This window comes from Paracoccus sp. (in: a-proteobacteria), from assembly GCF_046289755.1.
Classification (GTDB): Bacteria; Pseudomonadota; Alphaproteobacteria; order Rhodobacterales; family Rhodobacteraceae; genus Paracoccus.
Window position 1 is genome coordinate 1 of the sequence record NZ_JBKBVD010000009.1, and the last position, 57294, is coordinate 57294.

Here is a 57294-nt window from a genome sequence, read left to right on the forward strand (position 1 = left end):
GATCGGCGATGAAATGGCGGATATTGTTGCCGTACAGCTCGGATGACTGCGCCGCCATGCGCGAGGGGAAATCGGTGTAACCCACGATGATCACACCGTTTTCGGTCACGATGCGTTCGTCGGCGACGGTCAGGTCGCAATTGCCGCCCTTTTCGGCGGCCAGATCAATGATGACCGATCCGGGCTTCATCATCGCCACCATATCGGCGGTCCACAGCTTGGGCGCATCGCGGCCCGGGATCAGCGCCGTGGTGATCACGATGTCCATCTGGGGCGCCAGCTCGCGGAACCGGGCCAGCTGTTTTTCCCGGAATTCGGGGGATGAGGGCGCCGCATAGCCGCCAGTCGCCGCGCCATCCTGTGCCGGTCCGTCGAAGTCCAGATAGACGAATTCCGCGCCCATCGATTCGATCTGCTCGGCCACTTCGGGGCGCACGTCGAAGGCATTGACCTGCGCGCCAAGCGACACGGCGGCCCCGATCGCGGCCAGCCCGGCCACGCCCGCGCCCACGACCAGCACCCGCGCGGGCGGCACCTTGCCCGCCGCCGTCACCTGCCCGGTGAAAAAGCGCCCGAAATTGTTGGCCGCCTCGATCACCGCGCGATAGCCCGCGATATTGGCCATGGACGACAGCGCGTCCATCTTCTGCGCGCGGCTGATGCGCGGCACCATGTCCATGGCGATGGCGGTGACGCCCTGTTCGCGGGCCAGCGCCAGCAATTCCGCATTCTGCGCCGGATAAAAGAACGAGATCACCGTCTGACCGCTGCGCATCTGGCGCATCTCGGCCTCGGTCGGCTGGCGGACCTTGGCGAGGGTGTCGGCCTGCGCGATCAGCTGCGCCGCGCTGGCCACAACCTCGACGCCCGCCGCAAGGTAGGTCTCATCCGAGAACCCCGCCCGCGCGCCTGCGCCCGTCTCGACCAGCACCTCATGCCCCAGCTTGCGCAGGTGCCCCGCAGAGGAAGGCGTGATCGAAACCCGAGCCTCCCCCTCAAAACCCTCTCTCAATGCGCCAATCTTCATGGCATTCTCCCCCGAAGCTGGCTGCCGGACAGATCGCGACAGCAACTGTAAACATGTATGGTAGTATGCCTGATCGGACAAAAAGGCAAGCCACCAGGGGCGATCGCCACAGCAGATGTCCGGCGCCGGATAAACCGCATGTCCGGCCCCCTGAGCGGCGAGCAAGGGGGGCCGCATGGCATCGGCTGATGCTGGCGGCAGGCGCCCCCGTCAGCCGCCGCCATTTGCGCGGGGCGGGGCGACGCTGTCGGTCAGCACCGGTTCCGCGGGCCAGACCAGCGCGGCATTGGGTCGTTCACCCCGGATGACACGCAGGGTCTCGTCCGCCAGCCGCCGCCCCAGCCCCTCGACATCAATCGGGCAGGCCGAGACCGGCGGGTCCAGAAACCGCATTTGCTGGGACTGCCGGAGGGCAATGATGGACAGGTCCGGGCCGGGCACAAGGCCGGCATCGCGCAGCGCGCTATAGGCGCCAAACGCCATCATCTCGTAATGCAGCACAAGCGCGGTTGCGCGGTCCGGATGGTGCAGATGCTCGCGGACCAGCTTGTTGCCGCCGTATTCCGTGCTTTCCGCCGCGATCACCAGCTCGGGGTCATGGACCAGTCCCAGATTGTCACAGAGCGTGCGATAGGCGCGGGTCAGCAGCAGGCCGATGTTGGAATCGCTTTTCGGTATGCTGATGGCGATGCGACGGTGGCCAAGGGCTGCCAGCGCGCGCATCGATTCCCGAAGAAACCCGTCGAAATCCAGATCGACCCAAGCATAATCGCCCGGCACCTGCGAGCGTCCGAAGGCCAGAAACGGCATTCGGCTGTCCTGAAGCATCGTGATGCGCGGATCATGGGCGCGGGTGGCGGTCACGACAATGGCGTCTGTCGTGCCCCGGGCGATGGTGCGCCTGAGGAATTCGACCGGATCGCTGCCGGAGTTCACGGGCAATACGATCAGATCGTGATCGGCCGTGGCCAGACGCTCCTGCATCTTGTCGATGATGCGGATAAAGAAATTGTCGCCGCCGCGCACATCGGCCTGACCCGTCTCCATCAGCAGCGCCACGGTCTGAGTCGAGCCGCGACGCAGCGACCGCCCCGAGGCATTGGCGCGATAGCCCAGCTTCAGCGCCGCATCGAGGACCCGCTCGCGGGTCTGCGGGTTCACGTCGGGCTTGCCGTTCAGCGCGCGGGACACGGTTCCGATGGATAATCCAAGATGTTGTGCGAGGCCCTTGATATTCACCCGTCGAAATCTCCGTAAACGTTTCCATTAAACAATTGACACAAGCTGGCACGCGGCGCTATGGTTCGTAAACGTTTACGGAAACCAGACGTGCCGGGGAGGGTGCGCTCTGGTCAGGGGGAAATCCATGCAGACTGCCGTTATGGTGGGGTGCGGGGCCATGTCCGAAGGCTGGCTGCGCGCAATCGACCAGATCAATGCCACACAGCCGCAGGTCGCGCTGTTGGGCTTTGTCGATCTGGATGCGGGGCTGGCCCGGTCGCGGGCCGACACTGCGGGATATGGCGCGGCCCTTGCCGGGTCGGATCTGGCCGCAATGCTGGCCGAGCTGAGGCCGGATATCGTCTTTGACATCGTCGTGCCTGCTGCGCGCAGTCAGGTCGTGACCACCGCCTTTGCCGCCGGTTGCGATGTGCTGTCAGAAAAGCCGCTTGGGAACTCGATGGCCGAGGCGCGGGCGTTGGCCGAGGCGCGCGACAGGGCGGGGCGGCTGCACGGGGTCGTGCAGAACCGTCGCCATCTGCCGGGCATCCGCCGCGCCAGGGCGTTTCTGCACAGCGGCGCCATAGGTCCGGTGTCCGAGGTGCATTGCGATTTCTTCATCGCGCCGCATTTCGGCGGCTTCCGCGAGGAAATGGAGCATGTTCTGCTGCATGACATGGCCATCCATACCTTTGACGCCGCGCGTTATGTCGCCGGGATCGAGCCGCGCCGCGTGGTCTGTCTGGAAAGCAATCCGGCACATTCCTGGTACGCACATGGTGCCAATGCGGCGGCGCTGTTCGATTGCGGCGGTGGCGTGACGATGAGCTATCGCGGATCCTGGTGCGCCGAGGGGCTGCCCACCGCATGGGAGGCGCAATGGCGCATCGTGGGCGCGCGCGGCACGCTGCTGTGGGACGGAAACGAGGGGTTCCGCGCGGAAATCGTCGCCGGTGAGGGGGGCTTTCTGCGCCCGCATGAAACGATCGAGGTGCCGCCGCTGGACACGCCTCTGGCCGCCGAGGGTCATGCCGGGGTGATCGCTGATTTTCTGGAGGCGCGGGCCAGTGGCCGCGCACCGCTGACCGATGCCCATGACAATATCCACAGCCTCGCCATGACCTTTGCTGCCATCAAAAGCGCCGAACGCGGCTGCTTTGTCGACATTTCCATCTGAAAGGGGACGCCATGAGCAATCCTGCAACAGCCATCCGCATCGGCACGATGGTCGCCGCCTCGGGCGGGCAGGCCGCTGCCCGCATCGGTGAGATCGCCGCTATGGGCTTTGAAAGTTTCGAGCCGTTCTTCTGGCAGACCACCAACGGGCAGGATCTGGCCGAGTTGGGAAAGCGCTGCGTCGAGGCGATCGGGGATCGCGACATCACCATCTCGACGCTTGGCATGTTCGGCAACCCGCTGGAAACCGACCCGCTGGACCGCGACACGCTGCAGGGATGGAAGGACTGTATCGACAATGCGCATCATTTCGGCGCGACCTGCGTGGCGGGCTTTACCGGCCGCGTGCGGGGCAAGCCGATCGAGGACAGCCTGCCGCGCTATCGGCAGGTCTGGTCGGAGCTGGCGAAACGCGCCGCCGACAAGGGCGTGAAGCTGGCCTTTGAAAACTGCGCGATGGACGGCAACTGGCAGAGCGGCGACTGGAACATCGCCCACAACCCCGACGCGTGGGAGCTGATCTTCAACGAGACGCCCGACGACAATATCGGACTGGAATGGGAGCCGTGTCATCAGATGGTCTATCTGATCGACCCGCTGCCGCAGATCCGCAAATGGGCGCACAGGATATTTCACGTTCACGGCAAGGACGCGACCATCCGCCATGACGTGATCCGCGAACACGGCATTTTCGGCAAGCTGCCGCATGTGTTCATGCGCACGCCGGGCTTTGGCGACACGAACTGGACCGATGTCATCTCGGAATTGCGGCTGGCGGGCTATGAGGGTGCGATCGACATCGAGGGCTGGCACGATCCGGTCTATCGCGATGCGCTGGAAATGACCGGGCAGATGCACGCGCTGCGCTATCTGAAAACCTGTCGCGGCGGCAGTTTCGTGCCGGGCGAGGGCGCCTATGAAGGTGGCGATCCGTCGCTTTTGTAATGCGGGTCAGCATCTCACCAATATGTTACAACGCCTTGGGAGGGACCATGATGGACAAGAAACTGACGGGAATACTGCTTGCCGCAGGGGGGGTGGTGCTTGCCGCCACGGCCTCTGCCCAGCAGACGGAACTGGATCTGTGGACCATAGATCGTCCGGGCGAATATCACTATGTGATGGCCGACGAATACATGGCCGCCAATCCCGATGTAAAGATCAACGTCCGCACCGTGCAGTTTCAGGACATGGTCAATGATCTGGCCCGCGCGGTGGCCACCGGCAATGCGCCCGACATCACCTATGTCGACAACCCGGAAATCGCGCTGTTCGCCTCGCGCGGGCTGCTGCTGGACCTGACGCCCCATATCGAGGCGTCCGGCATCGTGAATGCCGAGGACATCTTTCCCGGCCCGCGCGCCTCGGTGACATGGGAGGACGGCATCTACGGCCTGCCGCGCGGCGCCAACACGATTGCGCTGTATTACAACGCCGACATGTTCCGCACAGCCGGGCTGGACCCCGACCGCCCGCCCACGACATGGGACGAGCTGTATGAGGCGGCAAAGACCCTGACCCGACCCGCTGACAACATCTATGGTCTGGCCTTCTCGGCCATCGGCACCGAAGAGGGGACGTTCCAGTTCCTGCCGTGGCTGCAGATGTCAGGCGGCGATTTCGACAACGTCAACACGTCCGGCGCGGTCGAGGCCCTGACCCTGTGGAAGCGCTTCATCGACGAGGGGCTGGCCTCGCGCGACACGCTGGTCCGCGGGCAGTGGGACAGCACCGGCACCTTCAACAACGGCTCGGCCGCCATGTCCATTTCCGGGCCGTGGGAATTGCCGCGCATGACCTCCGAGGTTGATTTCGAGATCCGCGCCGCCATGCTGCCGATGCCGGCCGAAGGCGGCCAGCGCGTCTCGGCTTTGGGTGAGGGCGACAATGTGATCCTTGCCAGCACCGATCAGCCCGACGCGGCCTTTGGCTTTGTCGAATACATGTATTCCCAGATGCCCCGTGTCTGGAACGAGTTCGGCTTTCTTCCGGCCTCGGCGGTCGAGGTGACCGATCCGAACTATCCCGACATCTATGCCGTGTTCGAGGAAAGCATGCAGTTTGCACGCAACCGTGGCCCCAGCCCGCAATGGCCGCAGATCTCACAGGCGATCCAGTCTGCGATCCAGTCGGCGCTGACCGGGCAATCCAGCCCACAGGAGGCGCTGGCACAGGCGCAGACGCAGATCGACCGCCATCTGAACTGATCCTGCCCGAGACCATCTCTGGCGGGCTGTCAGGCCCGCCGCATCCCCTCCTGATTGGACGACTGCCCGATGCTCAAGTTCACCAAGACGTTCCGCGATGGGGTAGGGTTTGACACCGTACTGGTCGTGCTGGCCCTTGGATACCTCGTTGTCTTTTCGGCCTTTCCGCTGACCTACAACCTGATCATGTCGTTTCAGAGCGTGGACCTGTTCACGCTGACCTCGTTCGACCGGCCGTTTGTCGGGCTGGACAACTACCGCGAGGTTCTGTCGCGTCCCGAGGCGGGGCCGATCTTCTGGAACACGGTCAGGTTCGTGGGCATCTCGGTGGTGGCGCAGCTGGTGCTGGGCTTTGGGCTGGCGCTGTTCTTTCAGCTTGATTTTCCGCTGAACAACTGGCTGCGGGGCCTTTTTCTGGCGGGGTGGATCATGCCGGCGCTGGTGGTGGGTGCGGTCTGGGGCTGGCTGCTGGCGGGCGATTTCGGCGTCTTCAACCATATCCTGCGCCAGCTTGGCCTGATCGAGGGGCGCCTCTTCTGGCTGTCCGACCCGGATGTGGCGCTGTATTCCGTGATCCTTGCCAATATCTGGCTGGGCGTGCCCTTCAACATGATCCTGCTGTCGGTCGGGCTGGCGGGCATTCCGGGCGATGTCTATGAGGCGGCCGAGATGGACGGCGCGACCCGCATCCAGCGCTTTTTCACCATCACCCTGCCGATGATGCGGGCGCAGCTGGGGGCGGTCATCTCGCTGGGTGTCATCTTTACGCTGCAGCAGTTCGACCTGTTCGCCGCGCTGACCCAGGGCGGTCCGGCCAATTCCTCCAACGTGCTGCAATACTGGTCATGGCAGCTGGCCTTTCAGAATTACGAGATCGGGCTGGGCTCGGTCATTTCGGTGCTGATGATCGGCTTCGTGATCGGGGTCGCGGCCATCTATGTGCGCTCGACCCGCTATGAACAGGAAAGCTGAGATCATGTCCCGCAAGTACGGACTTCTGGCGATCGCCGTCGTGATCCTGTCGATCTACCTTTTCCCGCTGTACTGGATGTATGTCACGGCGCTGAAATCGGGGACCGAGATCTTTGCGAACCCGCCGACCTTCTGGCCGCGTGACCTGAACCTGCAGGTCGCCGATGTCTGGATGCGGATGCGTATGGACGTCTATCTGCGCAACTCGCTGCTGATCGCGGGGGGTGTGACGTTCATCGTCGCGGTGTTGGGCACCGGCTGCGCCTATGTGCTGGCGCGCATCCGCAACCGCTGGATGGACGCGGTGCTGTTTGCCGTGCTGATGATGCAGGTGCTGCCCTCGTCGCTGATGATCACGCCGATCTTCGTGGCCTTCAACCAGATGGGGCTGCTGGAATATCCGCGCCTGTCGGTGGTGCTGGCGCAGGCCGCCAAGGTCATGCCGCTGTATATCGTGCTGGTGCGCGCCACGTTCCTGCAGGTCCCGCGCGAGCTGGAAGAGGCGGCGCTGGTCGATGGCAACAGCCGTCTTGGCGCCTTCCTGACCATCAATGTGCCGCTGGCGCGCAATGGCGTGCTGGTGACCTCGGTGCTGATCTTCCTGCAGTCCTTCGGGGAATACGTCTATTCCCGGTCGCTGATCGCCGACCGGGCGCTGCAGCCGGCCACGGTGGGGCTGCAATCCTTCATGGGGCCGAACAGTTCGGACTGGGCGGGCGTGATGACCTATTCGGCCATCTACGTCACCCCCATCCTTATCGTCTTTGTCCTGCTGCAACGCCAGATCGTCAGCGGCCTGACCTCAGGAGCCTTGAAATGAACCTTCAGATCACGCTGGACCGGATCAACAAGTATTACGGCGCCTATCACGCGCTGCGCGACGTGACGCTGGAGATTCCCGAGGGGCAGTTTGTGGCGCTGGTCGGGCCTTCGGGCTGCGGCAAGTCGACCCTTTTGCGCACCATTGCGGGGCTGGAGGGGATCACCAACGGCCAGATCCATATCGCAGGCCGCGACGTGACCGACCTTGCCCCGCGCGAGCGTGACCTTGCAATGGTGTTTCAGTCCTACGCGCTTTATCCGCATATGACGGTGCGGCGGAACCTGACCTATTCGCTGCGCCTGAAGCGCCGGGACCGGGCCGGGATGGACAAGGCCGTCGAAGAGATCGCCCGCATCACCGGTCTGGACGGGCTGCTGGACCGCTATCCCCGCGAACTGTCGGGCGGTCAGCGCCAGCGCGTCGCCATGGGCCGGGCGATTATCCGCGATCCCAAGGCGTTCCTGTTCGACGAACCGTTGTCGAACCTGGATGCGGCCCTGCGCGTCCATATGCGCGCCGAGATCCGCAAGCTGCACAATCGCCTCGGCGCCACCTCGGTCTATGTCACCCATGATCAGATCGAGGCGATGACGATGGCCGATCATGTCGTCGTGCTGCGTGCGGGCCGGATCGAACAGCAGGGCGCGCCGCTGGAACTGTATGACCGCCCCGCCAACCGCTTTGTCGCGGGCTTCATCGGCAGCCCGGCGATGAATTTCGTGAATGGCACCATCGAGGCCGATGGCCGGACGGTGCGGCTTGACCTGCCCGGCGCGCCTGTGCTGTCCTTTGCCGGGTGCCGCCCTGCGGGCGAGGCGGTCACGGTTGGTCTGCGCCCGGAACATCTGGAATTAGGGGCGGGTCGCGACATCAACCGGCTGGACCTGCCGGTGGGCATGATCGAGCGGACGGGGGCGGCGTCCTATGTGGTCACGCAGACCGATCCGGACCTGATGATCGCCGCCCCGATGCGCGTCTCTGATGCAAGCCGCATCGTCGTGACCATCGCGCCCGAAAACCTGCATCTTTTCGCGCGCGAGGGCGAGGGGCTGCGCCTGCATACCTGAGGAGGACATCATGCAAAGGCTGAAACTGGGAATGGTCGGCGGCGGGCAGGGGGCCTTTATCGGCGCCGTCCACCGCATCGCCTCGCGCATTGACGGGCAGTGGGATCTGGTTGCGGGCGCGCTGTCGTCGGATGAGGACCGGGCGGCGGCCTCGGCGGCCGAACTGGGCATCGCGCCGGACCGCAGCTATGGCGATTACCGGCAGATGGCACAGGCCGAGGCCGCGCGGGCGGATGGCATCGACGCGGTGGCGATCGTGACGCCGAACCATCTGCATGCCGGTCCCGCCGTGGCCTTTCTGGAGGCGGGGATCCATGTCATCTGCGACAAGCCGCTGGCCGCGACCGCCGATCAGGCGCAGGCCATCGCCCGCGCCGCCCGCGCCAGCCGCGCGCGGTTCTTTCTGACCCATAACTACACCGCCTATCCCCTGATCCGGCAGGCGCGCGAGATGGTGGCGGCGGGTGCGCTTGGCCGCATCCGGGTGGTGCAGGTCGAATATGTGCAGGACTGGCTGACCGAACCGGCCGCGAACAAGCAGGCCGACTGGCGCACCGATCCGGCCCGTTCGGGTGCCGGGGGCTGCATCGGCGATATCGGCACCCATGCCTATCATCTGGCGGGCTATGTCTCGGGTCTTGGCGCCACATCGGTCGCCGCCGATCTGGACGCCTTTGTCGACGGGCGGCGGGTGGACGACAATGTCCATGTCATGCTGCGCTTTGACGGCGGCGCCAAGGGAATGCTGTGGGCCTCGCAGGTGGCGGTGGGCCGCGAAAACGCCCTGCGCCTGCGGCTTTATGGCGACAAGGGCGGGCTGGAATGGGATCAGGAAGAGCCCAACCGGATGCGCTTTACCGCCTTCGGCCAGCCGACGCAGATCCTGACGCGGGCGGGCCATGGCGCTGCGGGCGCGGGCCTGCGCAACCTGCGCACGCCCGCAGGCCATCCCGAGGGCTATCTGGAAGCCTTCGCCACTCTCTATACCGAGGCCGCGCATCTGATCCGGGGCGATGACGCCGCCGCCCATATGCCGGGCCTGTCGGACGGGCTGGCGGGCATGGCGTTCATCGCCGCCTGCATCCAATCCTCGCAAAACGACGCCCGCTGGGTGTCCCTGACCGGACCTGCAACATGAGCTTTTTCAAAGACATTCCCGCCCTGCGCTATGAGGGGCCCGACAGCACCAGTGAATTCGCCTATCGCCATTATGACCCCGATGAGGTGGTCATGGGCAAGCGGCTGGAGGATCATCTGCGCTTTGCTGTCGCCTGGTGGCACAGTTTCGCATGGGAGGGGGGCGACCCGTTCGGCGGCCAGACCTTCCAGCGCCCGTGGTATCCGCAGGACGATATGGCCCGCGCCAAGCAAAAGGCCGATGAGGCGTTTGCGATGTTCGACATTCTCGGCGCGCCGTTCTTTTGCTGGCATGACGCCGATCTGCGCCCCGATCAGGGCAGCTTCGCGGCCAATCTGGCGACGCTGGACGAGATGACCGACCATATCCTTGGCCTGATGGAGGGGCGCCGCACCCGCTGTCTGTGGGGCACCGCCAATATGTTCAGCCATCGCCGCTGGATGTCGGGCGCCTCGACCAATCCCGACCCGGATGTGTTCGCCTTTGCCGCCGCCACGGTGAAATCCTGCATGGATGCCAGCCACCGCATGGGGGCCGAGAATTACGTCCTGTGGGGCGGGCGCGAGGGGTATGAGACGCTGCTGAACACCGATCTGGCGCTGGAACAGGACCATATGGGCCGATTCCTGTCGATGGTCGTCGAGTACAAGCACAAGATCGGCTTCAAGGGCGCCATTCTGGTCGAGCCCAAGCCGCAGGAGCCGTCCAAGCACCAGTATGATTATGACGCCGCGACCTGCATCGGCTTTCTGCGCAAATACGGGCTGGAGCGCGAGGTCAAGCTGAACCTCGAACAGGGCCATGCGATCCTTGCGGGCCATTCGTTCGAGCATGAACTGGCAGTCGCCGCCGCAGAAGGCATGCTGGGTTCGATCGACATGAACCGCAATGACTATCAGTCGGGCTGGGACACCGATCAGTTCCCCAACAACGTGCCGGAAATCGCGCTGGCCTATTACGAGGTGCTGAAAGCGGGCGGCTTTACGACCGGCGGCACCAATTTCGACAGCAAGGTGCGGCGGCAGTCGCTGGATGCCGCGGATCTGATTCTGGGGCATGCGGGCGCGATGGACGCCTGTGCGCGCGGCCTCAAGGCGGCGGCGGCGATGCTGGAGGATGGCGGGCTGGAGGACGCCCGCCGCGCCCGCTATGCCGGGTGGGACACGCCCGGCGGGCAGGCCATGCTGGACACCGATCTGGCCAGCCTTGCGCAGCGGGTGCTGGACGAGGGGATCAACCCGGCGCCCCGCTCGGGCCGTCAGGAACGGCTGGAGAACTGGATCAACCGCTTTGTCTGAGGGCTGATCCGGTGGCGGGATGGGGCGGGCGGCAGCACCCGCCCCGAGGCCACATCAGGCGTGCTGCCGCACGCTGAGGCCGCCATCGACGGTCAGACAGGTCGCGGTCATGAACGGGCATTCGTCCGAGATCATGAACACCGCCGCGCGCGCGATTTCCCGGGGCGTGGCGATCCGGCCCTGCGGATGCAGCGCCATCGTCCGGGCGCGCGCCGCCGCCGGATCTGGATCGGCGTCCCACCAGTCGATGACCTTCTGCGTGGCGACATAGCCCGGCGCCAGCGCATTCACCCGCACGCCTGCCCCCGCATATTCCAGCGCCAGCGACCGGGTCAGCCCCAGCAGCGCGTGTTTCACCACCGGATAGGGAAAGGTCTGCGGAATGATCGTGAAGGCATGGGTCGAGGCGATGTTGAGGATCACCCCGTGCCCCCGCGCGATCATCCCCGGCAGCACCGCGCGTGCACAGGCCCATGCCCCGTCCAGATTGATGGCGAAGGCCCGGCGCCATTCGGCGTCCGAGGTGTCCAGCGGCCTGTGAAAGACATTCACGCCCGCGTTGTTGATCAGCCCGTCCAGCGGGCGGCCCGCCGCCTCTGCCGCCCCGGCAAAGACCTGCGCCACCCGGTCTGCATCGGCAATATCCGCCTGCGCCTGATGGACCTGCCCGCCGGGCGCGGCCTGCAGACCGGCGACCGAAGCGGCCAGCAGATCGGGGTCGAGGTCAATCAGAAACAGGTCTGCCCCCTCGGACCGCATATCTGCCGCGATGGCCTGCCCGATCCCCTGCGCCGCGCCCGTGACCGCGATATACCTGCCCGCCAGCCGTCCGCTCATCTCACCACTCCGCGACCGAGCCGTCTTCGTGTCGCCAGACCGGGTTGCGCCAGCGATGCCCGGTTTTCGCAGCCTCGATCACGGCCTCTTCGTTCACCTCGATGCCCAGACCCACGCCCTGCGGGATGGCCACCATGCCGTCGGCATAGGCAAAGACGCCCGGATCGACCAGATAGTCCAGCAGATCGCGCCCCGGCCCGTTATAGTGGATGCCGAGGCTTTGCTCCTGAATGAACGCGTTATAGCTGACCGCATCCACCTGCAGGCAGGCGGCCAGCGCGATCGGCCCAAGCGGGCAATGCGGCGCCAGCGCCACGTCATAGGCCTCGGCCATGGCGGCGATCTTGCGGCATTCGGTGATGCCGCCCGCATGGCTCAGATCGGGCTGGATGATGTCGACCACGCGGCTTTCCAGCACCTGCCGGAAATCCCAGCGCGAATACAGCCGCTCGCCCAAGGCGATGGGCGTGGACGAGCCCTTGGCGACCTCGGCGATGGCGTCCAGATGCTCGGACAGCAGCGGTTCCTCGATGAACATCAGGCGGAACTGTTCCAGCTCGCGGATCAGGGCCTTGGCCATCGGGCGATGCACCCTGCCGTGGAAATCGACGCCCAGCCCGATATGAGGGCCCACAGCGGCGCGGACCGTGGCCAGTGTTTCGACCACCGCGTCGATCCTGGCGTGGCTGTCGACGATCTGCAACTCCTCGGTGCCGTTCATTTTCAGCGCCCTGAACCCGGCCGCCACCGCCGCCTGCGCCGCCCCCGCCACATCGGCGGGGCGATCGCCGCCGACCCAGCTATAGACCTTGATCCGGTCGCGACAGGGTCCGCCCAGCAACTGATGCACCGGCTGGCCATAGGCGCGGCCCTTGATGTCCCACAGCGCCTGATCGACGCCCGCGATCGCGCTCATCAGGATGGGGCCGCCGCGATAGAAGCCCGCGCGATACATGACCTGCCAGTGATCCTCGATCCGCAGCGGGTCCTGCCCGATCAGGTAATCGGCCAGCTCGTGCACGGCCGTTTCGACCGTGTGGGCGCGGCCCTCGACGACGGGCTCGCCCCAGCCGCTGATCCCTTCATCGGTCTCGATCTTCAGAAAACACCAGCGCGGCGGCACGATGAAGGTCTTGAGGGCGGTGATCTTCACGACGGGTCTCCGGCAATGGCCCCGGCGCCGGGGGTCAGAATGATGGTTCCGGCAAGGGTCTGGCCGGGGGCAAGGGGCGTCAGGCCGCCCGGATCGGGCAGGGACATGGCGCCGGGCAGATGGCTCATGGGTTCAAACGCGAAAAAGCTGTCTGCCGCAGGCTGGTACAGCTGATAGTGGCGAAAGACCGGGTCGGCGGATATCGTCAGCGACAGGTCCTGTGCGGGCCAGTCGATCCGCGCGTCACCGGTCCAGCCGTCAAACGCGGTGTTGATGCGACGGGGCGGCAAGGGGCGGGGGGCGGCGAAATCCAGATCGCCCCGGACCGGGCTGCGGGTGGCGGGCAGATGGTCCGGCCCCTCGGTCCAGATCCCGGTTGCGGGGGCCCGCAGCACGCCTCCGGCAGGAAAGAACGGGTGCCAGCCAAGGCCGAAGGGCAGCGCCCTGTCGCCGGTATTCGTCACCGACAGGGTCATGCGCAGGCGGTCCGGGTCCAGCTCGAACACCTGCCGGGCCAGATAGTGATGGGGCAGGCCGCGGCCATCATGGTGATGGCACAGCCGGGCAGAGGAGGTCCCGGCGCTCTCGACCGTCCAGACCGACTGCCAGCCCGCGCCGTGCAGATGCAGCGGTTCGGGCGGGGCATTCGGCGTCAGGTGATATGTGGCGCCGCCGTGGTCAAACCGGTTATCGCGCACCCGGTTGCCCCAGGGGACCAGCGGAAAGCAGGCACTGTCCCCCGGCGCGGCCCCCTCGGCCGCAGGCCGCATCAGCGCGACACCGCCACGCCTGAAGTCGAGAATCACCCCGCCCCGCGCCCCGATCCGCAGCGTCAGATCGCCCGCGCGCAGATCCAGCCTGTCGCTGAAATCTTTCATCGCCGCATCCCGCTGGAACTGCGCAGATTGTCCAGCAGCACTGCGAACAACAGGATCACCCCGCGCACAACATACTGATAAAACGCCTGAATGTTAAGCAAATTCATGACGTTCTCGGCGATGCCCAGAATAAGGACACCGATGATCACCCCGGTCATCGTGGCCCGTCCGCCCGCCAGCGACACGCCCCCCAGCACGCAGGCCGAGATGGCGGCCAGCTCCAGCCCCGTGGCCGCATTGGGCTGGCCCGAAGTGATGCGCGAGGCCAGCAGCACCCCCGCGATGGCGCACATCACGCCCTGAATGGCAAAGATGATGATGCGGGTCTGCACGACCTTGACGCCCGCCAGCCGCGCCGCATCCGGGTTGCCGCCGATGGCCAGCGTGTTGCGGCCAAAGACGGTGCGGTTCAGGATCACGCCAAAGGTGACAAAGGCCAGAACCAGCACGATGATGGGGGTGGGGATTCCAAAGACGCTGGACAGGGCGATGTTGTAAAAGCCCGGCTCCTTCACGCCCACCGCGCGCCCGTCGGACACCAGCAACCCAAAGCCGCGCACGATCTGCATCGTGGCCAGCGTGGTGATCAAAGCGTTGATGCCGATCCGGGCGATGATCACGCCGTTGATCATCCCCACCGCCGCCCCGGCGACGATCGCGCCCAGAATGCCGACCGGAATGTTGCCGGTGGCATTGGTCACCATCACGGCAATCATGCCGGTAAAGGCCACGGTCGAGCCGACAGACAGGTCGAAATCGCGCGTCGCCAGACACAGCATCATCGAACAGGCCACCAGCCCGATCGTGACCGAGGCCTGCAGCAGCCCGATCACATTCCGGGTCGACAGAAAGTTCGGCACGAACAGCGACACCAGAACCAGCGCGATCGCAAAGATCACCAGCAGCCCCTGTTCGCCCAGAAGGATTTTCCTGATCGTCGTCATCTTGTTGGTCTCCGGGGTCTCAGGCGGCGGTTGCGCCTTGCCCGTCGGGCAGGGCGGCGGCCAGCAGGGCCTGTTCGCTGAACGTGTCGCGGGTGAATTCGGCGTGGATGCGGTGCTGGCACATGACCAGCACGCGGTCGCAGATGCCCATGATCTCGGGCAGTTCCGAGGACACGACAAGGATCGTCATGCCCTGTTCGGCCAGCCCGTACAGCAGGTCGTAGATTTCCGATTTCGCGCCCACGTCGATGCCGCGCGTCGGCTCGTCCACGATCAGCACGCGCATGCGTTCCTCGGCCAGCCAGCGGGCCAGAATGACCTTTTGCTGGTTGCCGCCCGACAGGTTCGCGATGTCCTGATGGCGCGAGGGCGTGCGCACGCGCAGGCGTTTGATCTGGGCTTCGGCCACCTCGGCCTCGCGCGCGGGGCGCAGGAAGCCGCCGCGCGACCACAACCTGCGGGCCGAGATGGTGATGTTTTCCTCGATCGAACGACCGTTCAGGATGCCGTCATGCTTGCGGTCTTCCGAGCAGTATCCGATGCCGCGCCGGATCGAGCGGCTGGGATCGGTGGTGCCATAGCTTTCGCCATCCAGCGTCACGCGGCCCGCCCGCGCCGGATCGGCGCCATAGATCAGCCGCATCAGTTCGGACCGGCCCGCGCCGATCAGGCCGAAAAAGCCCAGGATCTCGCCTTTGCGGGCGGCAAAGCTGCCCGGATGGGACAGCCGGTCGCCCGCCATGCCCTCGACCGTCAGGCGCACGTCGCCCAAGGGGCGGGGGCGCCAGTTCCAGATGTCGGCGATTTCGCGGCCCACCATCTCGGACACGATCTGCGCGCGCGTCACGCCCTCCAGCGTGTTGTGATGGGCGGCCAGTTTCCCGTCGCGCAGCACCGTCATGCTGTCGCAGATCTGGAAAATCTCGTCCATGCGATGCGAGACATAGAGGATCACGGCGCCCTGAGCCTTGAGCCGCGCGATCATCGCAAACAGCACCGTGCTTTCGCGCGAGGACAGCGACGAGGTCGGCTCGTCCAGCGCGATCACCCGCGCGCGGACCATGACGGCCTTGGCCACCTCGACCATCTGGCGCGCGCCAAGCGGCAGGTGGGCCACCCGCGCGCCCGCATCGACGACGATGCCGAAATCGTCCAGCACCGCCTGCACATCCGCGATCATCCGGGCCCGCGAGATGAAGCCCGCCCGCGACGGAATGCGGCCCAGATACAGGTTCTCGGCTACGGTCAGGTCAGGCACCAGCTGCAGTTCCTGATGAATGACGGTGATGCCGTTGTCCGAGGCATCGCGAACCGAAGCGAACTGCTGCGCCACCCCGTCGATCACGATGCTGCCGCAATCGGGCTGCTGGTCGCCCGACAGGATGCGGATCAGCGTCGATTTGCCCGCGCCATTCTCGCCCATCAGCCCATGGACCGCGCCCCGGCGCACGCCGAAGCTGACATCCTCCAGCGCGGTGACGCCGGGATAGGTCTTGGTGATGCCGCGATATTCGAAATGATGATCCATGCGCCCCCCAAAGGCAGGGGCCGGCCCGCAAGGGGCCGGCCCGGCCCGTCACTCGATGCCCAGATCCGCCAGCACCTGCTGGTAATCATCGCGGGTGGCCAGCGTGCCCGAGGTCAGGGTCAGCAGCTCGGGCATGGCGTCGTTGGCGATCCATTCATACATGTTCATCGCCGTCTCATAGCCGTGCCGCTTGGGCGAGATGACCACCGTGCCAAAGAACCCGGTGGCATCGGGGCGTTCGAATTCGTTGATCGCGGATGCGGCACCGCCGATGCCGACGCCGATCATGTCACCCGCGCCGATGCCCGCGCCCTCGGCGGCCCGTACCGCGCCCAGAACCGCCTCGTCGTTCAGGCCGAAGGCGATCCAGTGCTTGATGTCGGGGTGCTGGTTCAGCACCACGGTCGCGGCGTTCAGCGCGGCCTCGGTGTCGGTGCGCGATTGCGGGGCGTCAAAGATATTGGCCGCCGGAAAGCCCGCCGCCGTCAGCGCATCCACCGCGCCGCCGGTGCGGTCGACCGCTGTGGGCAACTGGTCATAGGCGATGCGCAGCGCGCCCACCTGATCCATGGACCAGCCGCGCGCGGCGATTTCGGCGGCGATGGCCTCGCCCACCGTCTGCCCGATCTTGCGGGCAGAGATGCCCATATGGACGACATCCTCCATCTCGGTGCCCGAGGCGTCGACCAGCCGGTCGTCCACCGTCATCAGCTTCAGCCCCGCCGCATTGGCCCGCGCGACGATGGCCGGGCCCAGGTTCACGTCGGGCGTGCAGACGACGAAGCCCTGCGCGCCCTGCGCCGACAGGTTGTCGATGGCCGCCATCAGTTGCTCGCCATCGCTGGCGCCGATCTTGATGACGTCAAAGCCCGCCTCGGCGCCTGCCTGATCAGCGAATTTCCATTCGTCCTGAAACCAGGGCTCTTCGGGCTGCTTGACGATAAAGCCGATCTTGACGTCCTGCGACAGGGCGCCGGTGGCCATTCCGGCCAGCGAAACAAGCCCCAGGCCAGCGGCCAGGGCGACGGAATTCAGGAAACGCATGACTCCTCCCACGGATCAAGGTCACGATAACCCGGGCAAGCTAGCACAAAGATCAGTGCAGTCAATCCTGTGGTATGACAATTAAACCGGATGGACAGACTTGTACATTTGGCGCCCGGCTGCTTTGCTGTGGACGGTGGGCCGATCGCCCGCCGCTGCAACCGACCGACAGGACATCATGGCCGACATCACCAGAAAACGCCCCCGTGTGCGCATCGACATTCAGGCCGATCTGGCCCGCATGATTGCGGCGGGCGACGTGATGCCCGGCCAGCACCTGCCGTCCGAGGCCGAGCTGTCGCTGCGCTTTGGCGTGTCACGCACGGTCGTGCGCGAGGCGATCAAGGGGCTGGAGGCCAAGTACATGATCCGCTCGCGCCCGCGCGTGGGCACGGTGGTGCTGCCGCGCGACGAATGGGCGCTGCTGGATGCCGAGGTGCTGGGCTGGGTGGCCGATTACCTCGATGTGGCCGCCTTCGCCGATGCCGTGCTGGAGGCCCGCCGCGCGATCGAGCCTGCGGCGGCAGAACTGGCCTGCGCACGGGCCAGCCTGTCCGATCTGGCACAGATCGAAAAGGCGCTGGAGCAGATGGCGCAGGCGGATGGCGACCCCGAGGCTTTCACCCGCGCCGATCTGGCCTTTCACGAGGCGCTGCTGCGGGCCAGTCACAACCCGGTCTTTCTGCAGTTCATCCACTCGATCCGGGCGGGTCTGAACCTGATGCTGCTGGCCTCGAACAAGTCGGTCGATGACTATACCCGGACCGTGGAATCGCATCGCGCCCTGCTGGATGCGCTGGTCAGCCGCGACGCTGCGGCCTCGCGTCAGGCCAGCATCAACATCCTGAACCGCGCCGAGCAGGACCTGCACGCCCATCGCGCAGAGTGATGGATCAGGCCTTTGCGGCCTCCATCTGCGCGGCGCGCATGGCAAACAGGCCGCGCAGCAATCGCGACTGCATCTCGATCGGCAGCGATCTGCTGGGCGGCGTCTGTACGATCCGCGCATAGAGATAGAACGGATCGGATTGCTGCATCAGCGATGCGATCCGCTGGCGGCGCCAGGCGACGCCCTCATCGTGCAGCCGCCTCAGGTCGGGATCGGACAGCAGTTCGGCCATCGCTTCGGCTGTGGCAGCCTCGTGGCGCAGGATGCTGCGATCCTCGACCTCGTTGAAATTGCGGTCGATCCAATAGGCCAGATCAATGGGATCGTCCGAGTGGTTGGGCTTGCCGCGCGCCGATTTGACCAGAAAGTTCTCGACCGAGCCCACCGCATAATGATTGATCTGCGCCAGCTGATAGCGCGGCCGGGTGTGCGGGATGATCGTTCCCGGAACGGGTCCTGCCGTGCCGCCATTGTCGTCGACCCAGACCGGCGGCGATGCGTCCGGGTTTTGCGGGCGCTGCGGGCGATGGATGCCCATGCGCGGATGGCGGCCGTCGTTGCGATAGAGCGCCTTGAACTGAACCGCGCGCCACGGCCACAGCATCTGCGCGGGCGCGGCGGCGGTGAACTGACGGGTGACGGGAACATCCTCGAACGCGATCCTGCCATTGGCACCGAACATCCGCCAGCCGATCAGAAACCCGTCCGCATCCGGGCGTGCGGCCAGCAGGTCATCCACGCGGCCTTCGCCCGCGTGAATGTTCAGAAATTCGTCGACATCCGTGACAAACAGCCATTCGGATTTCTTGACCGCGCTGTGATTGGCGGCCCGCTTGAGGGCCGTCCACTGCACCGGGCGCTTGCCCCGGCGCGGATTGGGCAGATGCGCCACCAGCCCCATCTGCTGCAGCCGGTCCAGCATCACATCGGTGCCGTCTTCGCAATCATTTGAGAAAATGACAAAGAAATCAAATCCGATCGCGCGGTGATAGGCCAGCCATTCCAGAATGAAGGGCGCCTCGTTGCGCATGGTGGTAACGATGGTCCGCATGAATGCCCTGTCAGTCGTGTCCCCCGGCAGAGCGCTACAGTCTTGTCTGCCAATGTCAATCCAGCAGCCGTCGCCTTGCCCGGCACAAGGTCCCGGTCGGTCTAATGGTGCAGACAAGATCTGATAACTGTCTGACAAATGGCGCAATTCGTGTCGGAAAATGATGCGCGGGCCGCTGAGTTCTTGATGGCACGCGGCAGTTTCCTGTAAACGGAACAGGTATCATCCGTCTTTGCACGGCCGGGACACCCGAAGCCCGGCCGCATCACCAACTGATGGTCTGTGTGTAGAAATGTTGAAGGACCAGATGGAGCCGACCCTGGTTTCGTGCCCATCTGCGTCGGCAAGAGGTCGTTCCGCGTGTTTTTTACAGTGAGGCTTTAAGATGCCGAGTGCCCGTGAAGTCGGAACCCTCTGGATTGGTGGCAGGCTGAGCTGGCTGGAACAGTTGTGCCTGAAATCATTCGTCGATCAGGGCCAGAAGATCACGCTGTTCCACTATGACGACATTCCGAACGTCCCCGCCGGGGTCGTCTGCCGCGACGGGCGCGAGATCATCGACACGGATGATTTCATCAAATACGAGAAAAAGAACAGCTACGCGCTGTTTGCCGATCTGTTCCGGCTGCATATGATCTGGAAAAATCCGCGCATGATCTGGGTGGATACCGATGTGTATTGCCACAGGCCGCTGGAGTACGATGACGACTATGTCTTCGGCTACGAGCTTCCCGACAGCGCCCGCGTCAACAACGCGGTTCTGGGGCTTCCCGCTGACAGTCCCATTCTGAAATCCATGCTGGAATTCACCGAGGACAGATACTCGGTCGCGCCATTTCTGTCCCGCAAGGATCAGAAGGCGTTTTCCGATCTGCGGGCGGCGGGCAAGCCGGTCCATGTCAGCCAGCAGCCCTGGGGCGTCTGGGGGCCGATGATGCTGACCCATTATGTCAGGACATTCGGGCTGACGGATCGGGTCCAGCCACAGCAGGCGTTCTATCCGGCCTCGTTCCGCGAACGGGTCGTTTTCAACCGCGCGGCCCATCTTGTCGAAGGCGCCGTCACCCCGGAAACGACAGGGCTGCACGTCTGGGCGTCGAACAAGCGAGAGCTGGGAAACCACCACCTTGGCCTGCCGCCGACCGGATCGTGGTGGGAAAAGGCGCTAGCGCGGCACGGGATCAATCCGGCACTGGCGCCGATCACGGGGCGCAACACGACCTCGTTCGATACCGCGCTGCTGGAGCAGGTGCCGACAGTCGCGGGCACGCTGATGGATGTGGGGGGGCGGTCGCCCGCGCTGGTCATCTCGCTTCATGCGCGCGACGACTGCGCCGTACATGTTGTCGATCTGGACCAGAAGGGGCAGTTCGGACAGCAGCCCGACGCGATGCGGGCCTATGTCACCACGCTGACGGACAGGGGCGTCGATCCCGAGGCGATCCGGGTCATCTCGCGCGAGGCGGATCTGGTCGGGGCGGATGTCGTGCTGTCGCTGAAGGGGTTCGGGGACAGTGCGAAGATCAAGCATATCACGCCCATCCTGCAGCGCGGGCTGCATGCCGACAGCAGGCTGTATCTGGATATCCGCAAGGGCTCGGGCGCCTATCCCTATCTGCGGCGGTTCGGGGTGACGGAAACCCTGACCGAGCTTGACGGCCCCGAACTGCGCCGCGCCGTGATGCGGCCCAATCCGCCCGCACCTGAAGCCGATATGGCCTGGTCCGAGATCGCGCAGGGGCTGGCGGGGGCGGACGGGTTCTTCACCGAAGGTCCGAAGGGGCACAGTTTCCTGCATGTCCCCCGCAGCAGCGACGTTCTGGTCGTCACCTTCGACAACCTCGACATCGCCATGAACAAGCGCACGGACCGCAGGCCGTGGGGCTATGATTTCATCGAAAAGCAGGGCTGGTCGATGCTGGGCGTGCTGGCCGGTGGCTGGACATGGTACCGCGAGCCATGGGTTGCGGAAACCTTCGACCGCCTGCGCGATGATGGGTTCTTTCGCCGCTACAAGCGCGTCGTGTTCTATGGCGCCTCGATGGGCGGCTATGCGGCGGCGGCGTTCAGCGCCGCCTGTCCGGGGGCCGATGTGGTCGTGATCAGCCCGCAATCGACGCTGGACAAATCCGTGGTGCCGTTCGAGACGCGCTATCACACGGCATGGGGCTTTGACTATTCGGGGCCCTATGGCGACGCCGCCGAGGCCAGCCGCGATGCGCGGGCTGTCACCATCCTTTATGACCCCTACGAGCCGCTGGATTCGGGGCATGTCGCGCGCTTTACCGGCGACAATGTCATCAAGCTGCGCTGCCCGCTGATGGGCCACAGGCTGGGCTCGGCCCTGTCGCAGATGGGGTTGTTGTCACGGACCATTCTGGCGGCTTTGTCGGGCACGCTGGAGCCCGCGAACTTTTACCGCGATCTGCGCGCACGCCACCGCTTTGCCCGCTATCAGAAAGAGCTGTTCCGCCGCGCACTGGTCCGCAATCGCCCCGATCTGGCGCGACGCGTCGGACGATGGGTGCTGGCGCATGGCGACAACCGGGCGATCAGGCTTGGGATGGCGACGCTGGACGGCAAGGCGCCGACGCAGGCGGACAAGCCCGCCTGAGACCGCCACCCCCTGCCATGCCGCCCGGCAGGGCAGGGGGTCAGCCGCCGATGGTGATCCAGTCGGTCATGCGCCGCGCCATGTCCCGGCCCTCGGGCGAGTCGGGATTCCGGATCGCCAGAAGACCGGCAAGCTCGCTCCCCGACAGTCCGAGGACAAAGCGCTTCATCGCCGCGCGACCCTCGGACGAGACCAGCGGGCCAAAGAACCCCCTGAAGCTGCGCCGACCTGCCTTGCCCAGACACAGCCAGACCATCGTGCCCCCCAGAACCGAGGTCAGCCCGTCCTGACAGGTCAGTGCCGACAGGCAGGCATGGCGCATCAGATCCGGCAGATCTTCGGGGCGCAGGCAGCCGCCGTCCAGAACATGCTCGGCCCAGGCCAGATTCATCTTCGCACAGGTGTTCTGACGCAGCCTGCGGAACGGGTCTGAATCCTCGTTCGACAGGGCGAAGAACAACAGATCGGTATGGCGGCAGGCGTCGATCAGCGCCTCGACGTGATCCTCGCAAAAGCGGCCCTCGCCCTTGGCCAGCAGGCCATTCACCTGATCGCGCAGCCTGTCAAAGCTGACGGCCGTGACCGCCTCGCCCGTCCGCGCCATGCCGCCGCCCTCAAGCCACTCGGCGGCCTCGGCAAGGCGCAACCCGCCACAGGTCAGCCGATGCTCGCACAGCTGCGCGGCGCCGGCGTCCTCGCCTGCGGCCAGCGGATCGAGTGAGATCAGCGGGAGGCCGCGCAGATGGGCCAGCACAGATCCGGCGGCCCAGGCCTCTTCGTGGCGCCGCAGCAGCGGCGATGCGGGCGCAAGCGTGTCGGGCAGGCCAAGCGACACCGCCGGATCGCGTGCCAGCGCGCTCCAGTCTTCAAGGAAATAATGCGCCATCCCGGTCGGCCGGAAAACTGCGGGAGAGGGCAGGGCATAGGGCGCCCCGGTGACCGTTTCGTCATCGGCATCCATCCGCACCAGACAATCGGTTCTGACGTGGTGAAGATGCGGCCAGCACAGCGCCTGCCCATAGAAGCCCTCATCGCCGGTCCGCGCCAGCATCGCCTGCATGCGGGCGTCTGCGTGAAAGATCGGCCTGTCCTCGTGATCCTCGATGATCTGGATGACCAGAACATGCTCGGGCGGCAGCGCGGCAAGGCGCCCCGCCAGATAGGCGGGCACGGTGGCGCGGAATGCGGCGCGCGGATCGGCCCGCAGCGACGGCGGCAGGTCACGCCCTTCGGGCCGCGCCGCAAGATCGGTGGGCGAAAGGTGAACGGCGCTGGCCAGCCCCGCGGCCAGCGCCTCGGTGCAGCAGTGGCGCGCGCGCGCCTCCTGATCCGAATTGCTTCGGGTGATGACGACAAGATTGACGTGCTGCCAGAAGGCGCGGTCCTGAGCCATAGGGTCCTGTCCCGGATCATCTTCCGGTCGGTGCAGCCAGACCGGACAACCGGCCATGGCCTGTTTGCGATCGCCCGGAGGCGAAACCTGTGCGGCTGATAGTGCCTGACCGGCACGGTGGCAAGCACTGCGGACACACGGAAAGGGAGTGCTGTGAAGAGTTTGTCGTATCCCCTGTGCATGCGCCGGTTCACAGGCTATATATCGTAAGATCTTGAAATTGATATTCTTTATGTGTGTACTTAACCAGATCCTTCGCCGTACCGTCCAGGCGGTGTCTGTTCCCGTCGACGATGGCGGACAGACCCGTTGCGTAGATGTCATGTCGGTTCTGCCCATGGGGCAGGACGGGCGGATGGCACGGCTGTACCTGCGCGACATGGCCGAATCTGCGCCGCTTGCGCCCGAGGGAACCGGCGGCGTCGTCTGGTCGCGCGTCGTCTCGGGTGCGCCTGTGGCGGACGTGTTGTGCGATGCCGACGGTCAGGTGCGTCTGCCCGTGCAGGGCGTTGACGTCCGCCTTCCGGTCAGCCCGGACGAGACCGCGCTTTTCGCCGGGCGCGATGTGGTCATGGGGCACTGCAATACCGAAACCCCGGTCGTCCTGCGCGACTGGCTGCTGTGGCACCGGCGCCACCACGCCATCGACGGCGCCCTGATCATCGAGCGGGGCAGGCCGGGCACGGCGGATCAGAAGGCGTCCGACCTGCACGATCTGCTGGCGCAGGATCCTGTGGCCGGTGCGGAGCTGCACGGCGTCACCATCGTCATCGTCGATGTCGATTGCCCTCTGGGCGATGCCGGGAAGGGTCACGAAACCCATCCCATGAACGCGCCCGATGCGCCCGGCAAGGACCGCATCGCCGCGCCCGAGCCTGATGCCTGGCACGCGCCCCTGTCCTATAAGCTGCTGTTCGACCTGATGCGGCACCGGTTTCTGGCGCGCGCCCGCGCGGTGGCCAATCTGGAAGTGATGGACCTCGTCTCGCCCCTGCCCACCGGCGCGACCATGTTTCAGCAGGCCCAGCTTGCGCCGATGGGCATTACCGCGCTGCGCGGGACGCGGGCCTATCCGTGGAGCCTGCGCAAGGACGCCGATGCCAGCTTTGGCGATCACATCTGCATCCGGTTCGATGACAGTTCGGGTGACTGGCGGTGGTGCGTGGCGCCGGGCCATCTGCCCGACGGCGCGATCTGGATGCGAGAGCGGGTGCTGGGCGCCAAGGCCTATCCGCGCGCGCTGGCGTTCCACCGGTTCATGGCGCTGCGCTATGGCCGCGCCGGCGATACAGGCATCGGCCAGATCGTCCCCAAGACCAGCCTGATCGAAGACAAGGCGTTGCTGGAGCTTGCGCTGGCGGCAGGCGCAGAGCCCTTGCGCCAACCGCAGGAACTGCCGGTCGAGGCCCGTCTGGACGCGGATGGCAACCCCCTCGGCGACCGGGTCTGCATCGTCACGACGATGAAGAACGAAGGCCCGTTCATTCTGGAATGGATTGCCTATCACCGGGCGATCGGGGTCGATGATTTCCTGATCTATACGAATGACTGCACCGACGGGACCGACAGCTTCCTGCGGCTTCTGGAGCGCAAGGGTCTGTGTCAGTGGCGGGACAACCCCTATCGGCAGGTGAGGATGAAGCCGCAGCATGCCGCGCTGGATGCCGCCAATGACGAGGATCTGGTCCGGCAGGCGGATTGGTCGATCTGCATGGATGTCGACGAATATATCGCCATCCACACCGGCGACGGCACATTGCGGACCCTGTTCGAGGCCGTGGGCGGGGCCAACATGATCTCGCTGACATGGCGGCTGTTCGGCAATAACGACATCGACCAGTTTCGCGATGGGTTCATCACGCAGGACTTTACCCGCTGCGCCCGCGCCTTCGCCAACAAGCCGCATCAGGCCTGGGGGTTCAAGACGCTCTATCGCAATATCGGGCTGTTCCGGAAAATGGGGGTCCACCGTCCCAAGGGGCTGCTGCCGACAGCGGTGGACCGGATCAGATGGGTCAACGGCTCGGGCAAGCCGCTGCCAAAGAACCAGTGGCGCAACGCGTGGCGGTCGCATTCGGGCACCTATGGCTATGATCTGGTGTCGCTGAACCATTACGCCGTGCGCTCGGCCGAGAGCTTTCTGGTCAAGCGCGACCGGGGCCGTGTCAACCATGTCGACCGCGATCAGGGCATGGCCTACTGGTTCCGCATGAACCACAACGTCGAGGAGGATGCGCGCATGGCCCGCATCCTGCCGCCTTTGCAGGCTGAATACGACCGTCTGCTGGCCGACCCTGAAATCCGCGCCGCCCACGAGGCCTGCGTCGCGGCCCACCAGGCGAAGATCAGCGAGCTGAAATCTCAGCCGAAATATCAGGCCTTTCATGCCGAGCTGACCAGTCCGCGGCTTCGGAAACTGTCGCGCCTGCACGGTCATTTCGGCTCGAACGTCTATCTGGCGGGGCCGCAGGCGATCCCCGACGAGGTCGTGGGCCGCGATCCGCACAGCGAGTTCTTTTTTACAGTCGCAGAGGTCGACCAGACCCAGCACTGATTTTCTGTTTTTTAACGAGTGAGCGAGTATGGCAAAGAAAGTGAACATCACGGTCGTCGGACTGGGCTATGTCGGCCTGTCCAACGCTGTTCTTCTGGCGCAGCAGCACAGTGTCCGCGCGCTCGAAATCAACGACGACCGCGCGGCCATGGTCAACAGTGGTCATTCGCCCATCGAGGATACCGAGATCAGCGCCTTCCTGACCGGGCGGGAACTGGATCTGCGGGCGGTGACAGATCCTGCCGCAGCGCTGCCCGGCGCCGATTTCGTGATCATCGCCACGCCCACGAACTATGACAGCCAGACCAACCGCTTCGACACCTCCAGCGTCGAGACGGTCATCGCGCAGGCCCGTTCTCATGCGCCGGACGCCACGATCGTGGTGAAATCGACCGTTCCTGTCGGCTTCGTCACCCGGATGCGCGCTGAACACGGAACCGATCACATCCTGTTTTCACCTGAATTCCTGCGCGAGGGCAGGGCGCTTTATGACAACCTTCACCCCTCGCGCATCGTGGTGGGCGACCATTCCGACGCCGCCCGTCGCTTTGCCGATCTGCTGATCGAAGGGGCAGAGGCCACGGATATTCCGGTTCTCTTCACCAGCCCGGTCGAGGCCGAAGCGATCAAGCTGTTTTCAAACACCTTCCTCGCCATGCGCGTGGCGTTCTTCAACGAGTTGGACAGCTATTCCATCGCCCACGGCCTGAACACGCGCGAGATCATCGAAGGCGTCAGCCTCGATCCGCGCGTGGGCGGGCACTACAACAACCCCAGCTTCGGCTATGGCGGCTATTGTCTGCCCAAGGACACCAAGCAGCTTCTGGCGAATTACGACCGGGTGCCGCAGAACCTGATCGCCGCGATTGTGCAGTCCAACCGCACCCGCAAGGACTTTATCTCGGACCTGATCATTGCCCGCAAACCCCGCGTCGTCGGCATCCACCGGCTGGTGATGAAATGGGGCTCGGACAATTTCCGCGACAGCTCGATCCAGGGAATCATGAAGCGGATCAAGGCCAAGGGGATCGAGTGCATCGTCTATGAGCCGGTGCTGGACGACAGTCATTTCTTCAACAGCCGCGTCGTCCGTGACCTGTCGGCCTTCAAGGCCGAGGCGGATCTGATCGTGGCCAACCGGAAAAGCCCCGACCTTGCCGATGTGCCGGACAAGGTTTTCACCCGTGACCTGTTCGGAGTCGATTGATGCAGACCATTCTCGTGACCGGAAGCGCTGGCTTCATCGGCTTTCACCTTTCGCAACTGCTGCTGGCCGAAGGCTACCGTGTCATCGGGTTTGATAGCCATAATGACTATTATGTAACCAAACTCAAATCCGACCGCGAAGCACTTCTGATCGACCACCCGAACTATACCGCTGTCTGCGGGCAAGCCGAAGAGCCGGGTTTGCTGATGGACCTGTTTGCCACCCACAAGCCCTGGGCCGTCATCCATCTGGCCGCGCAGGCAGGCGTGCGCTATTCGATCGAAAATCCGAGATGCTATGCCGAATCCAACCTGATGGGCAGTTTCGAGCTGCTGGAGGCTGCGCGCGTCCACAAGCCCGCGCATCTGATGATGGCGTCGACCAGCTCGGTCTATGGCGCGAATACCGAGATGCCGTATCGCGAGACCGATCCGGCTGATACACAGATGTCGTTCTACGCTGCGACCAAGAAGTCGACCGAGATGATGGCGCACAGCTACGCCCATCTTTTCGGGCTGCCGGTGACCATGTTCCGGTTCTTCACCGTCTATGGCCCGTGGGGCCGGCCCGACATGGCGCCCTATCTGTTCACCTCGGCCATCTTTGAAGGGCGGCCCATCAAGGTCTTTAACCACGGCGACATGCGACGCGACTTTACCTATGTCAGCGATCTGGTCCGTGGCATCCGGCTGTTGCTGGACGCGGTTCCGGGGACGGTTCCGGTCGATGGCGATAGCCTGTCCCCGGTTGCCCCCTGGCGCGTGGTCAATATCGGCAACGGCGAATCCGTGCAGCTTCTGGATTTCATCGCGGCCATCGAACAGGCCGCCGGGATCAAGGCGCGCAAAGAGATGCTGCCGATCCAGCCCGGCGATGTCCCCGCCACCTGGGCCGATACCAGCCTGTTGCGCAAACTGACCGGGTATACGCCCCGGACCTCGGTGCAGGAGGGCGCGCGCGCCTATGTCGACTGGTTCCGGCAGTATTACGTGACGAATGAGGCCCTGTGCCCGCTGCGGACGGGTTCCGTGCGGGGTTAGGCCGTAACGTCATGCGGGCGTCAGGGTTGGTTGCTGCGCCCGCAAAAGGTCTCAAGCCGCGTCAGTTCCCCGGCGATCTTGGCGCGGTGATGCAGGAACTGCGCCCACAGCGCCTGTGGATCGCGGCGCTGAAGTGCGGCGATCAACATCTCGTGGTCGTTCTGGAAATGTGGTGTCGACCAGTCCTCGATCTGTTTGCGGGTCAGGCCGGGCGACGTTGGCAGACCGGCATGTGGTGGCGGCGCGGCGGCGCGGTTCCGGATCTGATCCGCATCCCAGACCAGATCTTCCGCCACCGGCGGGCAGAGCAGCCGGTCCAGCGCGCGAAACTCGTCACAGCGCAGATACCAGCTGAGCGAAACATCCGTGTTGGCCTCGAATGTAAAGACATCGAACGCCTCGCGGCCCATTGCGGCTTCATACTGTCGCCGGGTCTGGGCAAGCTGCTGATCATTGCGAAACATCTGCCCCGAGCGGCGCGCGCTCATCAGCCCCTCGATCGGGCTGGTCAGGAACTGCATGGCCCGCGCCGCCCCCGAGGGCGGCCGGGTCAGCGGCTCGGCAGGAAAGGCGCGGATCCGGATCACCGCGACGCGGGCGCAGTTGGCGGCGATCCAGTTGCGGATTTCGGGCTGATCCAGCCAGCCGGTCAGCAGGTCGATGCCATAGTTGTCGTAATATCCCGCGTCCACCGGGCGCCGGTCGGGAGAGGTCGGCAGCGAAATCGCCGGCGAGACATAGGGAAAGGTCGCGTTCAGCCGCACGGCCGTGGCGATGCTGACCCGGTCCTGACTGCCGCCGAAGGTCCGGAACACCTCGACCGAGGCCTTGTTCTCATCGCCATCTGCCGCATCGGGCGGCAAGGCCCGCCGCCGCAGCGCCATCAGATCCAGATTGGAAAACAGCGCCACGGCCCCCGTCTCGACCAGCATCGGCGACAGGATGACCGAGGGCGCGATCCCCTGCATTTCGGAATGGCGAACCGAGGCAAAGCTGCGCTCCAGCGTGGTCCATTGGCGGTCCAGCACCCGGCCACGGTCATCGCGCGGCCTGCCCGGCCAGATCAGGTGGCCCAGATCGCGGGTGACCATCCGGTGCACGATGGGCGACAGGCTGTCGCGGGCGATCGGGTGCAGGCGCGCATCCCCGTCGGCGGAACCCATCCGCCGCTTTGTGTCGCGGCTGATCCGGTCGGCGATGCCATCGGGCAGCGTACCCTCGGCGGCCATGGCGGCGAAATAGGCGGCGCCGACCATCCCGCCCGAGGCGCCCGTCAGCAGCCGGATGTCATCCGCCAGTCCCGGCCAGCGCCCGCCGGGCCTGCTGTCGGCGATCAGCCGGTCCAGCAGCAACGCCGTCCAGAATGCGGCGCGATAGGCCCCGCCCGAGGTCGCGACCAGCACCAGCACCGGCTTGTCCTGCCGCCCGCTGCTGTGCCGCCGCGCCAGCCAGCCGTTCAGCGCCACAACCGGTGGGATCAGGGCGGGCGCGCTGTCTGACGGCTGCGGCTGCGCGGTCTCGTCCTTGTTCTGTGGGTTCAGAGGTTGGTCATACAGCGCCTCGAACCCCGGCAGGCGATAGCGTGTACGCCCCCGGTTGATGACGATGATCACCACCACCAGCAGCGCCAGCAGAGCTTCGGACCAGGGGCGCAGAGCGTCGGGCAGCAACAGGCCGACAAGAATCACGCCGATGATCAGGCTGAACAGCGACAGGCAGGGCAGCACGCTGCGCCGCCAGAACAGCCAGACCAGCAGGCCCAGATAGGGCGCGGCCACAATCCAGTTGCGTATCGCGCCGGACGCCAGCGGCGCGATCAGCCATGCCAGCAGGGCCAGCGCCGCCCCCATCACGCAGCCGATGGCCGTGCGCAGCATCTCGGCCCGGATTGCGCGGCCGTCGCGGGTGGTGAAATCTGCCAGCTGCCGGCGCAGCTCGGTCCAGCTTGCGACAAGCACCAGACCCGCCGCGACACTCAGCGCGACCAACAGCCATATCCCGCCCCGTGGTGCAGCCTGCCGGTCAAACAGCAGCGTGGCGCAGCCTGCACAGCCAACAGGCCGAGGGATATGGGCCGCGATCCAGAACAGCCCGAAGGTCGCGACAAAGCCAAAGCCGGACCACAGCGCAGGGCTGGCCAGCGCCAGATGCACGGCCTGTTGGCGGGGTGTGGCGTTTGGGTCGGCGTTCCGGCCGGGCGCAAACACCTGCTCGTCCTCTCGGAAGATATAGGGCAGCCCGACGCCGCGCCCCACCCGCCCGGCAATGGCCAGAAGCACGACCGCCAGCGCCAGAAGCGTGACCCAATGGCCCAGCAACAGCGCGATCTCGGGGGCAAGCAGGCTGCGGGTCGGATCGGGCTGTGTGGTCAGCGACATGGCGCGCAGCTTTCCCCTGGATGCGGTGGTCTGAACGGCGTGGACGCAGCATAGCACAGCGCCGTCTGCGGGTCTGCCTTTGGGATGCGCAGCAAGGGTGCGGCCTAATCCTTGATGGTTTTCAGCACCAGAAAGGTCTGGGCGCCCTTGACCGCAGGCAGCGACAGAAGGTGATCGTCGAGAAAGCGGTTATAGGCGTGCAGGTCGCGGCAGGTGACATGCAGGTGATAATCCGCCGTGCCGGTGGTGGCATAGCAGGCCCGCACCGCATCGGTCGTGCGCGTCATGCGGATAAAGTCCCGCACCAGCGCCTGATCGTGGCGCACTAGGTTCACATGCACGATGGCCTTGAACTGCTGGCCCAGCACCTCGTCATCCAGATCGACGGTATAGCGACGGATCGCGCCTGTCTCTTCCAGCATGCGCACACGCCGCCAGCACGAGGACGGTGACAGCCCCACCCGCTGCGCCAGCTCGGCATTCGAGATGCGGCTGTCCTGACGCAGTTCGGTCAGCAGGCGGGCGGTGATCTCATCCTCGGTCGGCATGGCGTTTCACCTGAAGGCAGAATTCCGGTCAGATTATCCACCATTCGCCCCTGTATCCAGAAGTTTGGCGAAATATTTCATTGCCTGCCGGGTATCCTGGCCGTGCCACAGACCCGCCGCAGCCAGAGGCCACGAATGACCCAGCATCAGACCGGTTTTGAGACCTATCAGTTGAACGACCGCTATGACCGGGCGCAGGGGCGGGTGTTTCTGACGGGCACGCAGGCGCTGGTGCGGATCATGCTGGATCAGGCGCGGCGCGACCGGCTGGCGGGGCGCAATACGGCAGGCTTCGTGTCGGGCTATCGCGGGTCGCCGCTTGGCGGCGTCGATCAGGAAATGTGGCGCCAGAAGGCGCGGCTGGCCGAGGCGCGGATCGAATTCCTGCCCGCCGTCAACGAGGATCTCGCCGCAACCGCGATCCTGGGCGCACAGCAGGCCGTGCTGGCCCCCGACTGTCAGGTCGAGGGTGTGTTCTCGATGTGGTATGGCAAGGGTCCGGGGGTGGACCGGTCGGGCGATGCCCTGAAACACGGCAACGCCTATGGCAGCGCGCCGAGGGGCGGCGTGCTGGTGGTGGCGGGCGATGATCATGGCTGCGTGTCGTCCTCGATGCCGCATCAGTCGGATGTGGCGTTCATGTCGTGGTTCATGCCGGTGCTGAACCCGGCCTCGGTCGCGGAATATCTGGAATTTGGCGAATATGGCATCGCCCTGTCGCGCTTCAGCGGCACATGGGTGGGGTTCAAGGCCATCTCGGAAACCGTCGAATCCGCGCAATCGCTGGACCTGCCCGCCGACCGTGTTTTCGTCCAGCCTGATTTCACCGGCCCGCCGGGCGGCATCCATGTGCGCCTGTCGGACCTGCCCAGCCCCGAGATCGAGACCCGCATCGGCCACAAGCTGCGCGCGGTCGAGGCTTTTGCCGAGGCCAACCCCATCGACCGCCGCATTTATGACCTGCCCGACGCCCGGTTCGGCATCGTCACCACCGGCAAGGCGCATCTGGACACGATGGAGGCCTTGCGCCTTCTGGGTCTGGACGAGGCGGCCTGCCGCCGCTTTGGTATCGACATCTACAAGGTGGGCATGGTCTGGCCGCTGGCCCGCCGCGATGCACTCGCCTTTGTCACCGGCAAGGACGAGGTGCTGGTGATCGAGGAAAAGCGCGGCATCATCGAAAGCCAGTTCAAGGAATATTTCTACGACTGGCCCGGTGCCAAGCCCCGCAAGATGGTTGGCAAGCACCGCGCGGCGGGCGAGCCGTTGTTGCCATGGACGGGCGAACTGAGCCCGTTGCTGCTGGTGCCGGTTCTGGCCGAACGGCTGGCGGTGTTCTGTCCGGGCGAAGGGCTGGCCGACCGCGCCCGCGCATTGACCGAAACGCCCGCCCCCGTCCTGTCGGTGCCCGGCGCCACCCGGACGCCCTATTTCTGCTCGGGCTGCCCGCACAACACCTCGACCAGAGTGCCGCAGGGCAGTCAGGCGGCCAGCGGCATCGGCTGTCATGTCATGGCGGGCTGGATGAACCGCGACACGCTTGGCTATGCGCAGATGGGTGGCGAAGGCGTGCCTCTGGCCGTGGCGCAGCGCTGGAACGGCGGGCGGCACATGTTCCAGAATCTGGGTGAGGGAACGTGGTATCATTCCGGCTCTCTGGCGGTCCGGCAGGCGATCGCGGCGGGCGCGAACATCACCTACAAGATCCTGTATAACGACGCGGTGGCGATGACGGGCGGGCAGCCCGTCGATGGCCCGGTCAGCGTCGAGGCCATCGCACAAAGCTGCCGGGCCGAGGGCGTGACCCGGATCGCGCTGGTCAGCGACCGCCCCGAGGGGATCGACCTGCGCCGGTTCCCGTCCGGCACCACGCTGGATCACCGCAACCGGCTGGATGCGGTCCAGCGCGAGCTGCGCCAGATCCGGGGCGTCACCGTGCTGATCTATGAACAGACCTGCGCCACCGAAACGCGCCGCCGCCGCAAACGCGGCAAGTCCCCGGACCCTGCCCGGTTTGCCGTCATCAACCCCGCCGTCTGCGAGGGATGCGGCGATTGTTCGGTCGCGTCGAACTGTCTCAGCGTCGAACCGGTCGAGACCCCTCTGGGCCGCAAGCGCCGCATCAACCTGTCCAGCTGCAACAAGGATTTCACCTGCCTCGACGGATTCTGCCCCAGCTTTGTCACCATCGAGGGGGGGCAGCGGCGCAAGCCCGCGCCTGCCGGGCTGGACATGGCGGCGCTGCGCCGCGATCTGCCGCACCCGTCGGTGCCCGAACTGGCCCGCCCGTTCGAACTGCTGGTCGCAGGCGTCGGCGGCACCGGCGTCGTGACCGTGGGGGCGCTGATCACCATGGCCGCACATCTCGAAGGCAAGGGCGCCAGCGTGCTGGATTTCACCGGCTTTGCGCAGAAATTCGGGACCGTTCTGGGCTATGTGCGGCTGGCCGCGCGCCCCGCAGACATTCATCAGGTGCGGATCGGGCGCGGCCATGCCGATGCCGTCATCGGCTGCGACGCGGTGGTCTGTTCCTCGCCCAGAGCCTCGGTCCATTACCGCCAGGGCACGCAGGTCGTGCTGAACCGCGCGCCGATGCCCACCGGCGATCTGGTGCTGAACCGCGACGCCGATCTGCGCATCCCCGCGCGCGAAGACCTGATCGCCCAGACTGTCGGTGCCGCGAATCTGCTGGCCTTCGACGCCAACCACATGGCCGAGCGGCTGATGGGCGATGCGGTCTTTGCCAATATCATGCTGCTGGGCGCGGCATGGCAGCAAGGGCTGGTGCCGCTAAGCGAAATGGCCCTGAAACAGGCCATCGCGCTGAACGGCGTCGCGGTGGGAAAAAATTCCACGGCCTTTGATCTGGGCCGCGTGCTGGCTGCCAGCCCTGCGGCGCTGGCCCCGCATCTGACCGATCACACGCCCCCCGCGCCGCAGACCACCGATGAGATCATCGCCCATCGCGCCGGTCTGCTGACGGGGTATCAGAATGCCGCCTATGCACGCCGTTATACCGACCGGCTGGAGGTCCTGCGTGCCGCCCTGCCCCGCGAGGCGCCCCAGACGGTCCTGCGCGCGGCGGCCATATCGCTCTATCGGCTGATGGCCATCAAGGATGAATACGAGGTCGCGCGCCTGCATTCGGACCCCGCCTTTGCCGCGGACATCGCCCGTCAGTTCGAGGGTGACTATACCATCCACCATCATCTGGCCCCGCCCCTGCTGCCCACCGGCACCGATGGCCGGGGACGTAAGCGCAAGACCAGCTTTGGTCCGTGGATGCGGCCCGTGCTGCGCCTGCTGGCACGGATGCGTCCGCTGCGGGGCACATGGGCCGACATCTTCGCGCTCAGCGCCGATCGCAAACTGGATCGCGACCTTCTGGACTGGTTCGAGGGTGTGATGGTGGCCGTGGCGCAGGACTATGCGCGCCTTGGCCCCGGGGCGGCGGAACGCCTGCTGTCGGCCCCGCAAGAGATCCGTGGCTATGGCCCGGTCCGCCACGAGGCCGCCGACCGGGTCCGGGCCGGGGCCGCAGAGCTGCTGGCCGCGCGGCCATAGCGCGTCAGTCGCGCAGGCCCGCCTCGAACATCGGGCCGCCCCGCCAGCGGGGATAGCCATAGCCGTGGATCTTGACCAGATCGACATCGGCAGCAGAGGCGGCGATCCCCTCATTCAGGATGCGGCGGCCCTCATCGGCCATTGCGGCCACCATCCGTGCGGCGATCCGGCCCGCCCCAAGCCCCGGATCGGGCGCCAGATGCGGGTCCAGCAGCGCCGCCACCGCGTCTGATGCGCGGGGTGTCCGCTGGCCCGGCGCATAATCATACCAGCCGCCGCCGGTCTTTTGCCCCTTGCGCCCGGCGCGCACCAGCAGATCCGCCAGCGTCTCGGGCTCATTCCGGCCCGCCGCCCGCGCGCCTTCGCGCTGCTGAAACGCGATGTCCAGCCCGCCCAGATCCTGCGCCTCGAACGGACCCATCGCCAGCCCGTGCCCGCGCATCGCCGCGTCGATGGCCGCAATCGGCACGCCCTCGCGCAGCAGCGCCTCGGCCTCGGCGCGGGTGCGTTTCAGGATGCGGTTGCCGATAAATCCCTCGCAGATGCCCGATTGCACCGGGATCTTGCCCAGAACGCGCGCCAGATGAAAGCCGGTGGCCAGCACCTCGGGCGCGGTGTCGGGGGTGGGCACGATCTCCAGCAGGCGCATGACATTGGCGGGGCTGAAGAAATGCAGCCCGATAAAGCGGTCCGGGCGCGGCAGCCCTGCCGCGATCAGGCGCGGGTCCAGATACGAGGTGTTCGTCGCCAGCACCGCATCGGCGCGCGCATGGCGGGTCAGCGCGTCAAAGACCGCGCGTTTGGTGGCGATGTCCTCGAACACGGCCTCGATCACCAGATCGGCGTCGGACAAGGCGGCGAAATCGGTCGAGGCTGTCAGCGCATCCATGCGCGCATCGCACGCGGCTTGCGACAGCCGCCCGCGTGTCACGGCGCCCTGATGGATCGCGCGCAGGTTCGCCACGCCGCGCGCCAGTGCCTGCGCATCACGTTCGATCAGCGTGACGGACAGGCCCGCATCCTGACAGGCGGCGGCGATGCCCGCACCCATTGTGCCGCCGCCGATCACGCCCACGCGCGTCACCGGCAGCGGGTCGGTCCCCTTCAGCCGCGCCGGGCGGTGGGCCGAGCGTTCGGCAAAGAACACATGCCGCAGCGCCGCCGCCTGATCCGATCCGCGCAGATCGAGGAAGGTCTGCCGTTCAAAGGCCATGGCCTCGGCAAAGGGCGCTTCGGTCGCGCGGCGCAGACAGGCCAGCGCGCGCAGGGGCGCTTCGGCGCCGCGCGCCGATTTGCGGGTGCGGGCCTCGGCTTCGGCCCAGAACTCCGGCGCGGGCGGTGCAACCGGACGCTGCGAGACGGGCGGCGGCAGCGGGCGGGTCTGCGGGCTTGCGTGCGCGGCGCGGGTGAACGCCACTGCCCCGTCCCGCAGATCGCCCGCGACGACCGTGTCGACCAGCCCGCGTTCCCGCGCAGCAGCGGCTTTCAGCGGCTTGCCGGTGGTGACCATCGCGACCGCCGTTTCGATCCCCGCAAGGCGCGGCGTACGGACCGTGCCCGACGCGCCCGGCACAACGCCCAGACCCACCTCGGGCAGCCCGACCGAGGCGCTGTCCAGCGCCACGCGAAAGCGACAGCCCATCGCGATCTCGAACCCGCCACCCAGGGCGCTGCCATGGATCGCGGCGGTCCAGGGCTTGGCGGCCGCCTCGATCCGGTCCACCAGATCGGGCAGATGCGGGGGCTGCGGCGGATGCCCGAACTCGGTCACGTCGGCGCCCGCGATGAAGGTGCGGTCCGCGCAGATCAGAACCACGGCGGCGACCGACGGATCGGCGTCCAACGTGGCCACCGCGTCCCACAATTCCTGTCGCAGGGCGCGCGACAGGGCGTTCACGGGCGGGTTGTTGATGGTCAGGATGGCGATGTCGCCGTCGCGGTCGATGCGGGTCAGGGTGGTTTCGGGTGCCATGTCAGATCCCCAGATAGGCTTCGCGGATGCGCGGATCGGCGATCAGCGCGTCCGCCGGGCCGTCAATGATGATGCGGCCCGTTTCCATCACATAGCCCCGGTCCGCGATTTTCAGCGCCCCAAAGGCGTTCTGCTCGACCAGCAGCACGGTCACGTCCAGAGCCTTGAGGCTGCGCACCACATCGAAGATCTGCGCCACAATGATCGGCGCCAGACCCATCGAGGGTTCGTCCAGCAGCAGGCAGGACGGGCGGCCCATCAGCGCGCGGGCCATGGCCAGCATCTGCTGCTGCCCCCCCGACAACCCGCCCGCCGAGAGGTTTCGCTTGTCGCGCAGGATCGGGAACATCGCAAAGGCGTCCTGCATGTCGCGGTCCACGCGGTCGTCGGCGAAGCCGTAGGCGCCAAGGCGCAGGTTCTCCTCGACCGACAGGTTGGTGAAGATCTGCCGCCCCTCGGGTGATTGGGTCAGGCCACGCGCCGGGCGCTTCCATGCGGGCAGCGTGGTGATCGCCTCGCCCCGGAACGTGACCGCGCCGCCCGAGACCGGCTGCACCCCCGACAGGCAGCGCAGCAGCGTCGTCTTGCCCGCGCCGTTCGCACCCACGACGGTCACGATCTCGCCGCTGGCGACATGCAGGTCGATGCCGTGCAGAACCTCGATGCGGCCATAGCGCGACCGCAGCCCCTCAACCGTCAGCATGGGATGCTCCTTCGGTGCCCAGATAGGCGGCGATCACCGCCGGGTCGCGGCTGACCGTGGCCGGATCGCCCTCGGCGATCTTTTCGCCATGGTCCAGCACCACGATGTGGTTCGAGATGCGCATCACCAGCTTCATGTCATGCTCGACCAGCAGGATCGCCACGCCCGAGGCGGCGACCTCGGCGATCAGGTGGTCGATTTCCTCGGTCTCGACCGCGTTGCAGCCGGCGGCGGGTTCGTCCAGCAGCAGCACCTTGGGGTCCAGCGCCAGCGCGCGCGCAATCTCCAGCCGTTTCAGCGCGCCATAGGACAGGTTGCCCGCCTCGCGTTCGGCGGCGCGTTCCAGACCCACGCGGGCCAGCAGGGCACGCGCGCCGTCCCGTGCCGCGCGCGCGCGGCGGCGCGAGGCGGGCAGCGCCAGCAGATCGGCCAGCACCGAGCCGCTTTCGCGCAGGTGATAGCCTGCGATGGCGTTTTCCAGCACGGTCATCGACTGGAAGATCTGCAGGTTCTGGAAGGTCCGTGACAGGCCCTGACGCGCCAGCAGATGCGGCGCCGTGCCGGTCACGTCGCGCCCGTTCAGCATCACCCGCCCCATATCGGGCTGGTAGACGCCTGAAATCATGTTGAACAGCGTGGTCTTGCCCGCGCCATTGGGACCGATGACCGACAGGATTTCGCCGGGCCGGACGGCAAAGCTGACATCGTTGACGGCGCGCAGGCCGCCGAACCCGATGCCCAGACCTTCGATGGACAAAAGCGCGCTCATTCGTCTTTCCCCCTGAATTTTCTGAGGATCGAGGGCAGCAGCCCCTCGCGCAGGAAGATCATCACCAGGATCATCACCAGACCCAGAACCAGCTGTTCGTACTCGGCAAAGACCGTCAGGACCTGCGGCAGCAGCGTCAGGATCGCGGCGCCCAGGATCGCGCCCAGAACCGAGCCGACGCCGCCCAGAACGGCCATCGTCACCATCTCGATCGAGTGCATGAAGCCTGCGACATCGGGCGTGACGAACCGGTTCTGCAAGGCCAGCAGCGAGCCCGAGACCGAGGCATAGACGGCCGAAATGACGAACGCCCGCAGCTTGAGTTGCGCCACGTCGATGCCGACGGTCCGCGCCGCGACCTCGGACCCGTGCAGGGCGCGCAGGGCGCGGCCCGTGGGGCTGTTGTGCAGGTTCAGCGCGATCCATGCGCCGATCAGCATGCAAAGCCCGCTGAAGAAATACCAGAACTGGCCGTTCGACAGGGACAGACCCAGATCGCCCAGCAGCCCGCGCAGGCCCAGATCGGGGACTTCGATCCCGTCAGGCCCGCCGGTCAGCGCGCGCTCATTTGTCAGCACCATCGTGACCAGAATGCCCAGACCCAGTGTCGCCACGCCCAGATAGTAGCCGTGCAGCCGCAGGATCGGGCGGCCCACCAGATAGGCCAGCGCGCCCGACACGACCGCGCCCAGCACCGCGGCCAGGGCCGGATGCAGGCCCAGATGCACGGGCGCCAGCGCGCAGGCATAGGCGCCGATGCCCGCGAAACCGGCATGACCCAGACTGACCTGTCCCGCATAGCCGGTCAGGATCACGATGCCCGTGACCGCGATGGCGTTGACAAAGATCAGCGCGCCGATGCGGTAATAGAAGTTGGACGGAAACAGCAGCGGCGACAGCGCGATCAGCGCCAGCAGCACGATCAGCGTCGCGGATTTCGCGGTTAACTTCATGGTCACACCCGATCCGTGGATTTGCGCCCGAACAGGCCCTGCGGCATGAAGAACAGCACCGCCAGAATGACGACAAAGGCCGCCGCGTCCTTGTAGGTCGAGGAGAGGTATCCCGCCGTCAGCGCCTCGATCAGCCCGATGGAGAAACCGCCGACCAGCGCGCCCCTGGGGTTGCCCATGCCGCCCAGCATCGCGCCCGCAAAGCCCTTCAGCGCAAAGGCGATGCCGACGTTATAGGCGGTCAGCGTGATCGGCGTGGCCAGCACCCCGGCCAGCGCGCCGATGCCCGCCGACAGCGCGAAGGACAGCGTCATCACGAAATTGGTGTTGATGCCGACCAGTTGCGCGGCCAGCCGGTTGTTCGACGTGGCCAGCACCGCGCGGCCCAGCAGGGTGCGCGTGAAGAACAGCCACAGCGCGATGAACACCGCCACCGCGCCGCCGATCACCCACAGGCTTTGCGGCAGGATCGTGGCGCCGCCGACCCGGAGCGGCGCATCGCCCGAGAATGCCGGAAAGCTGTGGATCTGTTTGCCAAAGACGATCTGCGCCGCCCCTTGGATAAAGATCGAGGCGCCGATGGTGATGATGATCAGCGACACGACCGGCGCGCCGCGCGCAGGCTCGATCGCCAGCTTGTTCATCGCCACGCCCAGACCCGCCGTCAGCACGATGGCCGAGATGGCGGCCAGCGGCAGCGGCAGGCCCGCCGCATGGGCGGCGAAGGTGATCATCCCGCCCAGCATGACAAACTCGCCCTGGGCAAAATTCACCACATCGGATGCGTTGTAGATGATCGTGAAGCCAAGCGCGACAAGGGCATAGACCGCACCAACGGTCACCCCTGAAAACAGGAATTGCAGCAGTTCCGACATTTCGACCTCGGGCTGGATGCGGCAGGGGTGGCCCCGGCGATGAACCGGGGCCGGGGCTGTCGTTTACTGGACCAGCGCCCAGGCACCGTTCCGGATTTCCAGCATGCGGAAGGCGCTGAGATCCAGACCAAGGTGATCGCTCTCCGAGAAGGTATAGGTGCCGGTGGTGCCGGTCAGACCGTCCGTGGCCTCGATCGCGTCGCGGATCGCCTGCGGTTCGCTGGACCCGGCGCGGGTCATGGCGTCCGTCAGGATCAGGAACGCGTCATGCGCATAGCCCCCGAAGGTGCTGACCGGAGTGCCGGTCGCATCCTCGAACGCGGTCTTGTAGGTCAGCGCGACCTGTTTCTGCGCGTCATCATCGGGCAGGATGTCGGCCACCAGCAGCGCGGTGCCCGGCAGGCGCACGCCCTCGGCGGCATCCGCGCCCGCAAGGTCGATGAACCCGTTCGAGGCCACGCCATGCGACTGATAGAACGGAATATCCAGACCCAGCTGGGCATAGTTGCGCGTCACAATCGACGGCCCCTGTCCGAAACCGGGGTTGATCAGCGCCTCAACGCCCTCGGTGTTGCGGATCTTGGTCAGCTGCGCGGTCATGTCGGCATCGGTGGGGTTATAGTTCTCGTCCGCCACCAGCGTCAGGCCGTAATCGCCGATCACCTGCTTGCACTGCGCATGCATCGAGGCGCCGAACCCGTCCGTCCCTGAGATCATGGCGACATTGGTGAAGCCGCGCGACTGGATATCCTCGAAGATCTTTTCGCAGGCCATGCGGTCGGTATGGGGTGTCTTGAAGGTGAAGGGGCGCACCGGGTCGATGATCTCGATGGCACCGGCCAGCGAGATAAAGGGGATCCCGGCATCCTCGGCCACGGACATGATCGACATGGTGGCGCCGGTGGTGGTGCCGCCGATGATCGCCACAACCTCGTCATCCTCGATCAGGCGGGTGGCGAAGGTGCGCGCCTTGTTCGGATCGCCGCCGTCGTCGTAGTGGATCAGGGTGATCTCCTCGCCGTTGATGCCGCCTGCGGCGTTCAGGTCTTCAACCAGCATCTCAAGCGTCCTGACCTGCGGATCGCCCAGAAAGGCGGCCGGGCCGGTGGCGGAAATGCTGGCGCCGATGCGGATCTCGGCCATGGCGGGGGTCATAAGGCCAAGGGCCATCAAGGTGGCAAGCGCGGTGGTGGTCTTCATCTGGGTCTCCTCCCAAAGACGGTGGTTCAGGCGATCTGCCGCCGCCACATCGCGCGGTGAAAGCGCGGGGCGACAAAGGCGGTGTCGGTCAGGCAGGCATTGCCCGCCGGGTTCGCGCCGGTGACGTGAAAGTCGCTGAAGGCGGCGGACTGGTTGACATAGATGTTGCCGGTCAGGTTGACCGACAGGTTCACCCCGGCCTGTGCGAAGGCGCGGATGGCGCGGGTGATCCGGTCCTCGTCGGTGTCATACAGCGCCGCCGTGATCGCGCCCTTGTCGCGCGAGGTGGCGGTGGCGCGGGCCAGTGCGGCATCTGCATCCGCGCAGGTCAGCACGAATGCCACGGGGCCGAAGCATTCGGCCTGCGCTGCGGGGTGATCGGCATCGGTTGCGATCAGCAGCGGCGTGCCGTCGCGGATCACCCGGCCTGCCTGCCGGGCAGCGGCCAGCCGCCCGGTCGTGGCCGGGTTGGCGATGGCGCCGGTGATGCCCGCCGCGCGGGCGGGATCGGCCAGCAGCCGGTCCAGCGCAGCGACCAGCCCCTGCGCCACTTCGTCGGGTGTCTTGTGACCCTGATCGGTGTCGATGCCCCCCTGCGGCACATGGATATTCTGCGGCGAGGTGCACATCTGCCCGGAATACAGCGCCAGCGAAAACGCGAGATTGTCGCACATGCCCGCAAAATCAGGGGCGCCCAGAATGGTGACGGTGTTGACCCCGGCCTCTTCGGTGAACAGGCGCGCCTGACGCGCATTGTCGCGCAGCCATCCGGAAAAACCTGACCCGCCGGTATAGTCGATGATCCGCACCGCCGGGTCGCAGGCCAGCTGCCGGGTGACCGGCGCGTCGGGCGTATCAACCGCCAGCAGGATCGCGTCGGCGGGCAGCCCGGCCTCGGCAAAGACCGCGCGCAGGGTCCGCGCGGTCAGGGCCAGCGGCAGGATCGCGCGGGGATGCGGCTTGACGATGACCGGATTGCCGGTGGCGAGGCTGGCAAACAGGCCCGGATAGCCGTTCCAGGTCGGAAAGGTATTGCAGCCGATGGTCAGCGCCACGCCCGCAGGCACCAGCGTCCAGTGTTTTTCCAGCCGAAGCGGCGCGGCCCGGCCCTGCGGTTTCTCCCAGATCGCATCGGTGGGAAAGCGCGTCATCTCGTCATAAGCCACCGCCACGGCCTCCAGCGCGCGGTCCTGCGCGTGCGGGCCGCCCGCCTGAAAGGCCATCGCAAACGCCTGCCCGGTCGTGTGCTGGGTGGCATGGGCCAGCAGAAAGGACTGGCGGTTCAGCCGCGTCAACGCCTCGATCAGCGCGCCGGTGCGGGCCTCGGGTGAGGCATCCGCCAGCGCCGGTCTCGCCGCCACCGAAGCTGCAATCAATGTGGCGGGCGTGGCCGAGGGATAGGTGATCCCCAGCGCGCCGCCGAATGGCGAGGTTTCACCGCCGAGGCGCCCTGATTCGGGGTGGCCCGGCAGGTCGAAGGGATGGCCCTTCAGCGCCTCGAACGCCGCCTCGCCTGCGGCGCGGGTGCCCTCGCCATAGAGTTTTTCGCTGGGGATTTCCGGGAACGGTGCCCAATAGCCGCGCGAGACCAGCGCGGCCCGCGCATCCTCCAGCAAGGCCCTATGGCGGTCGAAATATCCGGTCATGCTTTCCTCCTGTCGCGACCGTTTCCGGCCCCTCCCGACATGCTGAATATCATTGACCGACCGGTCGGTCTATGCAACAAGTTTTTTAGAGGGACCGGTCATCTTTTCGGATATTGCGCAAATGCGCCCGTCTGAGGCCCGGTTTGAGGAGGGAATCACATGACCGACACCGTTCTGGCGGATCTTGGCGATGGCGTGCTGACGCTGGTGCTGAACCGGCCCGACAGGCTGAACTCGTTCAACGAGGCGATGCATATGGCCCTGCGCGCGGGCATTCAGCGCGCCCATGATGACGCGCAGGTGCGCGCGGTGCTGCTGACGGGCGCGGGGCGTGGCTTTTCGGCGGGGCAGGATCTGGGCGATCGTGATCCGCGCAAGGGCGGGCCTGCCCCCGATCTGGGCCAGACTTTGGAAACATTTTACAATCCGACGCTGCGCCTGATCCGCTCGCTGGAAAAGCCGGTGGTCTGTGCGGTGAACGGCGTGGCGGCGGGCGCGGGCGCGAATATCGCGCTGGCCTGCGACATCGTGCTGGCCGCGCAATCGGCGCGCTTCATTCAGGCCTTCGCGAAGATCGGGCTGGTGCCCGACGCGGGCGGCAGCTGGTCGCTGACCCGTATTCTGGGCGAGCCGCGCGCCAAGGCGCTGGCGCTGACCGCCGCGCCCCTGTCCGCGCAGCAGGCCGCCGACTGGGGGCTGATCTGGAAGGCGGTCGATGACGCGGCGCTGATGGATGAGGCCAGCGCACTGGCCCGGTCGCTGGCCGCGGGACCCACGCGCGGCCTTGGCCTGACCAAGCGGCTGATGCAGGCGGCCGCGACCAACAGCCTTGACGAACAGCTTGATCTGGAACGCGATGCACAGCGCGAGGCCGGGCGCAGCCGCGACTATGCCGAGGGCGTGACGGCGTTTCTTGAAAAACGTCCGGCGGCGTTCCGGGGGGAATGACATGAGCGATACCGAACTGGCGCAGGCCTGCGCCAATGCCATGTGGGCCGAGGATCTGGCCTCGCAGCGTCTTGGCATGGTGCTGGACCGTGTGGCCCCCGGCGAGGCGACGATCAGCATGGAGATCACCTCTGCGATGGTGAACGGCCACGGCACCGCGCATGGCGGCTATATCTTTGCGCTGGCCGACAGCGCCTTTGCCTTTGCCTGCAATACGGTCGATCAGCGGTCGGTGGGCCAGCAGGCCTCGATCACCTATCTGGCCCCGGCCTTTGCGGGCGACCGGCTGACCGCCACCGCGACCCAGCGCGCGCGCCAGACGCGCAGCGGCCTCTATGACGTGACCGTCACCAACCAGACCGGCGCCCATATCGCTGAATTCCGCGGGCATTCCCGCACCGTCAAGGGCCGGTTGCTGGGCTGAGCGCCCCACCGCCGCCATCCCGAGGGAGGACAACTTGGAACACATGACCCCGCCGAAAGAGAGCCTCGACCCGATCGAGATCGCCTCGCGCGATGAGATCGAGGCGCTGCAGTTTCACCGCATGAAGCGGTCGCTGAAGCATTGCTATGAGAATTCGGGCTTTTACCGCCAGCGCTTTGACGCGCATGGCGTCCACCCCGAGGATCTGCGCAGTCTGGCCGACATCGCGAAGTTCCCCTTTACGGTAAAGCAGGATCTGCGCGACACCTATCCCTTCGGCATGTTCGCCGTGCCGCAGCAGAAACTGGTGCGCATCCACGGATCGTCGGGCACCACGGGCAAGCCGACCGTCGTGGGTTACACCGCCGCCGATATCGACAACTGGGCGAACCTGATCGCGCGCTCGATCCGCGCGGCGGGCGGGCGGCCCGGCGATATGCTGCACAACGCCTATGGCTATGGCCTGTTCACCGGCGGGCTGGGCGCGCATTACGGGGCCGAGCGGCTGGGCTGCACCGTCGTGCCCATCTCGGGCGGGATGACCGAGCGGCAGGTGACCCTGATCGACGATTTCAAGCCGCGCATCATCATGGTGACGCCCAGCTATATGCTGTCGATTCTGGACGAGTTCCGCCGTCAGGGCCTTGATCCGCGCGAAAGCTCGCTGCAGGTCGGCATTTTCGGGGCCGAACCATGGACCAATGCCATGCGCGAGGAAATCGAACAGGCATTCAACATGCAGGCCGTCGACATCTATGGTCTGTCCGAGGTGATGGGTCCGGGCGTTGCGCAGGAATGCGTGGAAACCAAGGACGGGCTGCATATCTGGGAGGATCACTTCTACCCCGAGATCATCGACCCGGTCACGGGCGAGGTGCTGCCCGACGGCCAGATGGGCGAGCTGGTCTTTACCACGCTGACCAAGGAAGGCCTGCCGATGGTGCGCTATCGCACCCGCGACCTGACCCGGCTGCTGCCCGGCACGGCGCGGTCGATGCGGCGGATCGAAAAGATCACCGGGCGCTGCGACGACATGATCATCCTGCGCGGCGTTAACGTCTTTCCGACCCAGATCGAAGAGCAGATCCTGAAATGTCAGGGCCTTGCGCCGCATTTCCAGATCGAACTGGCCCGCGCGGGGCGGATGGACAATATGACCGTCCATGTCGAATGCACCGCCGATATGGCCACCGACGATGCCCGCGCCCGGTCTGCCAAAGAACTGGCGCATCACATCAAAAGCGTGGTCGGCGTCTCGACCCGGATCGAGGTCCGCGACCCGAACGCGATTGCCCGTTCCGAAGGCAAGGCCAGGCGGGTTCTGGACAATCGCCCCAAAGACTAGGCCCTGCGGCTGAACCCGGCGGGTGACAGCGCCGGGCGCAGCCGCTAATCCCGAAGGGGGCGGCACTGCCCCCTTTTTCGTTTCGACCCGAATTTATCCTGACGACAGGAACCTGACGATGGCCCGCACACGCGCACAAGATTTCGAAGAGAAACAACGCGTCATTCTGGATACCGCCGCCGAGGTCTTTGCCGAACAGGGCATGGAGAAAGCCTCGATGGCGCAGGTCGCGGCCCGCGCGCAGGTCTCGAAGGCGCTGCTGTATCACTATTATCCCAGCAAGGACGCGCTGATCTTTGCGATCATCACCACGCATCTGGAAGAGCTGGACGCCGCGATCGAGACCGCCGACGATCCCGGCCTTGTTCCCGATCAGCGGCTGCGGCGGCTGGTCGGTGCGGTGCTGGAAAGCTATCGCGGCGCCGACAATCAGCACAAGGTTCAGCTGAACGCCACCGCCGCCCTGTCGGACGACCAGAAGGCCGCGATCACCGCGCTGGAGCGCGCTATCGTGCGGCGGTTCTCGGTGGTGCTGGATCAGATCAATCCGGGGCTGAACACGCGCGAAAGGCCGCTGCTGATGCCGGTCACCATGTCTTTGTTCGGCATGATGAACTGGGTCTATATGTGGTTCAAGGATGGCGGCCGCATCTCGCGCGAGGATTACGCCGACGTGGCCACGACCCTGATCCTCGAGGGCATCAAGTCGGTGCGCTGACCGGGATGCTGTCGCCCGCGCGGTCCAGTATCAGCGGGTCATAATCCGGCGCCTGCGCCCTCTTGCGGCCCGGCTCAGCCGCGTCCAGCGGCGTCGTCGGTGCCAGCCGATAGCGCGCCTCCAGCGCCAGCCGCTGATAGATCGCGGTGCCGCGCCGCTTCCAGTCGATCTCGGCCCCGGTCAACATCCGCACGACCCGCGCGGGTGATCCCACCGCCAATGCGCCTGCCGGGATCTGCGCGCCTGCCTTGACGAAGGCCATGGCGGCGACGATGGCGTTTTCGCCGATCTCGGCCTCATCCATCACCACGGCGTTCATGCCGACCATCGCATTGCGCCCGATGTGGCAGCCATGCAGCACCGCGCCATGCCCGATATGGCCGCCCTCGCCCACCATCACATCCTTGCCGGGAAAGGAATGCACCACACAGGTTTCCTGCACATTGCAGCCCTGTTCCAGCACGATCCGCCCGAAATCGCCGCGCAGCACGGCGCCGGGGCCGACATAGACCGCTGGCCCCACGATCACGTCACCGATCACCGTCGCATCCGGGTGCACAAAGGCGGCCGGGTCGATTACCGGGCGGATGCCGTCCCATGACCAGATGCTCATTCAGCGGCCTCGGCCTTTGCCGTGCCCCAGGTCTTGGCGACCATGGTCAGCAAGTCATATTGCGCCGCAACCGTGCCGTCCTGTTTCGTGACCTGACAATCCCACCGCACCTCGCCATGATCGGCATTGGCGCGGGGGTTGATCTCTTTGCAGGTCAGGCGGACCTGCAGCGTGTCGCCGAAATAGACCGGGGTCAGAAAGCGCATGTTGTCGACGCCGTAATTGGCCAGAACCGGGCCGGGCGCGGGCTCCACGAACAGGCCCGCCGCAAAGCTGGCGATCAGATAGCCATGCGCCACCCGGTCGTCAAAGAACGGGTTGGCCTGCGCCGCCGCGCTGTCCATATGCGCATAGAACGTGTCGCCGGTGAACTGCGCGAAATGTTCGACATCCTCTTGCGTGACCTGCCGCGCGGCGGTGACCAACTGATCCCCGATCCGCAGCTCTGCCAGCGATTTACGGAACGGATGCGTGCCGGTCTGCACAGGCGCCCCCTCGATCCAGCGGCCTGTGACCGCCGACAGCAGGCCCGGCGTGCCCTGAACGGCGGTGCGCTGCATGAAATGCTTCACGCCCCGCATGCCGCCCATTTCCTCGCCGCCGCCCGCCCGGCCCGGTCCGCCATGGATCAGCCCGGCAAGGGGCGAGCCGTGCCCGGTCGAGGTCCTGGCCGAGGCCCGGTTGCCGATCAGCACCCGCCCGTGGAACGGCGCCAGCCCCAGCACCATCTGCTGCGCCACGCCCGGATCGTTGGTAAAGACCGATGACACCAGTGACCCCTTGCCCAATGCCGCCAGCGCCACGGCCTCATCCGGGTCGTCATAGGGCATCAGCGTGGCGACCGGACCGAAAGCCTCGACATCATGGATGGCTGCCGCGTCAAACGGACGATCCGCCAGCAGCAGCACCGGATCAAGATAGGCGCCCGCCTCAAAGCCCGCAGGCGCGGAGGCGGGATCGCCCGCCACGATCTGCGCCACCGCCTGCAATTCGCGGATGCGGTCGCGCACCTCGTCGCGCTGATCAAAGCTGGCCAGCGGCCCCATGCGGGTCGCCTCATCGCCCGGCAGGCCGGGGGTTGCCTTGGACAACCGCGCGCGCAGCGCCTGAACCAGCGCGTCCAGATGCGCGCGCGGCGCCATGGCACGTCGGATCGCGGTGCATTTCTGCCCTGCCTTTGCGGTCATCTCGCGCGCGACCTCGCGCACGAACAGATCGAACTCGGGCGTCCCCGGCCCGGCATCGGGACCAAGGATCGAGGCGTTCAGGCTGTCGGCCTCCATCGTGAACCGGGTCGAGTTCCCGACGATCGCCGGATGCGCGCGCAGCTTGCGCCCCGTCCGGGCCGAGCCGGTAAAGGTCACCACGTCCTGCCCGGTCACATGATCCAGCAGATCGCCCACCGAACCGCAGATCAGCTGCAGCGCGCCCTCGGGCAGAAGGCCTGTTTCGTGGATGCGGCGCACCACCAGTTCGGTCAGATAGGCCGTCTGCGAGGCAGGTTTGACGATGCAGGGCACGCCCGCCAACAGCGTCGGCGCGATCTTTTCCAGCATCCCCCAGACCGGGAAGTTATAGGCGTTGATATGCACCGCCACGCCCTGCAACGGCGTCAGGATATGCTGGGCCGAAAAGCTGTGGTCGCGCGACAGGGGCTCGACATCGCCTTCGGTCAGCACGCTTGTATTGGGCAGTTCGCGCCGCGCCTTGGAGGCATAGGTCAGCATGGTGCCGATGCCGCCTTCGATATCGACCCAGCCATCGGCGCGGGTCGCGCCGGTGCGGAAACTTTCGAGGTAGAATTCCTCTTTCCGCTCCATCAGCGCCAGACCAAGCGCTTTCAGCATCGCGGCACGGTCATGGAACGACATGGCGCGCAGGCGTGGCCCGCCGGTGCGGCGCCCGTAATCCAGCGCCGCCGCCATGTCGATGCCGGTCGCGTCGATATGGGCGACCAGCGCGCCCGTGGCGGCATCCAGCAGCGGCTGGCCGTCGCGCTCGCCGGGCATCCAGCGCCCGCAGATCAGGCTTTCAAGGCGGCGTGGGGTATGGGGTGCGGTCATCTGTCCTGTCTCACTTCTGTCAGGCCGCAGGCGGCCAGCCGGTCGGCGGCCAGCGCCTGCCATTCGTCGCGCAGCGCCTCGTTCGGGCGGTGGCGCAGACCGAAACGGGCCAGCACCTCGAACCGGGGCGATCCGGCCACGCCGAACCCCGCCGCCACGCGCGGCATCCAATAGGCGACGCTGTCGCGCGCCTGCTCGGGATCGGTCGCGGCGAGGCGGGTCAGCCCCTCAAGACCCAGTTCCGCGTGGCGCGCCTCGCGCGGGGCGATCTGGCGAAAGACCTCGGCCAAGGGGCCATAGGAGATCCGCGTCAGCTCGGCCATCTGCACGCCGGTGGCCAGACCCTGCAGCACGTTCATCACCACGGCATCGGTCCAGCCGGTCAGCGGATAGTGAAACACCGACAGCCGCATGTCGCCCGACTGCCGGACCTGACCCAGATCGGCCTCGCGGGGGACCCGCGCGGCCCAGTCATACTGGCGCTGATAGCGGTCGGTCGCGGTGCCGAAATCGCCCATCACGGCCAGAACGCGCCCCGCGTGATCGGCCTTTTCCAGCGTGATCCGGCAGGCGGCAATCCGTTCGGTGATGCCCGGCGCCCAGTTGATCGCGCCCGCAAACCCGGCCGAGGCCGCCAGTTCGCTGTCCACGAAGGACCCCATCAGCCGCAGCAATTCGCCGCGATAGCGCGCGGGCACATTGCCGGGCGCGGTCATCACGCCGCCCTGCGCCAGATAGTCCTCGACCGCCATCGTGTCACTCGTCATAGCTGATCACCACCTTTTCGCTGACCGGAAATGCCTGACAGGACAGGACATATCCCGCGCGGACCTCGTAATCCTCCAGCGCGTGATTGACGGCCATCTCGACCTCGCCCTCCAGCACCTTGCAGCGGCAGGTCGAACAGACGCCGGCCTTGCAGGAATAGGGCGCGTCCAGACTGGCGGCGATGGCGGCCTCAAGGATCGACTGACCCTGACGCGGCATGGAGAAGTTGCGCGTGGCCCCGTCCAGCGTGACGGTCGCCTGCGTGCCCGCGCCCGGCGCCACCGCCTGAACCGAGACGGCCCGTGCCCGCGCCCGCCCCGGCTGGCCGCTGGCGAACAGCTCGAACCTGATCTGCGCCTCGTCCAGCCCGTGATCGCGCAGGGCGGCGGCGATGGTCAGCATCATCGGCTCCGGGCCGCAGATATAGGCCAGATCGACCGAGGCCGGGTCGATCCATGCGCGGAACAGATGCGCCATCTTGTCCGCGTCGATACGGCCCGTGAACAGGTCGATCTCTTGCCCCTCCTGCTCCAGCACATGGATCACCGACAGGCGGCCCAGATAGAGGTTCTTCAGATCCTCAAGGTCCTCGCGGAACATGATCGAGGCGATCTGGCGGTTGGCATAGACCAGCGTAAAGCGCGACTGCGGTTCGCCCGCCAGCACGGTCTTGATGATCGACAGCAGCGGCGTGATGCCCGATCCGCCCGCAAATCCCAGATAATGCCGGGCGGCACCGGCATCCAGCGGCGTGAAAAAGCGGCCCATCGGCGGCATGGCCTCGATCTCGTCGCCGGGGGCGAGGTTCTCGTTGGCCCATGTCGAAAAGGCGCCGCCATCGACGCGCTTGATGCCCACGCGCAGCACGCCCTCGTCGCGGCCCGCGCAGATGGAGTAACTGCGGCGCAACTCCTCGCCGTCAAAGTCGCGGCGGAATGTCAGGTACTGGCCCTGGGTGAAATCGAATAGGGCGCGGTCCTCGGGGCGGGGCGCCAGCGTCACGACGACGGCGTCGCGCGTCTCGCGTCGCACCTCGGTGACTTTCAGGGAATGAAAACGTGCCATTCGGGGTGTCCTCTGCATCCTCAGATGCATTTGAAATAATCAAAGGGTTCCAGGCAGTCGGTGCAGCGCCAGCTGGCCTTGCAGGGGGTCGAGCCGAACTGGCTGACCTTGTCGGTGGCGCCCGATCCACAGCGCGGGCATTCGATCCGCAGGTTCGATGTGTCCGCCAGCCTTGCGATGCGTCCCGCCAGCCGCCCGTCCGCCGCCGTGCCATCCACGGGGGGCGCGATGCCATAGGCACGCAGCTTGTCGCGGCCCTCGGGCGTGATCCAGTCGCTGGTCCAGGGCGGCGACAGCTGGCGTTTCAGCTCCAGCTTGTCGATGCCATGGCCCCGCAAAGCGGTCTGGATGTCCAGATTGATGATCCCCGTTGCCGGGCAGCCCGAATAGGTGGGCGTCACCGTCACGACCAGCGTATCGCCCGCCCATGCAACATCGCGGATGATGCCCAGATCGGTCAGCGAAATGACCGGGATTTCCGGGTCGGGCACCTGCGACAGCCAGTCCCAGACCTGCGCAATATCGGGGGCAGCCTGCATCGGCTTACCAGCGGGCGCCGGGATAGGCGCGCTGCAGGAACTGCATCTGCGCAAGCAGGTGGCCCAGATGTTCGCTGTGCACGCCGCGCTTGCCGCCGCCCATGCCGGTGACGCCCTGCTGCCAGACCTCGCCCGGATGGGTCAGCCTCGCCTCGTCCAGCACCTGCGCCACGGTCCGGTCCCAGCCCGCGCGCAGCGACGAGGGCAGCGGCATCACGCCCGCCTGTGCCAGCGCCCTGTCATGGGCGTCGTCGGCAAACATCTCGCCGGTAAAGGGCCACAGCGCATCCAGCGCCGCCTGCATCCGGTCATGGCTTTGTGCCGTGCCGTCGCCAAGCCGGACCACCAGATCGGCCGAGCGTTCCAGATGATAGGCGGCCTCTTTCCACGCCTTGGCAGCAATGTCCGCGATGCGGGCGTCGGGCGACTGACGCGCCGCCGCCAGCAGGTCCAGATGGAACACATCGAACAGGAACTGCCGCATCAGGGTATGGCCGAAATCATGGTTCGGACGCTCGACCAGCAGCAGGTTGCGGAATGCGCCCGCGTCGCGCAGATAGGCAAGCTTGTCGGCGCTGCGGCCACGGCCCTCGACCTCGCCCGCATATTCCAGCCACAGCTGGCACTGGCCGATCAGGTCCAGCGCCTGATTGGCCAGCGCGATATCCTCTTCCAGCGCGGGGGCGTGGCCGCACCATTCCGACAGGCGCTGCCCCAGGATCAGGGCGTTGTCGCCGGTCCGCAGCAGCCATTCGACCAGCGCATCTTGCGTGGCAGCCTGCGGCGCGGGGCCGCCCTGCCCGGCCTGCGCGGCGGCCAGTTTTTCGACCTCGGGGGTCATCACATCGGGAAGCGACGGCATCACATATGCCCCACGTCTTCGGGGATGTCGAAGAAGGTCGGGTGGCGATAGACCTTGGCGTTCGCCGGATCGAACAGCGGCCCCTTGTCGGACGGGCTGGAGGCGGTGATCGCGTTCGACGGCACCACCCAGATCGAGACGCCCTCATTGCGGCGCGTATAGACATCGCGGGCGTTGCAGATCGCCATTTCGGCGTCGGGCGCATGCAGGCTGCCGACATGGCGATGGTTCAGGCCGTGCTGGCCGCGGATGAAAACTTCCCAAAGGGGCCATTCGCTGGACATGGGTTCCTCCCTCAAATCTGGCAAAGGGCGGGCGCGCGGCCCGCCGCATGATCGTGTCGCGGGGTCATTCGGCGGCGACGGGTCGCGCGCGGGCCTTGTCGGCATGGGCCATCAGCCCGTCGCGGAACCATGCGCCGTCCTCCCATGCCTTGACGCGGGCGCCCAGCCGTTCGGCATTGCAGGGGCCGTTGCCGGAAATGACGGCGAAGAATTCGGACCAGTCGGGCTCGCTGAAATCATAGCCGCCCTTGTCCTCGTTCCATGTCAGGTCCGGGTCGGGCACGGTCAGGCCCAGATATTCGGCCTGCGGAACGGTCTGGTCGACGAATTTCTGGCGCAGCTCGTCATTGGTGTTCATCTTGATCTTCCATGCCATCGACTGCACGGAATGGACCGAATCCTTGTCGGACGGGCCGAACATCATCAGCGACGGGTACCAGAACCGGTTCAGCGCATCCTGCGCCATCGCCTTTTGCTCGGGCGTGCCCGCGCACATCTTCATCATGATGTCATAACCCTGCCGCTGGTGGAACGACTCCTCCTTGCAGATGCGGATCATCGCGCGGGCATAGGGGCCATAGCTGGTGCGCTGCAGCGGCACCTGATTCATGATCGCCGCGCCATCGACCAGCCAGCCCACCGCGCCCATATCGGCCCATGTCAGGGTCGGATAGTTGAAGATGGACGAATATTTCATGCGGCCCGAATGCAGCGCCTCAAGCAATTCGTCGCGGCTGACGCCCAGGGTCTCGGCGGCGGAATACAGGTACAGGCCATGCCCCGCCTCGTCCTGCACCTTGGCCAGCAGGATCGCCTTGCGCTCCAGCGTGGGGGCGCGGGTGATCCAGTTGCCCTCGGGCAGCTGACCCACGATTTCGGAATGCGCATGCTGGCCGATCTGGCGGATCAGGGTCTTGCGATAGCCCTCGGGCATCCATTCCTTGGGCTCGATCTTTTCGTTCCGGTCGATGCGGTCCTGAAATGCGATTTCTTCGGGCGACATCTGATCGCGCGATGTGGTGCCTTCCGAGGTGACAAGCTGTGCATACATGGCGTGCGTTCCTTTCAGACCCGTTCGATGATGATGGCGATGCCCTGCCCCACGCCGATGCACATGGTGCACAGTGCATAGCGGCCACCGCTGCGGTGCAGCTGATACATGGCGGTCGTGACCAGCCGCGCCCCCGACATGCCCAGAGGGTGTCCCAGCGCGATGGCGCCGCCATTGGGGTTCACATGCGCCGCGTCGTCGGGCAGCCCCAGATCGCGCAGGGTGGCCAGTGCCTGCGCAGCAAAGGCCTCGTTCAGTTCGATCACGTCCATCTGGTCGAGGGTCAGGCCCGCGCGGTCCAGCACCTTGCGGGCGGCGGGGGCCGGGCCGATGCCCATGATGCGCGGCGCAACCCCGGCGGCAGCCATGGCGACGATGCGCGCACGCGGCGTCAGCCCCTGCGCGGTGGCCCCGCGTTCCGACAGGATCGCCAGCGCGGCGGCCCCGTCATTGACGCCCGAGGCATTGCCCGCCGTCACCGACAGATCCGGCCCGTTCACACCCCTGAGCCGCGCCAGCTGGTCGGCGGTGGTGCCGGGGCGCGGATGTTCATCGACGCTGACGACCAGCGGGTCGCCCTTTTTCTGCGGCACATGGACCGGCACGATTTCGTCCGCGAAACGCCCGGCCTCTTGTGCTGCTGCCCACCGCGCCTGAGACCGGGCGGCAAAGGCATCCTGATCGGCGCGGCTGATGCCGTAGTCGGCGGCGACGTTGTCGGCGGTCTGCGGCATGCTGTCGACACCGAACTGCGCCTTCATCGCGGGGTTCACAAAGCGCCAGCCGATGGTGGTGTCGAACACTGCATTGGCGCGCGAAAAGGCGGCCTCGGCCTTGGGCATCACAAAGGGTGCGCGGCTCATGCTTTCGACGCCGCCAGCCAGCACGAAATCGCAGTCCCCTGCCCGGATCGCGCGTGCCGCCATCCCCACCGCGTCCATCCCCGAACCGCACAGCCGGTTCACCGTCGTGCCCGGCACGCTGACCGGCATCCCCGCCAGCAAAGCCGCCATGCGGCCCACATTGCGGTTGTCCTCGCCCGCCTGATTGGCGCAGCCATAGATGAGATCATCGACCGCCGACCAATCCACGCCGGGATTGCGATCCCTCAGCGCCCTGAGCGGCAGCGCCGCCAGATCATCCGCCCTGACCTGAGCCAAGGCGCCGCCATAGCGCCCGATCGGCGTGCGCACTGCGTCGCAGATGAAAGCGTCCTGCATGTCCGAACTCTCCCGGTTCTCTCCCCTCGGGTTGGTGATGCACTGCATTCACCGACCGCACGGTCAGGGATACCACCAAAAGCATTACATCGCAAAGCAAATTATCTTAAATGATGTAATGTTTCTTCGGGCATGGGCGACCGAACCGGATCGTCTTGTTGCAACATATTGATCCTGCTTGCGCTTTGCGGCGTATCGGCGGGCAGTTCGCCGCTGTTATCGCGCAGGCTTGCGATGCCCTGCCCGGCTGCGGGCGTCAGCCGCAGATAGAGATCGCGGAACAGGTCGCGCGCGCGGGTCCCCGACCAGCCCTGCGGCAGCAGCGCCTCGGGCAACAGCGGGTCGCGCAGCACGGCGGCGCGATAGGCATGGACCAGAAGCAGGCGCAGCGTCAGCGCCTCGGGCCCCGGCAGGGTGCCACCCTGCCCCACCGCATCCGCCACCGGCTGAAAAGAGCCCAGCACCGCGTCATAGCGCGCCCGCAGCGCCTCCAGATCCCAGAAGGCGGCAATGCCCGGCATCGCATCGGGGCTGTCGTCGGGCACGCGCATGACCAGCCGGGCGCCCTTGGGGCGGGTGCCCCAGTCGGGCGCCAGCCAGCACCCGCCGCCCGCCGGTGCCATGTGAAAGCGTCGGCGTATCTCATCGGGAACCTCGTCGAGGGCCAGAAGCAGCCACCCCTGCGGGCGCAGTCCGGGCTGGTACAGCCGCGCGGTCGCCTGCGCGAATTCGGACCGTGCGGCGGGTGCCAGCCGGTAAAAGCTGCGCCGCCCCTGCCGTTCGCCCTGCAGCCGCCCCGCCGAGACCAGCCGGGACACCGCGGTCCGGACCTGATTTTCGCTGATGCCGATCCGGGCGCAGATCTCGATCAGGCTGCCCATCCACAGAACTTCGCCCCGTGGCACGACGACATCGCCATAGACGGTGACGATAAAGCCGGGCGCCGTCACATCCAGCGCGGCGGCAAGTTTGGTCGTACAGGGCCGGTTCGGCATGGTGACATCCGCAAAGGGCAAAGGATCAGACGCTGTTGTCGCCCATCCCCGGCCCCGGGACAACCGCCGGGGCGACTGGCCCCGTGCCGGGGACGGGGCAGAGGGGTCAGCGGGGTCAGAGGGGTCAGTTCAGAAAGAACGCCATCATCGCCTGCGTGGCCGAAGGGCCGGGCGCGGTGTGGCTGCCCTCTGCCGCCCCGCCCGACCATGCGTGGCCCAGCCCGTCGATGCGCCATTCCTGTACCCGCAGCGCGCCTGCAGTGTCGCGATAGCGCGAAATGCGCACGGCGCGTTCTTCGATCCGGGAATCCGCCCGGCGCTGGACCAGCCCGGTCTGGCGGCGCAGCGCCTGCCGGACCACCGCATCGGCATTGCGCGGCGACACGGTCGTGTCGGTCGATCCGTGCAGCACGAACAACCGGCATCCGACCCCCGCAGCGCTGTCAGAGCCGCCTTGCGACATTGCCTGGAATGCCCCCGACATATCGCCCGCGGCCCCGTTGGGAAGGCCCGAGTGACAGGCGACCGCCCCGAAATCATCGGCAAAGACCGATCCCAGCGTGACCGCCATCGCGCCGCCCGCCGACAGCCCGGCGGCAAATCGCAAATCGGGCGGCACCGCAAATTCATGGGCGACGGTGCGGGTCAGATCGGTCAGAAACGCCGCCTCGCCGCTGTCGCGGGCGCCGTGGCGCGTCTCGAACCAGTTCCAGCAGCGGTTCATGTTCGACCGTGCACCCTGCGCCGGGGCGACGACAATGACGCGGTTCTGCTCGGCCGCCTCGAAGATGCCGGTGCCGCGCGCGAAGTCGTCAGGGTCTTGCGTACAGCCATGCAGCAGCAGCAGCAGCCCCGCCGGGGCCTGCCCCTCCGCCAGAGATGCGGGCACGTAAAGGCGCAGATCACGGGTCTCGCCCGCAGCCTGATGCGTGCGCGAGGTCCAGCTGGCACCCTCGGGCAGGGATTGCGGCGCCGCCGTGGTGCCCCCGGCCAGACCGCCCTTGCGCAACGCGTCCATCAGGCCCGCGGCCAGCCCTGTGCCCTTCGTGGCGGGCATCGCTGCCCCGTCGGGCAGTCCGCCGGTGGGCAAGCTGGCGGTGGGCAAGCTGGCGGTGGGCAGGCTGGCAGTGGGCAGGCTGGCGCCGCCCAGATTGGCCTGAATGGCCTGCGTCGCCTCGGACAGTTGCCCGGCGCGCATGAGGCGGGTGATCTCGGCCATGTTCAGCGGCTTTTGGGTGGTCATCGGTGTGATCCTTGTTGTTTTTTGTGGCGGCATGCGTCCAGAGCGGTCTTGACCGCCGCATCGGCCTGAATGGTGCCCAGAACTTCGATCGAACGAATGCTGGCGGTAATCAGATCCGCAGAAATGTCGCGGGCAAAGCGGGCCAGCCCGATGACACGCAGGTCCAGCATCTGATTCGTGGCCCGCAGGCCCTCCAGCTCGGCGCGGGTGACATCGCGCAGGCCCATGACGAAATCGTCGCGGATGATGGTCGGCGCCACCAGCGTGTCATGCCGGTCCAGCTGCGCGCGGATCGCCGTGCGAATCAGATCGCTGCGGCTGGCGTAAAAGCCTTCGCGCACCAGCAGGTCAATCCGGCCCAGATCGACGAAGCCAAGGTTGATGGTGATCTTTTCGGTGTCGGCACTGCGGGCCGGGGATGGTGATGCCATGTCTTTCGCCTCCTGATACCATCCATATGGATGCTGTCAGGATGGATTTCCACTTG

General features: G+C 66.2%; 49 protein-coding genes. 18 read left to right on the forward strand and 31 right to left on the reverse strand.

The features are described 5' to 3' along the window. Positions 1-1027: Re/Si-specific NAD(P)(+) transhydrogenase subunit alpha (locus tag ACK41U_RS04940; protein ID WP_409676846.1), on the reverse strand; the 1027-nt coding region annotated here is incomplete at its 3' end. A gap of 210 nt (positions 1028-1237) precedes the next feature. Further along, positions 1238-2266 (reverse strand): LacI family DNA-binding transcriptional regulator, encoded by a 1029-nt coding sequence (locus ACK41U_RS04945; RefSeq protein ID WP_409676848.1) that lies wholly within the window; start codon positions 2264-2266, stop codon positions 1238-1240. Between the two features lie 127 nt (positions 2267-2393). Here ACK41U_RS04945 and ACK41U_RS04950 point away from each other — a divergent pair, with 127 nt between their 5' ends. The 8 genes from ACK41U_RS04950 to xylA all read left to right on the forward strand — a co-directional run bounded on the left by ACK41U_RS04950 (position 2394) and on the right by xylA (position 10929). Further along, a complete protein-coding gene (locus tag ACK41U_RS04950) occupies positions 2394-3425 on the forward strand; it encodes a Gfo/Idh/MocA family protein (RefSeq protein WP_409676850.1) in 1032 nt (343 codons plus the stop codon). An 11-nt stretch (positions 3426-3436) separates the two neighbouring features. Continuing rightward, positions 3437-4369 carry a sugar phosphate isomerase/epimerase family protein gene (locus tag ACK41U_RS04955; RefSeq protein ID WP_409676852.1) on the forward strand — a complete coding sequence of 311 codons (933 nt, stop codon included), beginning with the start codon at positions 3437-3439 and terminating at the stop codon, positions 4367-4369. 50 nt (positions 4370-4419) lie between these two features. Next, positions 4420-5631, forward strand: a complete 1212-nt coding sequence (locus ACK41U_RS04960) for an ABC transporter substrate-binding protein (RefSeq protein ID WP_409676854.1) — start codon at positions 4420-4422, stop codon at positions 5629-5631. A gap of 69 nt (positions 5632-5700) precedes the next feature. Then, the gene (locus ACK41U_RS04965; RefSeq protein WP_409676856.1) at positions 5701-6603 is read left to right on the forward strand and encodes a carbohydrate ABC transporter permease; all 903 of its coding nucleotides are present in this window, start codon (positions 5701-5703) and stop codon (positions 6601-6603) included. Between the two features lie 4 nt (positions 6604-6607). Next, positions 6608-7423, forward strand: a complete 816-nt coding sequence (locus ACK41U_RS04970) for a carbohydrate ABC transporter permease (RefSeq protein ID WP_409676858.1) — start codon at positions 6608-6610, stop codon at positions 7421-7423. Continuing rightward, positions 7420-8493, forward strand: a complete 1074-nt coding sequence (locus ACK41U_RS04975) for an ABC transporter ATP-binding protein (RefSeq protein ID WP_409676860.1) — start codon at positions 7420-7422, stop codon at positions 8491-8493. The genes ACK41U_RS04970 and ACK41U_RS04975 overlap by 4 nt, the downstream gene beginning before the upstream one ends. 10 nt (positions 8494-8503) lie before the next feature. Beyond that, a complete protein-coding gene (locus tag ACK41U_RS04980; protein ID WP_409676862.1) occupies positions 8504-9631 on the forward strand; it encodes a Gfo/Idh/MocA family protein in 1128 nt (375 codons plus the stop codon). Then, entirely contained in the window at positions 9628-10929 is a 1302-nt protein-coding gene (gene xylA, locus ACK41U_RS04985) for a xylose isomerase (protein ID WP_409676864.1), read from the forward strand. The genes ACK41U_RS04980 and xylA overlap by 4 nt, the downstream gene beginning before the upstream one ends. A 54-nt stretch (positions 10930-10983) precedes the next feature. Here xylA and ACK41U_RS04990 read toward each other — a convergent pair whose 3' ends face one another. The 6 genes from ACK41U_RS04990 to ACK41U_RS05015 are packed head-to-tail and all read right to left on the reverse strand — an operon-like array spanning position 10984 to position 17313. Further along, positions 10984-11766 carry an SDR family oxidoreductase gene (locus ACK41U_RS04990; RefSeq protein ID WP_409676866.1) on the reverse strand — a complete coding sequence of 261 codons (783 nt, stop codon included), beginning with the start codon at positions 11764-11766 and terminating at the stop codon, positions 10984-10986. A 1-nt stretch (position 11767) separates the two neighbouring features. Continuing rightward, entirely contained in the window at positions 11768-12919 is a 1152-nt protein-coding gene (gene dgoD / locus ACK41U_RS04995; protein WP_409676868.1) for a galactonate dehydratase, read from the reverse strand. Continuing rightward, positions 12916-13797 (reverse strand): aldose 1-epimerase, encoded by an 882-nt coding sequence (locus ACK41U_RS05000; protein WP_409676870.1) that lies wholly within the window; start codon positions 13795-13797, stop codon positions 12916-12918. Before ACK41U_RS05000 ends, dgoD begins: the two co-directional genes overlap by 4 nt. After that, a complete protein-coding gene (araH, locus tag ACK41U_RS05005) occupies positions 13794-14741 on the reverse strand; it encodes an L-arabinose ABC transporter permease AraH (protein ID WP_409676872.1) in 948 nt (315 codons plus the stop codon). The genes ACK41U_RS05000 and araH overlap by 4 nt, the downstream gene beginning before the upstream one ends. Positions 14742-14760: 19 nt before the next feature. Further along, on the reverse strand, positions 14761-16269 hold the full coding sequence (araG, locus tag ACK41U_RS05010; RefSeq protein ID WP_409676874.1) for an L-arabinose ABC transporter ATP-binding protein AraG: 1509 nt from the start codon (positions 16267-16269) through the stop codon (positions 14761-14763). Positions 16270-16317: 48 nt separating this feature from the next. After that, a complete protein-coding gene (locus tag ACK41U_RS05015) occupies positions 16318-17313 on the reverse strand; it encodes an arabinose ABC transporter substrate-binding protein (RefSeq protein ID WP_409676876.1) in 996 nt (331 codons plus the stop codon). Positions 17314-17491: 178 nt separating this feature from the next. On the opposite strand from ACK41U_RS05015, the gene ACK41U_RS05020 reads away from it, so the two are divergent. Beyond that, positions 17492-18202: a FadR/GntR family transcriptional regulator gene (locus ACK41U_RS05020; RefSeq protein ID WP_409676878.1), complete on the forward strand. Its 711-nt coding sequence runs from the start codon at positions 17492-17494 to the stop codon at positions 18200-18202. 4 nt (positions 18203-18206) lie between these two features. On the opposite strand, the gene ACK41U_RS05025 is transcribed toward ACK41U_RS05020, so the two are convergent. Next, complete coding sequence (locus ACK41U_RS05025) at positions 18207-19253, reverse strand: glycosyltransferase family 2 protein (RefSeq protein ID WP_409676880.1); 1047 nt, start codon at positions 19251-19253, stop codon at positions 18207-18209. Between the two features lie 385 nt (positions 19254-19638). Here ACK41U_RS05025 and ACK41U_RS05030 point away from each other — a divergent pair, with 385 nt between their 5' ends. Continuing rightward, on the forward strand, positions 19639-21867 hold the full coding sequence (locus ACK41U_RS05030; RefSeq protein ID WP_409676882.1) for a hypothetical protein: 2229 nt from the start codon (positions 19639-19641) through the stop codon (positions 21865-21867). Between the two features lie 40 nt (positions 21868-21907). On the opposite strand, the gene ACK41U_RS05035 is transcribed toward ACK41U_RS05030, so the two are convergent. Beyond that, positions 21908-23260 (reverse strand): hypothetical protein, encoded by a 1353-nt coding sequence (locus ACK41U_RS05035; RefSeq protein ID WP_409676884.1) that lies wholly within the window; start codon positions 23258-23260, stop codon positions 21908-21910. Between the two features lie 355 nt (positions 23261-23615). Between ACK41U_RS05035 and ACK41U_RS05040 the strand changes: the two genes are divergently transcribed. From ACK41U_RS05040 to ACK41U_RS05050, 3 genes are read left to right on the forward strand one after another with little or no spacing between them, the layout of a single operon-like run. Continuing rightward, a complete protein-coding gene (locus ACK41U_RS05040; protein WP_409676886.1) occupies positions 23616-25814 on the forward strand; it encodes a glycosyltransferase family 2 protein in 2199 nt (732 codons plus the stop codon). 40 nt (positions 25815-25854) lie between these two features. Then, a complete protein-coding gene (locus tag ACK41U_RS05045) occupies positions 25855-27021 on the forward strand; it encodes a nucleotide sugar dehydrogenase (RefSeq protein ID WP_409676986.1) in 1167 nt (388 codons plus the stop codon). Next, positions 27021-28061 (forward strand): GDP-mannose 4,6-dehydratase, encoded by a 1041-nt coding sequence (locus ACK41U_RS05050; protein WP_409676888.1) that lies wholly within the window; start codon positions 27021-27023, stop codon positions 28059-28061. The genes ACK41U_RS05045 and ACK41U_RS05050 overlap by 1 nt, the downstream gene beginning before the upstream one ends. A 20-nt stretch (positions 28062-28081) precedes the next feature. Here ACK41U_RS05050 and ACK41U_RS05055 read toward each other — a convergent pair whose 3' ends face one another. Continuing rightward, positions 28082-30439, reverse strand: a complete 2358-nt coding sequence (locus tag ACK41U_RS05055) for a hypothetical protein (RefSeq protein ID WP_409676890.1) — start codon at positions 30437-30439, stop codon at positions 28082-28084. Positions 30440-30543: 104 nt separating this feature from the next. Beyond that, positions 30544-30987 carry an Lrp/AsnC family transcriptional regulator gene (locus ACK41U_RS05060; protein ID WP_409676891.1) on the reverse strand — a complete coding sequence of 148 codons (444 nt, stop codon included), beginning with the start codon at positions 30985-30987 and terminating at the stop codon, positions 30544-30546. A gap of 135 nt (positions 30988-31122) precedes the next feature. Between ACK41U_RS05060 and ACK41U_RS05065 the strand changes: the two genes are divergently transcribed. Continuing rightward, positions 31123-34551, forward strand: a complete 3429-nt coding sequence (locus tag ACK41U_RS05065) for an indolepyruvate ferredoxin oxidoreductase family protein (protein WP_409676893.1) — start codon at positions 31123-31125, stop codon at positions 34549-34551. Between the two features lie 4 nt (positions 34552-34555). On the opposite strand, the gene ACK41U_RS05070 is transcribed toward ACK41U_RS05065, so the two are convergent. From ACK41U_RS05070 to paaN, 7 genes are all read right to left on the reverse strand, one after another. Beyond that, positions 34556-36523, reverse strand: a complete 1968-nt coding sequence (locus ACK41U_RS05070; protein WP_409676895.1) for an FAD-dependent oxidoreductase — start codon at positions 36521-36523, stop codon at positions 34556-34558. A gap of 1 nt (position 36524) precedes the next feature. Then, positions 36525-37226, reverse strand: coding sequence for an ABC transporter ATP-binding protein (locus ACK41U_RS05075; RefSeq protein ID WP_409676897.1), 702 nt, complete (start codon positions 37224-37226; stop codon positions 36525-36527). Next, positions 37213-37995 (reverse strand): ABC transporter ATP-binding protein, encoded by a 783-nt coding sequence (locus ACK41U_RS05080; RefSeq protein ID WP_409676899.1) that lies wholly within the window; start codon positions 37993-37995, stop codon positions 37213-37215. Before ACK41U_RS05080 ends, ACK41U_RS05075 begins: the two co-directional genes overlap by 14 nt. Beyond that, entirely contained in the window at positions 37992-38948 is a 957-nt protein-coding gene (locus ACK41U_RS05085; RefSeq protein ID WP_409676988.1) for a branched-chain amino acid ABC transporter permease, read from the reverse strand. Before ACK41U_RS05085 ends, ACK41U_RS05080 begins: the two co-directional genes overlap by 4 nt. A 2-nt stretch (positions 38949-38950) precedes the next feature. Then, entirely contained in the window at positions 38951-39823 is an 873-nt protein-coding gene (locus tag ACK41U_RS05090) for a branched-chain amino acid ABC transporter permease (protein ID WP_409676901.1), read from the reverse strand. A gap of 63 nt (positions 39824-39886) precedes the next feature. Further along, on the reverse strand, positions 39887-41023 hold the full coding sequence (locus ACK41U_RS05095; protein WP_409676903.1) for an ABC transporter substrate-binding protein: 1137 nt from the start codon (positions 41021-41023) through the stop codon (positions 39887-39889). Between the two features lie 26 nt (positions 41024-41049). Then, positions 41050-42669, reverse strand: coding sequence for a phenylacetic acid degradation protein PaaN (paaN, locus tag ACK41U_RS05100; protein WP_409676905.1), 1620 nt, complete (start codon positions 42667-42669; stop codon positions 41050-41052). A 159-nt stretch (positions 42670-42828) separates the two neighbouring features. On the opposite strand from paaN, the gene paaG reads away from it, so the two are divergent. From paaG to ACK41U_RS05120, 4 genes are all read left to right on the forward strand, one after another. Then, the gene (gene paaG, locus ACK41U_RS05105) at positions 42829-43617 is read left to right on the forward strand and encodes a 2-(1,2-epoxy-1,2-dihydrophenyl)acetyl-CoA isomerase PaaG (protein WP_409676907.1); all 789 of its coding nucleotides are present in this window, start codon (positions 42829-42831) and stop codon (positions 43615-43617) included. A gap of 1 nt (position 43618) precedes the next feature. After that, entirely contained in the window at positions 43619-44041 is a 423-nt protein-coding gene (gene paaI, locus ACK41U_RS05110) for a hydroxyphenylacetyl-CoA thioesterase PaaI (RefSeq protein ID WP_409676909.1), read from the forward strand. A 43-nt stretch (positions 44042-44084) separates the two neighbouring features. Next, complete coding sequence (paaK, locus tag ACK41U_RS05115; RefSeq protein WP_409676990.1) at positions 44085-45386, forward strand: phenylacetate--CoA ligase PaaK; 1302 nt, start codon at positions 44085-44087, stop codon at positions 45384-45386. Positions 45387-45504: 118 nt separating this feature from the next. Next, positions 45505-46104: a TetR/AcrR family transcriptional regulator gene (locus tag ACK41U_RS05120; protein WP_409676911.1), complete on the forward strand. Its 600-nt coding sequence runs from the start codon at positions 45505-45507 to the stop codon at positions 46102-46104. Here ACK41U_RS05120 and ACK41U_RS05125 read toward each other — a convergent pair. The 12 genes from ACK41U_RS05125 to ACK41U_RS05180 form a co-directional block, all read right to left on the reverse strand. Continuing rightward, the gene (locus ACK41U_RS05125; protein WP_409676913.1) at positions 46088-46717 is read right to left on the reverse strand and encodes a transferase hexapeptide repeat family protein; all 630 of its coding nucleotides are present in this window, start codon (positions 46715-46717) and stop codon (positions 46088-46090) included. The two genes, ACK41U_RS05120 and ACK41U_RS05125, sit on opposite strands and share 17 nt — an antisense overlap. Continuing rightward, positions 46714-48780, reverse strand: a complete 2067-nt coding sequence (gene paaZ, locus ACK41U_RS05130; RefSeq protein ID WP_409676915.1) for a phenylacetic acid degradation bifunctional protein PaaZ — start codon at positions 48778-48780, stop codon at positions 46714-46716. The genes ACK41U_RS05125 and paaZ overlap by 4 nt, the downstream gene beginning before the upstream one ends. Next, a complete protein-coding gene (locus tag ACK41U_RS05135; protein ID WP_409676917.1) occupies positions 48777-49547 on the reverse strand; it encodes a Phenylacetic acid catabolic protein in 771 nt (256 codons plus the stop codon). The genes paaZ and ACK41U_RS05135 overlap by 4 nt, the downstream gene beginning before the upstream one ends. Continuing rightward, positions 49537-50613: a 1,2-phenylacetyl-CoA epoxidase subunit PaaE gene (gene paaE, locus ACK41U_RS05140; RefSeq protein ID WP_409676919.1), complete on the reverse strand. Its 1077-nt coding sequence runs from the start codon at positions 50611-50613 to the stop codon at positions 49537-49539. The genes ACK41U_RS05135 and paaE overlap by 11 nt, the downstream gene beginning before the upstream one ends. A gap of 20 nt (positions 50614-50633) precedes the next feature. Beyond that, a complete protein-coding gene (gene paaD, locus ACK41U_RS05145; protein WP_409676920.1) occupies positions 50634-51152 on the reverse strand; it encodes a 1,2-phenylacetyl-CoA epoxidase subunit PaaD in 519 nt (172 codons plus the stop codon). A 4-nt stretch (positions 51153-51156) separates the two neighbouring features. Further along, positions 51157-52014, reverse strand: coding sequence for a 1,2-phenylacetyl-CoA epoxidase subunit PaaC (gene paaC / locus ACK41U_RS05150; protein WP_409676922.1), 858 nt, complete (start codon positions 52012-52014; stop codon positions 51157-51159). Continuing rightward, positions 52014-52298 (reverse strand): 1,2-phenylacetyl-CoA epoxidase subunit PaaB, encoded by a 285-nt coding sequence (paaB, locus tag ACK41U_RS05155; RefSeq protein ID WP_409676923.1) that lies wholly within the window; start codon positions 52296-52298, stop codon positions 52014-52016. The genes paaC and paaB overlap by 1 nt, the downstream gene beginning before the upstream one ends. 64 nt (positions 52299-52362) lie before the next feature. Next, positions 52363-53349, reverse strand: a complete 987-nt coding sequence (gene paaA, locus ACK41U_RS05160; RefSeq protein WP_409676925.1) for a 1,2-phenylacetyl-CoA epoxidase subunit PaaA — start codon at positions 53347-53349, stop codon at positions 52363-52365. Positions 53350-53363: 14 nt separating this feature from the next. Continuing rightward, the gene (gene pcaF, locus ACK41U_RS05165) at positions 53364-54569 is read right to left on the reverse strand and encodes a 3-oxoadipyl-CoA thiolase (protein ID WP_409676927.1); all 1206 of its coding nucleotides are present in this window, start codon (positions 54567-54569) and stop codon (positions 53364-53366) included. Positions 54570-54670: 101 nt separating this feature from the next. Beyond that, the gene (locus ACK41U_RS05170) at positions 54671-55564 is read right to left on the reverse strand and encodes a PaaX family transcriptional regulator C-terminal domain-containing protein (RefSeq protein ID WP_409676929.1); all 894 of its coding nucleotides are present in this window, start codon (positions 55562-55564) and stop codon (positions 54671-54673) included. A 124-nt stretch (positions 55565-55688) separates the two neighbouring features. Continuing rightward, entirely contained in the window at positions 55689-56807 is a 1119-nt protein-coding gene (locus tag ACK41U_RS05175; RefSeq protein WP_409676931.1) for an alpha/beta hydrolase family esterase, read from the reverse strand. Continuing rightward, a complete protein-coding gene (locus tag ACK41U_RS05180; protein WP_409676932.1) occupies positions 56804-57238 on the reverse strand; it encodes a CopG family transcriptional regulator in 435 nt (144 codons plus the stop codon). Before ACK41U_RS05180 ends, ACK41U_RS05175 begins: the two co-directional genes overlap by 4 nt. Positions 57239-57294: the final 56 nt, after the last annotated feature.

What these genes read in the sequence shown, in the direction of transcription:
- ACK41U_RS04950 (WP_409676850.1), top strand. Translation starts at nt 2,394, where the DNA reads ATGCAGACTGCCGTTATGGTGGGGTGCGGGGCCATGTCCGAAGGCTGG.
- ACK41U_RS04955 (WP_409676852.1), top strand. Translation starts at nt 3,437, where the DNA reads ATGAGCAATCCTGCAACAGCCATCCGCATCGGCACGATGGTCGCCGCC.
- ACK41U_RS04960 (WP_409676854.1), top strand. Translation starts at nt 4,420, where the DNA reads ATGGACAAGAAACTGACGGGAATACTGCTTGCCGCAGGGGGGGTGGTG.
- ACK41U_RS04965 (WP_409676856.1), top strand. Translation starts at nt 5,701, where the DNA reads ATGCTCAAGTTCACCAAGACGTTCCGCGATGGGGTAGGGTTTGACACC.
- ACK41U_RS04970 (WP_409676858.1), top strand. Translation starts at nt 6,608, where the DNA reads ATGTCCCGCAAGTACGGACTTCTGGCGATCGCCGTCGTGATCCTGTCG.
- ACK41U_RS04975 (WP_409676860.1), top strand. Translation starts at nt 7,420, where the DNA reads ATGAACCTTCAGATCACGCTGGACCGGATCAACAAGTATTACGGCGCC.
- ACK41U_RS04980 (WP_409676862.1), top strand. Translation starts at nt 8,504, where the DNA reads ATGCAAAGGCTGAAACTGGGAATGGTCGGCGGCGGGCAGGGGGCCTTT.
- xylA (WP_409676864.1), top strand. Translation starts at nt 9,628, where the DNA reads ATGAGCTTTTTCAAAGACATTCCCGCCCTGCGCTATGAGGGGCCCGAC.
- ACK41U_RS04990 (WP_409676866.1), bottom strand. Translation starts at nt 11,766, where the DNA reads ATGAGCGGACGGCTGGCGGGCAGGTATATCGCGGTCACGGGCGCGGCG.
- ACK41U_RS05000 (WP_409676870.1), bottom strand. Translation starts at nt 13,797, where the DNA reads ATGAAAGATTTCAGCGACAGGCTGGATCTGCGCGCGGGCGATCTGACG.
- araH (WP_409676872.1), bottom strand. Translation starts at nt 14,741, where the DNA reads ATGACGACGATCAGGAAAATCCTTCTGGGCGAACAGGGGCTGCTGGTG.
- araG (WP_409676874.1), bottom strand. Translation starts at nt 16,269, where the DNA reads ATGGATCATCATTTCGAATATCGCGGCATCACCAAGACCTATCCCGGC.
- ACK41U_RS05015 (WP_409676876.1), bottom strand. Translation starts at nt 17,313, where the DNA reads ATGCGTTTCCTGAATTCCGTCGCCCTGGCCGCTGGCCTGGGGCTTGTT.
- ACK41U_RS05020 (WP_409676878.1), top strand. Translation starts at nt 17,492, where the DNA reads ATGGCCGACATCACCAGAAAACGCCCCCGTGTGCGCATCGACATTCAG.
- ACK41U_RS05025 (WP_409676880.1), bottom strand. Translation starts at nt 19,253, where the DNA reads ATGCGGACCATCGTTACCACCATGCGCAACGAGGCGCCCTTCATTCTG.
- ACK41U_RS05030 (WP_409676882.1), top strand. Translation starts at nt 19,639, where the DNA reads ATGCCGAGTGCCCGTGAAGTCGGAACCCTCTGGATTGGTGGCAGGCTG.
- ACK41U_RS05035 (WP_409676884.1), bottom strand. Translation starts at nt 23,260, where the DNA reads ATGGCTCAGGACCGCGCCTTCTGGCAGCACGTCAATCTTGTCGTCATC.
- ACK41U_RS05040 (WP_409676886.1), top strand. Translation starts at nt 23,616, where the DNA reads ATGGCACGGCTGTACCTGCGCGACATGGCCGAATCTGCGCCGCTTGCG.
- ACK41U_RS05050 (WP_409676888.1), top strand. Translation starts at nt 27,021, where the DNA reads ATGCAGACCATTCTCGTGACCGGAAGCGCTGGCTTCATCGGCTTTCAC.
- ACK41U_RS05055 (WP_409676890.1), bottom strand. Translation starts at nt 30,439, where the DNA reads ATGTCGCTGACCACACAGCCCGATCCGACCCGCAGCCTGCTTGCCCCC.
- ACK41U_RS05060 (WP_409676891.1), bottom strand. Translation starts at nt 30,987, where the DNA reads ATGCCGACCGAGGATGAGATCACCGCCCGCCTGCTGACCGAACTGCGT.
- ACK41U_RS05065 (WP_409676893.1), top strand. Translation starts at nt 31,123, where the DNA reads ATGACCCAGCATCAGACCGGTTTTGAGACCTATCAGTTGAACGACCGC.
- ACK41U_RS05070 (WP_409676895.1), bottom strand. Translation starts at nt 36,523, where the DNA reads ATGGCACCCGAAACCACCCTGACCCGCATCGACCGCGACGGCGACATC.
- ACK41U_RS05075 (WP_409676897.1), bottom strand. Translation starts at nt 37,226, where the DNA reads ATGCTGACGGTTGAGGGGCTGCGGTCGCGCTATGGCCGCATCGAGGTT.
- ACK41U_RS05080 (WP_409676899.1), bottom strand. Translation starts at nt 37,995, where the DNA reads ATGAGCGCGCTTTTGTCCATCGAAGGTCTGGGCATCGGGTTCGGCGGC.
- ACK41U_RS05085 (WP_409676988.1), bottom strand. Translation starts at nt 38,948, where the DNA reads ATGAAGTTAACCGCGAAATCCGCGACGCTGATCGTGCTGCTGGCGCTG.
- ACK41U_RS05090 (WP_409676901.1), bottom strand. Translation starts at nt 39,823, where the DNA reads ATGTCGGAACTGCTGCAATTCCTGTTTTCAGGGGTGACCGTTGGTGCG.
- ACK41U_RS05095 (WP_409676903.1), bottom strand. Translation starts at nt 41,023, where the DNA reads ATGAAGACCACCACCGCGCTTGCCACCTTGATGGCCCTTGGCCTTATG.
- paaN (WP_409676905.1), bottom strand. Translation starts at nt 42,669, where the DNA reads ATGACCGGATATTTCGACCGCCATAGGGCCTTGCTGGAGGATGCGCGG.
- paaG (WP_409676907.1), top strand. Translation starts at nt 42,829, where the DNA reads ATGACCGACACCGTTCTGGCGGATCTTGGCGATGGCGTGCTGACGCTG.
- paaI (WP_409676909.1), top strand. Translation starts at nt 43,619, where the DNA reads ATGAGCGATACCGAACTGGCGCAGGCCTGCGCCAATGCCATGTGGGCC.
- paaK (WP_409676990.1), top strand. Translation starts at nt 44,085, where the DNA reads ATGACCCCGCCGAAAGAGAGCCTCGACCCGATCGAGATCGCCTCGCGC.
- ACK41U_RS05120 (WP_409676911.1), top strand. Translation starts at nt 45,505, where the DNA reads ATGGCCCGCACACGCGCACAAGATTTCGAAGAGAAACAACGCGTCATT.
- ACK41U_RS05125 (WP_409676913.1), bottom strand. Translation starts at nt 46,717, where the DNA reads ATGAGCATCTGGTCATGGGACGGCATCCGCCCGGTAATCGACCCGGCC.
- paaZ (WP_409676915.1), bottom strand. Translation starts at nt 48,780, where the DNA reads ATGACCGCACCCCATACCCCACGCCGCCTTGAAAGCCTGATCTGCGGG.
- ACK41U_RS05135 (WP_409676917.1), bottom strand. Translation starts at nt 49,547, where the DNA reads ATGACGAGTGACACGATGGCGGTCGAGGACTATCTGGCGCAGGGCGGC.
- paaE (WP_409676919.1), bottom strand. Translation starts at nt 50,613, where the DNA reads ATGGCACGTTTTCATTCCCTGAAAGTCACCGAGGTGCGACGCGAGACG.
- paaD (WP_409676920.1), bottom strand. Translation starts at nt 51,152, where the DNA reads ATGCAGGCTGCCCCCGATATTGCGCAGGTCTGGGACTGGCTGTCGCAG.
- paaC (WP_409676922.1), bottom strand. Translation starts at nt 52,014, where the DNA reads ATGCCGTCGCTTCCCGATGTGATGACCCCCGAGGTCGAAAAACTGGCC.
- paaB (WP_409676923.1), bottom strand. Translation starts at nt 52,298, where the DNA reads ATGTCCAGCGAATGGCCCCTTTGGGAAGTTTTCATCCGCGGCCAGCAC.
- paaA (WP_409676925.1), bottom strand. Translation starts at nt 53,349, where the DNA reads ATGTATGCACAGCTTGTCACCTCGGAAGGCACCACATCGCGCGATCAG.
- pcaF (WP_409676927.1), bottom strand. Translation starts at nt 54,569, where the DNA reads ATGCAGGACGCTTTCATCTGCGACGCAGTGCGCACGCCGATCGGGCGC.
- ACK41U_RS05170 (WP_409676929.1), bottom strand. Translation starts at nt 55,564, where the DNA reads ATGCCGAACCGGCCCTGTACGACCAAACTTGCCGCCGCGCTGGATGTG.
- ACK41U_RS05175 (WP_409676931.1), bottom strand. Translation starts at nt 56,807, where the DNA reads ATGACCACCCAAAAGCCGCTGAACATGGCCGAGATCACCCGCCTCATG.
- ACK41U_RS05180 (WP_409676932.1), bottom strand. Translation starts at nt 57,238, where the DNA reads ATGGCATCACCATCCCCGGCCCGCAGTGCCGACACCGAAAAGATCACC.